Here is a 50,957-nt window from a genome sequence, read left to right as displayed (position 1 = left end):
CGTGGCCCTATTAAAAAATTTAAGTTGATCATTAAACCACCTGCTAATGCTATTCTCTTAGGATGTTTTAATGCACCACTCACAGTTTCCCAAGATAATTCCTATCAAGTAACACTTGATAATTTTACACCCACAAAAGATTTAGACTTTCTTTTTGTACATCGGGGTAATCCATAAGATGAAAACGCGTAGAGCCAAGTCTTTTCATTAAAAAAGAATGGAGTTGTTGTTTGAATTGATAGATTGCATCGATAGCCGGATTTTGAGTTAAAAAGAGAAATTGACTATAATGATAACGAGTGGCCTCCTATCTTAAGCAGAACTTTAGTGTGGGAAAAGGGGTTAATATAATTGAAGAGCAAATTAAAGGGTTTTCCGAAGATTTGTCTTTAAGAAATAAGTAGTTTTTTTAAGCGATGATTTGCGCTAAGTCTCTGGAAAAATATAATAATGCCACGCAAGATTGGATAAAAAAGCTTAACAAATTCCATGAGTAGAAACATAATATTTTCATGCTGTAGACTCTTATAACACAATTGAAAAAGAATTGATCTCACTGTCGATTATCTTATTAATATTTTTGGACCTTTAGCGTGTTTGTATAATATGCTCCGTATGAATAAACAACATCTCGTTCCGTGTAAAATTAAAATTTTCAGGAAAATAACCAGCAAGTCCAACTCAATTTGGACAATAAGATAAACACTATTATCCTAAGTTTGTCCTAAATTATTAATGTATCAAAGTTTATAAATCTGAAGAACTTGTTCCATAACGACATGAGTATAATACACTAATATTGCCATTATCATTTTTTACACAACTTAAAACTACTCCTGGAGGATAGGGAGGAGCAAGAGTTACAATTTTGTACATTACTTGCCAGCCGCCTTGAGATTTACAAATATTAGATAAAGAGCTTTTTACCGACTCAAGAGTTAATGTATTTGAGGCATTTCTATAAGCCTCCTCACATGAAGAAGGCTGTCCACCTGGAGGCGGTAATAAAATTTTTTCAGCATAGACTAGAGACGGGGCGAGTAAAATTAAAGTACAGAAGAAAGTTAAATTCCATTTCATGATGAGAGCATCCCATTAACCATATATGTCAATTATAGATCTATAATGATAAGAAATGAATTTCATTTGAACATACTTGACAAGCCTAAATAAAGCATATTTCAATATCCTATTGAGAATAGCCACCCCGAAAAAATAATATTTATATAAAGTAGAAATGATGATAAAAATTAGATTAATAAATGATCTAGCGGCAGATTGTGGGACGTAAAAGGCAATTTATACGAGCTATCCTTTTAAGAGTAAGATGAGAATAATATCTTTGAAATTACAACAAACATACCACATCATAAATATCTAAGATTACACTTGCAAATTGAAGGCAATGACACAGGTTTACTAATTAGCAAGTACAACGTACATCATCAAATTACGGTAAATAATGATGGTCTAATAGATTTTGCCAACCCAGTTAAGAGATAATGTGATGTGGATCAATTTGAGTTTACGACACATAAGCCTCGGCATACGTTTTTGAAGAAAGTGAAGGACAAGCATGAGTTTCATTTTTCGCAGGAGCTAAGTGGGAATGTTTCAATCAAAGAAATTTTTCGCTATGCCAAGCCAAGTGCGTATGAGATGCAGGCAGCAATTGAAGAATTATTTGCAATATGACGCCAAAAAATATATTTTTCTGAATACAGCAAAATTAATCCGGAATAAATTTGGAAAAAACTGCACATCATTCAAAAACAAGAGCACATCATTACATATCTCAATGCTATTTAAAAGGATTTTCTATTCTGGATAATCAATTCATTATCCCAATAGATATAAAAGATCAGAGGGTATCACCTCCATCCAATTCAAAAAATATTGGTCAAGAAAGGGATTTTAATCGGGTGGATTTCGAAGGTATTGCGCTAAACTATTTAGAAGATGCATTGGGGCATGATTTTGAAGGTAATGTAGCCACTGCATTACGTAATATAGAAAATACAAATAGATTTGAAGGCGAAGATCGTAGCTACATTATAAATCTAATGGCCCTGTTCGCAATTAGAAATCCCACCAGAAGAAATCATTATAATAATTTTATTGAAGATGCTGGTAAGTTGGGATTATCGATGGCTGCTCAAAATGTTGGAATGAGAGTAAATGAACATCTCGTAACTGAAGATCTAAAAAAGGCTATCGATGAAGACCAGTACCGAATAATTCTTTCAAGAAATGAACATATTAAAGCAGAGTTGAATCTTTTTAACGAGATATTACCTTATTTTTTTTCTCGTAAATGGATATTAATTAGAGCCCCAGATGATGCTCAATTTATAACCAGTGATTTCCCAGTAGTGTTATTTTGGACTAATCCTGCAAAACATAAACACTCTCCTGGTTTTGGTTTACTTGGCACAGAGGTACACTTCCCCTTATCAAAAAAAATAGCATTAATAGGAAGTTTTGATGGTATAAATGGTAGCCAAATGGAATCAAGAGAAACCGTGGCATTAATTAATTCAAATATTTTAGCTCATGTAAAAAGATGGATATTCGCATCAAGTCAGGATTTTTATTTTTTAAACCAGAAGGGAGAATGCTTATATGGAATACAAAAATATTGGAAATACTTGGCGGAATTGTAGATAAGTAAGTATTTTAACTTGCCATAAGACGCTACATAAGCAAAACGACCACACATAATGTCATACTCTTGTTTTATTAAAGAGTAGCGTAGTTTAGAAAACACATTGGAACATGATGCATCATCATATTAACCCCTAATCCCATGAGGTGTTTGACAGAATATAAACAGACTTATCCACAGAAAATGTGCATAACTTTAAAGGAAGCATTTTATTTAAAAAGGAAAACAAACCATATGGGACAAAGGTTGTTTGAGTAATGGGGTAACAAGGGATAAGAGTTGGCGCGAATTAATATCCACAGAATTTAGATATTAGATAAAAATTTGGCCCGAGTATTTTAAACAAACAAAAATTAAAAAAACAGTCTTGACTTAAACTATTTTTCTCCATCCCCTTTTGAGTGAACTTGCATTTTATGACTCAAAAACGTCCGCCTTGTTCCTTAGCATGAAATCCATTCACTAAAAGGCAGCATGCGCTTTTATTTGCCATTGCGAAATATACTTATTTTCATATCCTTCAATTAATGCCACCTGTAATGCCCATTGTTTTTCCCAAGTGCTAGGAGAAAATTTTTTATTCCACGTAATAAATAATTTCTTTTGCGAGGAACTTAAAGAAAGTCCGTAGTGTTCAGACATAAATAAATAAGCACGAGCCACCACTCCTTTGGCAGAATCTGGGGGTTCTGCTCGACGAGATGATTTATCAATTTTCATCCCACATCCTAGATAGCTGGGTTGTTCAGGAAGCACTCCGAAGCGGTAGTTAGAGCGCGCCTGATTCACAACCCCTGCTTCAGGCCACAAATTATACAGCTCCGCTTCAACATGGCGAAAACGCTCATCCTTTTTCTCACAGCATCTTCGCCCTTTAAAGGATTTTCCATTTTTGTCTTCGCATAAAGGCTCCCGCCAGCAGGCAAATTGTTGACCAAAATGCTCTGCAGCCATAATGTGCTCCCATTCAATACGATGTGCGCGTTTAATGGGATTGGCCGCCTCCATCCCACAACTGGCTAAATTGACTTCCTTATCGTCATAACTGCATTGGCAATAAATGGTTTGTGGGTGCTTTTGAAACAATTGTGCTGCAATTTTTTTAGATTGCGTAAAGGAACCTGGGGATTCGGCATAATTAAAAGTACTAATCAAACAGAGTATCAATGCAAACCGAACCATAGGACAACCAGAAATAACAAAAATCCATCATTATAGAAGGTTGTTATTTTTTTTCTATGTTTTTCTATAAGGAATTTGACTCATGTAAATTCTTATAAGGTTCTCCTAATTCATTTAAGTGCAATTTTATCTTAAACAAATCGAGTGTGGTATGATAGAAAACACCAGTGAAATTAAAAAAGTACCTATGAAAGCAGATGCATATACACCTGTTACTCTTCAAGGCGCACTGGTGGCGCTAACGACGCTTTGAAAACACATCATGATGACCTCGTCAATGCCACTGAAGATGGTGAATTATGGAAGCTATGGTAGACTTTTGTGCCATTCCCTGAATCGATGCGAGAAAATATCTACAAGCGATTATCCATACAAGAATCAAGAACCATGCTGCTCATTACAATTTTATTAATTACAAATAAGAATACTGTGTCATAAATTGTGGCATAACTGTGACTGTACCAGGCAGTTTTAGGCCGTTTTTGGCAGTTTTTTACGATTTTGATGCATCGCAAGGTATTGATTATTATAGTTTTTATATAACAAGAAGAAGGCTACGAACCAGGGGGTCGGAGGTTCGAATCCTTCCGGGCGCGCCATTTTTAACTAAGTAACAGGGCTCTTCAAACGGCTCATCCCCATTTCCGGGGGCACTAATCAAGAACACAAAACTTTAACCCTTAACCTATAATTTTCAAAATTTCTAAATCCATAAGCACGACGTTGGATCAGTTTCATCTTACGATGAAACCCTTCTGTAATGCCGTTGTTTTAGTAAACCACCACATTCTAACCACTTCTTCCCGCCATTGGTATAATGTTTTACCTAGAGTCTTTAGTGAGTCGAAAGGACTTAGATCATTGTCTGATTTATTTCTACGCCACTTATACCTAGATCTGTAAATGTTGCTTGTAATGATAGAGTCGCATCTGTTTGGCCTGAAACTATTGCAATTGAACTATCGGCAGTCGCAATTGAACTAATCGCTGAGGTTGTTGTACTATCCACTGCAGTCACAGTTAAACTATCTGCTACTGTCGCAGTTGAACTATCTAGTGCTAGTGCTGCCACAGTTGGGCTATCTAGTGCTGCCACAGTTGAGCTATCTAGTGCTGCCACAGTTGAGCTATCTAGTGCTGTCGCAGTTGAACTGCCATCAGAAGCAACTACACTTAATACACTTTGTGCGCTTACATCTAAAATACTATCTTGTGGAGTTAAGTCAATTGTGGGAACAGATGCAGCGGAATCAAGAGTACCTTGCAATGCCGGATCAATTGCATATGTATAGCTTGTAGGATCTACAGTTTCAATAATGCGATCAACCAACACCGCACCATGACCCGACCCAGCATCTGCATAAGCTAGTGAACTATCTACTACTGTCGCAGTTGAACCATCTGTCCCTATCAAAGTGGAACCACCTACCACTGTCGCAGTTGAACCATCTGTCCCTGTCAAAGTGGAACCACCTACCACTGTCGTGGTTGAACCATCTGTTCCTGTCAAAGTCGAACCGCCTACCACTGCCGTAGTTGAACCATCTACGACTGTGACAGTTGAACCATCTTCGACTGTGACGGTTGAACCACCTGCAACTGTGACAGTTGAACCACCCACCAATGTCATAGTTGAACCATCTACCGCTGTTACTGTCATAGAACCACCTGTCACCGTCAATGTCACATTTGAACCATCTGCCAATGTCAAAGTTGTACTATCTGCTCCTGTCAAAATCGAACCATTTGTCAATGCCAAAGTTTCCCCATCAGCCAATGTCAAAGTTGGACCACCTGTTCCTGCAGCAGTTGTACCATCACTTGCAGAGGAGAGTGATCCTGGATCAATTGTAATAGTGGGGTTAATAGTAACTAATTGAGTTGCAGTCGCTGTAGCTACTGACTCCTCTACTGTGGAGTAAACTTTTATTGCTAATTCAAGGTTGGTTGAGACAGTTAAGTTCCCACTTACCATTATGGCAAGATCCTGCAATTGGCTGGCACTGACGGTATAAGTACCATCGGCATTAGCTACTAAAGCAGTTCCTCCTGAACTGAGCATCGCGCTATCAGGAACATTGCCAATCGTTACTGACAACACATCGGTGGTATTTCCCACTGGAAGTGCTGCACTTATATTCAGGGGGATGGCGGACCCCTCATTCCCGGAGACCACTTGCGTGCCTAAGACAGGAACATCAGCAACAGGATTAACGGTCACCATTTGCGTGGCAGTCGCAGTGGCTACTGAATTTCCTATGGAAGAGTAGGCCGTTATGGCTAGGGCAAGATTGGTGGCGCTGGCTAATTGGTCATTGACCGTAATTGCAAGATCCGACAATTGGTTCGCACTGACGGTATAAGTACCATCTGTATTAGGTGCCAAGGTCGTCCCTCCTGAACTTAGAGTCGCACCCGTAGGTACATTGCCAATCTTTACTGACAACACATCGGTGGTATTTCCCACTGGAAGTGCTGCACTTATATTCAGGGGGATGGCGGAACCCTCATTCCCGGAAACCACTTGCGTGCCTAAGACAGGAACATCAGCAACAGGATTAACTCCAACCTTTATTGATTGATTAATGCTTGCAGATAAACCATTGGGTGAAGTAGACGTAGCAATTACATTAAGCGTCACAGAACCTGATACTTGATTTAATCCTGATTTAAAAGTTAACCCAACAATTTGTGCTGCAGTAAGCGTCCAACTGCCATCCTGATTAAGTGTCCCCGCTGATAAAGAACCACCAGCCGGGACTCCTGTGAATTTATACGTTAATACGTCGCCAGCATAACGCGTTGTAGCGCTTATATTTAATGGTATCGATGTATTTTCATCTCCCCCAGGACTTGTTACACGTAATGAGGCAGGAGGAACTGGGACAGCAATCACAGGGACATTGTAAGAATGAGTAGGTAATGCACTGACTTGCAAAGTACCCGCTTTTATTGCCTGTAGCTGAGCTATATCCGCTACGGCCACTGTAATAGGCAACATACCTGGAGTTGAATCATCCAGAGCTACGCCAGCAGCTAATTTTAGAGTTTCAGGTCCATTTACCCCATTAAACCAGGTTAAACCATTAATAACTTGGGTACTTTCATTTCCCACGACATACTTAAGGGAGCCATTGGCACTGTTGTTCATAATTAACCAGTAGTGCTGATCCTTAGCATCAATATCTGTTGCAGATAATGTGCCTAGTTTAGCGCCAGCCGTGCTTTCACGAACTGAGGTTGGAGTAAATGAAATTTTAGGCGCTCCGAGATCTTGAGCAACAACCTTAATTTGTTCAAATCCTTTAACACTTAAAGGAATGGCAGAAAATTTAAAAAAGCTTTTTGCTTCTGCGCCGGAAGCCACAGCAGCTTTAAAACCTAAAACATCATTTTTAAAATCTGTAGAATTAAGTTGTCCATAACTTACTTTCAGTTCTAAAAGATCAACACCATTACCCCCGCTATATGCAGAAGCTCCTCCGTGAGCGATGGCGTTTAAATTAGCTTCATAAGTCATCTTATCAGCACCGTTTCCTCCTGTGATGACCGAGGAACCAACACCAGCATCAACGCTATTAATTTTATTGCCCAAAGTTATAACCGTACTCCCTGTGGTTAGAGACTGTACCGAGTTAATACCGTGGCCAAGAGTTAATTTAAAATTTGCGGCACTTAACTGCACCATGCTATTCGCAACATGGGTGTATCCAAGGTTTAAAGTGTTATTCCCATTACCTGCGGTAATAACATCCTTACCGGAAGAAGATAAGGCATTAATTAAGTTATTTCCATTGCCAATGAACAAGGTTTCATTGTTACCACCAAGTGCCACCGAATTATTGCCATTTCCGACAATTAGATGATTATTATTACCTGAAACTGAGAGTGTATTTTTACCATTACCTACTGCAAGAATATTATTGTTTCCCGTTAAGGTAATTTTATCATTCCCATTTCCTACAATACCTATACCATTATCTGTATTGAGCGTTAAATTTAAATTACCATTGGCATAGGGCGTGATTTTGTGCGCTAAAATTAATTGTTCATTACCATAACGAATCGTCTTCAGTGCTGAAGCTAGCGCTCCATTATCGTAGGGAGTAACTTTGCCTGCTAAAGCCCACTCTCCATTACCATAGCGAATAATCTTGGAAGCCATGAGAACACCTAAAACCATGTTGCAAGGTTCTTAATTCTTCCATGACTTTAGTACCTGCGCATTATTAAACACCTGAACAAACCGATACTTTCAAGTAGTGGGAGTTACATCAGATTATAGTAATTAAAGTATAGGTGTTGGCTAATTTTTATTCAAATTTATTTGTGTAGAAAGTGATTTTTTTTCGGTCATTAAAATTAAATAATTTTTAAAATAATGATGTAATAATCCTTATCTTTCCCTAAAGGATTCCTCTTTGGCTTTAAAAATTGGTTTAAGAATATAGTCTAAAACACTTTTTTTGCCTGTTTTAATAAAAACATTTGCTGTCATACCAGGAATTATGGGTAATTTATGTTTGTCATTTCCTAAATAATTTTTATCGGTTTGTACACGGATCATATAGTAAGTTATTGGTCCCCCCCTGGTAGCTTATTACTTGATTCCTCAATTGCGTCTGGACTGATATAAGTAACAACTCCATTTAAACTGCCATAGACTGTATAATCATAAGCGGTGATCTTGACTGATACCTTTTGTCCTTTATGAATAAAAGCGATATCCTTAGGAGTGACTTTTGCCTCAACAAGTAACTTATCTGACAAAGGAACAATTTCCAAAATATCTTCCCCAGGGCTTACAACTCCTCCCTCAGTTTTAATATTAATTTTTTTAACTACGCCATAAACAAGTGATCTTAATTCAGTGCGCACCATTTTATCTTTTAAAGAAGCTAATGAATCAGTCAAACTCATTAGCTCAGCTTTATTCTGATTAAGCTCAGTCCACGCAGTATTCTGATATTGATTTTTTTTCTCTAATATCTTTTGTTGAATTTCCGCAATAATTTGCTGAGTACGAATATATTCAGCTTTAGATGCATATCCTTTAATAGTTAATTTTTCGTACATTTTAGTATGCTCTTTAGCAAGATCTAAATATTGTTGTAAATTTTCTAATTCTGAATGAAGTGAATCGAGTTGGGTTTTAAATAAATAATTTTCTCTATCTACAAGATCAGGAGCATTTTCTTTTAACTCAGCTGAAAACTTAACACTTGGCTGACCATAAGCTTGTGCCATTAACCTAGCAACAGTCGCAGAAAGAGCGAGATATCGATGGTAACCATTTTTATAATCCGCTTTGTACCGTGTATCATCTAGAGTTACCAGAATTTGGTTTGGGTGAACTATTTCTCCTTCCTGAACTAAAATCTTATTAATAATTCCGCTATCCAGGCTTTGTATAATTTTAACCTCCGAGGAAGGAATAACTTTTCCCTCCCCGATAACAACGTCATCTATCATTCCAAAATAAGACCATATTATTCCTGAAATAATGAGCATTAAAACAATAAAAAGAATACTGTTAGCAACCACTGTTTTTTTAGTTAATAATGCGGCTTTAGAGTCAGAAATAAAATCCTCATCCTCTGAAAAAAATTTTTTATCTTGCTTATTTTTCTTCAAAGCCATATTTACTTCCCTTCCTGATTTGGTACTGAAGACGAGAATTGTTGAGACTGTTTTTGTTTTTCAAGTGATTGAGCTTTTTGCAGAACGTCGATAACTTCATTTTTGAGTCCATCTATTATGATATGCCCATTATCCATCATAATAAGACGTTCAACTAAAGGAAATAATGATACTTTATGTGTCACTAAAATAATGGTTTTTCTTTCTTTAAGAGATAGTAATCGCTGAATTGTTTCTTGTTCTGTAGCCATATCCATGGCACTGGTTGGCTCATCAAATAACCAAATCGGTGGGTCAGATAACAATCCACGAGCCAATGCAATAGATTGACGCTGTCCTCCAGATAAACCTTCGCCTCTCTCGCCAACCATCATATCAAATCCTTCTGGATGATGATTAACAAATCGGTCAACACCACCAAGATAACCTGCATTAATAATTGCAGTATCATCAGCCCAAGGCATTCCCATAGAAATATTGTCTCGTACTGTCCCGTAGAATAACATGCTATCTTGAGGAACAAAGCCCATGTTCTTCCTTAAGTCGACAGGATCTAGTTGCTCTATGTTAATACCATCTATATAAATATTTCCTTCTTTTGGTTGATATAAACCAAGAAGTAATCGTTGGATGGTACTTTTACCCGAACCAATACGACCAATAAATGCGACGCGCTCTCCTGCCTTTATTTTAAAAGAAACTTTATCAAGTGCCAGGATTTGTTGACCTGGATATTGAAAACTAACTTTGTCGAATTCTATTGTTCCCTCTATTTTCGGCAGGTGTAAAAAACGTTTATTTTCTGGGCGCTCAACAGGCAATGACATCAAATGATTGAGATTTTCCAATGATAACCTGGCTTGCTGTAACCGGGTTAAAATACCTGCCAATGAAGAAAGCGGAGCTAAAATCCTTCCCGCTAAAATATTTGTGGCGATTAAACCACCTAAGGACATGCTTCCCTCTTCGATCATATATACACCTAAGGCGATCATGCCCACGGTAATAAACTGTTGGCCGTAATTGGTAATAGTGATGATCAAATTTGAGTAATAGCGCATTTTTAGTGAGTCTCGTGCTGTAGTACCAACATATTGCTCCCATTTTTTCTGCATTTGGCCTTCAGCATTCAACGATTTTACCGTTTCTATAGCTGTTACTGTTTCAACTAATATTGCATGTTTTTGCATTGCTCCTTGCAAGGATTTTAGTACCGCTTCCCGCATTGGTTTCTCAAGAATATATGCAGCGAGCAAAATAAGCGGCACTATAATAAGTGGAATCAGTACAAGCCAACTTCCTAAATAAGCAATAAGCAATAAGCACGAAAAACAAAATAACAAAGGGTAAATCAATAATTGTAGTTAGCGTTGCGGAAGTAAAAAAATCTCTTAGTACTTCAAACTCACGCAAATTATTTACAAACGCGCCTACAGAATTGGGTTTATTCATCAAGCGGATACTCATTGCTTGTTGAAACAAAGTGCTTGCCATCACCACATCGGCCTTTTTTCCACTCACATCAATTAAATACCCGCGTAATAGTCTTAAAATAAAATCAAAAAAATGGATCATCAAAACCCCGATAACGAGTACCCACAAAGTCACATTGGCATTATTTGGTATAACGCGGTTATACACATTCATTATAAACAACGGCATAACCAAATTAAAAATATTGACTAAGAATGCTGCGAGGATGACTTGAATATAAATATATCGATAACGAGATAAAGTACTCCAAAACCATGACAGCTTATCTATTCTCTCTGTTGGTTTTGCTTCAGAACGTGTCTCATATTTAAAAACTGGAGCGATAAATATGGCTTGTCCAGTATAATTTTCTTCCAAATCATCTACTGATTTTTGTTGAACACCTCCTCCATGATCAGACAAAATGAGTTCCACTGTTTCTGAATCAATTATCTTATTTAGTATGCAGGCCTGATCATTTTTTAAAAGTAACACAACAGGTAAAACTAATTTCGAAATATGAGAAAGGGAGCGTTTGACTACCCGCGCTGAGAATCCAACACGTTCCGCTGCACGTATAAATAAGGCGGGGGTTAATCTATTATTTTCCAGAGGTAATCCGGCACGCAGTACATCTGCAGATAAAGGACGATGACTTAATATAGTTAAAATTACTAAACAATCTAATAATGGATAAGAGAAAGTTTCTTTATTCTCGTTAGACTTATCCATCCTCTTTTCCCACAGAAGATAAATTATATGTCTTATAGTTTAGCAGGTTAATGCAATAATATAGGGGATATCGAATAAGTTGAGCTGATTGATAGTTGTCTAAAATTTACTTAATTGGGAGTAAAGCCAATTTAATTGACAATTACGTCCCAATCGTTGCCCAATTAAACTTATTTCAATCTATAAAAATTTTGGGTGAGGGCATGCATCACGGCTGCGTTGAAAAAATTAGGATTAGGGTATAATTGCGATTTTCTATAGAGCAGCAAATGTCTAAAAATCCAATTGATTTCAAATGGCGGCACTTTAATGTGGATCTAATTCTGAAATGTGTACGTTGGTATTGCAAATATGGCATTGGCTATCGTGATTTAGAAGAAATGATGGCTGAGCGTGGGTTGGCAATTGACCATACAACGGTTTATCGCTGGGTCCAGCACTATGCACCAGAGCTTAAAAAGCGGATAGATTGGCGCTGTGTTGTACAAAAGATAGATAAAATTTATTACTGTTTTCCTATTATCAAAGCAAATTGAGCGTAAAAATCCGTTTGGTTTAAAAATTACTTACATAAAATGTAATTTATAATAAAACCAATTGAATTAATTAGGGATTGTTAGTTCATTATCAACTCAATAACTTTTTGAAATTTTGCGTCACAGCGCAAGCTCTGTAACGCTAAGCCAGGTACAAGCAATCAACCTGTTGGCTTCAAAACTGATGCAGCAATACTCCCAAACCAAGGCATCGAATATTAAAGCCTGGACGAATAATTGGACTCAGCTCACTGATGCTCACTTATTTCCTGAATTCTTCCTTAATGGAGTAATTATTATGGTTCTTTTTACTTTATTTACTTCGGCAACAAAATAAAGTGGTTTATAGATTTTTGCAAAACGAGACTGTTTCTGATAGGGCTACTGGATCAAAAGATCGGTTCCAGACTACTTAGATGCGGACAGAAATGCAACAAGCCTCTTTGCCCCATTTATGTAGATCAACCCTTTATTTTTATTCATGAAAGAACATTTAAATTTAATTCATGTGAATTGGCGCTCTTGATTCTCACTGTAATGAAATAAATCTTTAGTTAAAGACTTATTGGATAATTAAGGTTCTTCTTTGTTATGTGCTTTTTACTATAATTTAATTTATATCAGCAAATACAGGCTACTCAAATGACAAAAAAGAAATTCACTGTGTTGCTAGGAATATTGTTTATTGGGTTTCTCCGTATTGCTTTAATATTTACTCACCCTTCTGAAGCTTCGCTACCCCAAATTGATCCTAATCAAATTGGCTATATTGGTCTGCTGCAGAATCCAGTTATCCATTTATTATTCTGTTTAAGTTTCATTATCATGCTCGTTGGTTTTCATTATGCTTTCACTAACCTTGAACTTGAAACCAACAAGGGAAAAACCAATAATATTTTTATCCTGATTGCAGGATTAGTCGGTATTGCAATGATAATTCTATGGTACAACTGGAGCTATATTTCTAGCCAATTTTTAATGTTAAGTTCCATGTTAGCGTATGAAGCCTATAACCCACAATCAGCACCAAATCAAAGTTATTACCAATGGAAATACTCATTGAATCCTGCCAAGGTTACTATAGTCTTACTATTTATCCCCATCTTTCTTCCCATGTTCTATTATTTAAAAAATAAGTTGTCAAAATAAACACCTTGCAATTTGCATGTCATCGTTGGTTCAGATAATGTTTTAATCTAATTCGAATTTGATAATTTAAAAATACAGTGAACCCCATCCTCGCTGTGCGCCAAGGAAGGCTGAGGTGCATAGTCCGCGATAGGCTGCGATTTATACAGACAGCCCTAAGGACTGCGAAGTAAATCTTTCTGCAGCAAATAATTCATTGATTTAGGTATACACTTTGCTCTTTGGGAGCAAACGTGCCGGAAACAGGACGCTCGCGGCCTTTAACCTGTCGCGTTGGTGAGTGAATTCTGGGAACTGGAATATCCCAGAACTTTTAACGAGGTAGTCAATATAAGGCTTAGTGGCAGACATATTTTATTAAATGCCTTACATACTTCTCAACGGTTTTTATATCATTGGCTTCAAAACATCATCTTTTTTATTGCATTCTAAAAGATATTCCTTTTTTGAGCTACAAAACAAAGATTTTATACTGTCTAAAATAATCTCATTATGTTCCATCGGAAGTATATGACTTCCATTAGCAACTATTTTAGAAGTAAAGTTTTTATATGTATTTAAAAGATCACTCCATCCTGAATTAGGGATAACCTTATCTTTATCCCCGTTAATCGCTATCACCTTGATATTATTATTTAACAGTTCAAGAAGATCTTCCTTTGTAGCATGTCTGTTTAGGGTTGCTAATAATTGATGTACAAAGACATCTTTACCCGTTTTTTTTACCATCTGCATTAGAAGTTCACGATCCTCGTTATTGAGCCTATTCGATAGTTGTGTATAAAAGTTAGGATTAGCAATTATTTTATAAAAATTTTCTTCTTTATGGATTTTTTGAACCAACCTCTTTTTCTTATCAACTTCCCTTTCTGTATGAGGTGCTATGCTTCCATTAACTAAAACAAGACCATTCACTTGAATCGAGCTGTCTAGCAAATATTTTGCAAGTTTAATAGCAATATTAGATCCTAGGGAGTGGCCGGCAATATACAGTTTTTTATAAGATGCAACTTCACATTGTTGCAAAATGGAACTAGCGAATTCAGGAATCGTTTTTCCGTGATAAGGAGGATATAAAATATTTCCTTGTTCTAAGCGGTTTAGCCCAGCATTAACTTTTCCCCAGATTCTTTCATCACACCCTAAACCTGGGATGAAAATAAAACTATTATTAAGAGCTTTATATGTAGACGAGGAAAAAAAAGCATTGCTAATAAAATGAGCTTTATTAGATAAAAATAACTTCATTGACGTAACCTCTTTATGTAAAAAACAGTCTATTTGATCTTTTTTGTAATAGTTTTTTACCTCATTGTTGATGCTAAAAAATGACTATTATAGCGGAGTGAGCTTACTCTGAAAAAAAGACTCTTTGCTAAGCCCCCTTTTAGTCTCAAATCCCTCCGGCGTGTTATAACCAATCATTGAATGATAGTCGTTCTCTATTGTAATAGATTTAGATTTATTCAAATACAAAATTTTTAGCAATTGAATGTCTTTGAATCTTTGTCATAAATTACTTCTACTTTAAAACTATGGCTGCTCTAGATATCGATTTAAGAGATCCATAATCAAAACGCAGCTCACATGAAATTGATGATATTCCTCAACCACATAGTGCAGAATAATAAATTATAAAAGCTGGAAATTTTGAAATTAATTAGAGATTTTGTAATAAAGTCCTGTTTTCAATATCTAAACCGTTTTAATGATGTATCCACAATACTTTCAACACTTGTTTGCTCTATATATTTTTGTCGTAAGAATGTCGCATCACTTCCCTGATGGGTAATTCTATTGATATGGTCCAATGCCCCTAGACCGTTTAATTGCTCAGCATGTGATTGGATTAAACGTAAAGTAGTAAGTATATCTTCCCTTAGCAATATTGGCTCATATGTTTTAGGGTGAATAATGGTTCCTTCTAAACCAAATCGACACGCTTGAAATCGATTGTAGTTGTACACAAGATAATCATCTTCTTCCGGGATAAGTTCTTGTTCTTCCAGTAAATACGAACATAATGATTGCAAATAGGAAGCTAAAGCCGCTGCTCTATTGACAGTTAAGGGAGTGTCGCAAACACGTAATTCAATTGTCCCGAACTCAGGTTTTGGGCGAATATCCCAATAAAAATCCTTCATACTATGAACTATGCCAGTTAATTCCATTTTAGTGAAATATTGATTGAATTGTTCCCAATCTAATACAAAGGGAGCACGACCACTTAAAGGAAATGCAAAAACTGAATTAAGTCGTGCAGAGTTGAACAAAGTATCCTTCCCTTGTACAAATGGAGAAGAAGCAGATAGAGCAATGAAATGTGGGATATAGCGATTCAAACTATGAAGTAGGAAAAGAGCCTCTTTCCCGGAGGTACAACCAATATGGATATGTAGACCAAATATAGTGAACTGCTTGGAAAGATAGCCATATAGTTTAGATACCTCTAAAAACCTTAATTTATTATATATTTTTCGCTCTGACCATAATTGAAATGGATGGGTTCCTCCACCACATATCCCAATATTCAACTTATCTCCAGCCAAAATTAATTTATCACGAATATCCAATAATTCATTTAAAAGATCTTCATAAGCACTATGTATATGAGTTGATACTTCAATCATGCTTTCGGTAATTTCAGGCGTAAAAGCGCCTGGGAATGGCTGCCGTTTCAATAGTTCCAGTAAGTCAGGGCTTGAATCGGTTAAATCATAGTCACTAAGACTAACTAATTGTAATTCAAGCTCAACCCCCATGGTTAAGAGCTTGGAATTATTAAATACCTCCAAAGGCATATTGTTATCTCTCCTTTGTTACTGAATTTCTTTTGCGAAATAAAATGAATATTGAACCATAATGGGACCTATTACTTCTAAACTAATTGCAACCATTGCAAGTGGAGCTAGAGTCTCAACTAAATTGAGCCCTATATACCTACTTTGTTCTAATATTAAGATGACAAATACAGAAATTGGCGCCATTGCAACTCCTGTAAGCAGCCCCTTTTTCAAGGATATTCCACTGAAATAAGCAAATACGCCAATGCCAACAATTTTCGCCAACTGCCGAACAAGAATAATAGATAATCCAATAACCCATCCATTTTTTACAAGATGCCAATCGATTTTGGCAGCAATAAATACAAATAATAAAACTGTTAATAAATCACCTATTGTACCAAAACCACGTTGAGAAGAGTTAAATACAAACCGGCCATGTCGAGATACAATTCCAAAGGTTAAAGTTGCCAATAGTGGGGAAAGCTTAAAATAATGGGTTATGGCTACCAATAAAATTAGTGCAATTGTAAAAGGGAGTGTATTGTCACTATAGGTATTTTTAAAATTTTTAAGGAGAGTCGGTAGAATTACTCCGAATAGCATGCCTAACCCAGTTGATAGTAACAGAACGATTAAGCTACTAGACATCGCTTGCCATAAATCTCCGGAGTTTCTAAAAATCACTAAACCAATAATTACTTTAAAAAGAAATACCGCAAAAATACTGTTTAATACTGACAAGTGCAGAATACGCTCAGTTACTTGCCCAGAACTATGCTGCTCATGAATCATACGGATGATAGTTGCCGGAGAGGTAGCTGTGGATAATGCTGCTAACAAAAGACTTGTAGATTGGTTTAACCCATAGTATTTTGCTACAAAATAAATAAAGACAAAGGTTAGTGTTGCTTCCGCAAAACTGGTTGCAAGAATCCATAAGTTATTGAAAAACCATCTTAGATTTATTCGATATCCAGATTCAAATAAAATCAAGCCAAAACCAATATTTGCTAAAAATAAAATGGATGAAGTTTCAACTTTTGGTAACAATCCAATTTGAGTTGGTGCAAGTATAAAGCCAATCATTGCATAAACACTGATATGGGGTATCTTCGCACATCTAAATCCAATCTCTCCAAAAATCCAAGCAATAAACAAGCTAATGGGCCATGCTAGATCTATTATAACTATCCAAATGTGTGACATAGTTAATCCCTATGTTAGAAGCATCAAAAAATTAGCCACGCTATCAGAAAAATAGAATTTTATGTATCTCTGTTTTTCATCTCTTGATATCTTATATTTGTCTGCTTAACAGAAACTTTATCGCAACAATTTAGGCTGAAAAAATCTTCGGAGTCATTGGTAATTCCCAAGCTGTATTCAGTATCTAGTTCAAGTGAAAACCATCCTTAAAGTTATCGAGTGTAAATAAAACCATGACAGTGCCTTCTGACATAGCTAAGCTATTAATAATGCCTTTATTTTTTATTGCATTAAAACTTATTAAAGTTTCAGTATTCTGTTCTTTGGAGATCAAATAAACAATTTAATGTACCAGATATGCTATTAGAGCAAATCAACCATATTAAGAAATTACCCCCCAAAACTAGTTACCTATTTCCTTAATTTTCATATTCTACCTCTAAAAATTTCATGATAAACATTGTAAAGAAAATTTTTTAGCTATAGGATTATCTTTTAATAATGCGATGATCGCCCTGGTTTCATCAATTAATGCTCCAATATTAGGGAGTATGTTGTCTTATCCCTTAGAAATAAAAAATTCTCAAGAACTTCTCTTTGTCCTGATTATATTTGCTATCATATCAATAGTAATTTTAGCTTTTACAATAAAAGAAACATTTGGAAAAACGATTATCACCTCTTCTCATTAGTTCGTTGGTTGTACATAAAGAGTTTGTGTCGGAAAAGCACATTCAGCACCGTTTCTTTCAATAATATCAAGTATATTCATCAAGATTTCGTGTTGCACACCATAGAATTGAGTCCCTTTTATCGTTTTGCAATAAGCCGAGACCATAATATTTAAAGAAGAAGAACCAAACTCGACTAAGCTTACGGTGACTGTTTGAGATTTGTCAATTTCTTCATTCTCCAAAAGACACGCTTTTATTTCTTTAGTTATTTTATTAATTTTACCCGCATCCTGATAACGAATGCCAATATTTGTTTTAATACGTCGGTGCTGCATTCTTGAGGGATTTTCAACACTAATGGTTAAAAATATCCCGTTAGGAACATATAAGGGTCGTTTATCAAAAGTCCTGATACGAGTCATTCGCCAACCAATGTATTCCACAACTCCTTCAATATTTTTGTCTGGTGATCGAATCCAGTCTCCTACTTTAAATGGCCTATCCAGATAAATAACCAACCCTCCAAAAAAATTAGCCAGCAAATCCTTAGCAGCTAAAGCAACCCCTGCTCCGCCTATTCCTCCAAAGGCAAGTAATCCAGCTACAGGAATGTCCATAGCCTGCATAATAAGTAACAGACCAATAATAACCACCGCAATGGTTAGTAGCTGCCGTGTAGCATGCACCAGCGTTTTATCTATTTCTTTAGTTTGTTGCTCACAAAAAGTTAAATAAAGCTCTTCAAAGCAGCGTATAAAACGAACCAATACCCAGCATAAAATGAAAACAATACCTATTTGCTTCATTACAGAAAGATTGGCGATTAAAAAGGAATTTTTTTTATAAGATAAAAAAATAGTGCTAGTAAAAGACAAACCTAAGAGCCAAATTAAAAACCCCATGGGTAAAGCAAATGCCTTTAAAAAAGCTTCTGCGAAGAGCACCTTGCGCTGTTCTGCCTTTTCAGTTAAATGACGGCTAACTCGAGCAAGCACCATATGTACTAGCCCAGTACTAATGATGGCTGTAACAATATAAATAATCCACATATTAACTCTCATATAGTCAATCACTTATACCCTCTCTGATCTATGTCTTCCATTAAGTCAAATTTGAAAATATTTAAATACATCATAAAACATCTATGAACATGATTCATTTTTTAACGTTCTACGCAAAAGCTGAGTATATATGGGGACCTGTCTTGCTAACTGGACAACTGTAGTCGATGTTAAACAGGTAATCATTAATGGCAATATCAATAAATAATTTTGTGTCATTTCAACAACAAGAATAATGCCCGTAATCGGTGCTCGTACAGAAGCAGCAAACAAAGCCCCCATGCCAGCCACCGCAAGCATACCAGGATGTATCGTTGTGTCACTTGAAATTGCTTGAAGAATATGTGAAGCAGCTAATCCCAAAATGGTTCCTAATGCTAACATGGGCGCAAAAATACCACCAGGCACACTTGTTCCGTAACATAATAAAGTCATAATAAATCGGATTATGAGTAACATCATCAAAACTGAGAAATCGGGATAAGCAATTAAAGCCTGTTCTATAATATCATATCCACCTCCAACAACGCTGGGCTGTATATACGCCAAATATCCAACTGTGAGTCCAATAATTAATACATAAATATCTTTCATCCATGGTTTTAGTTTGTCCAGCCTATACAGTAATTTCATCAAAAATTTATTAAAACAAAGACCTACAATACCTACTATGATACCAAAAGCAAAGAAAACCCAAAGCGACTGAAGTCCTGGTGGGGCAAAGACAACCATTTTAATATCTGGTTGAGGCCCAATAATGACATGCAACATGATTGTTGCAAATACACAGCATATGGCAACCACCTTAAAATTTGTAAAGGAGAAATTAAACTCGTTACGCATTTCTTCAAGTACAAATAAAATACCAGCAAGAGGTGCATTAAACGCTGTTGCAAGTCCTGCTGCAGCTCCAGCAGCTATAAGTGAATCACGTCTTTTTCTGGTTAAACAGAAGATCTCACCTAACATTTCACCTAGATTCCCACCTATCTGAATGGTAGGTCCTTCGCGTCCCAGAACCATTTTAGAACCAATTGCCATGACGCCACCCACAAATTTTACAGGCAACAATCTTCGCCAAAAAATTGGGCGTTTATGAAGCAAAGCTCCCTCAATTTCCTGAACACCACTTCCTGATCCTTCGGTTACAAACCATTTTACAAGCGACCAGGTGATGAAAACCATGACCATAGTGGTGAGCGCAGAAATAATACCAATATTATAGCCTTTTGAAGCTGCAAAATTAAACCAGTGAATTAAAACCTTGTTTACCCCATGGATTGCTAGTTGAAACAATGAACCCACTGTTCCTGTTAATATACCTAATAGAGTCGCAAGTGTATAAAGTATTAGTATTCTATCTCGCATCAGTTCTAATCATCCTGAAAAAAATTACTGAATCAATACTATAATGCTCCTTATTATGAGCTAAGGACGTAGGTATCCAGTATAACAGTTCCCTAAACCTTTTTTATTTAGAAACAGTAAGGTATGTCTAATTTTTAAATCAAATTCAATATAAATTTTTGTACTAACTTATAAACAATTTATTGACATTCAAGTCTCTGTAAAACTATTGGTATCTTGATCCTCATGTAGTTCTTTTTTGGCTCAATTTTGGTATAAAACATAAGAGTTGGTTTCATCTCGATTATGTTGTCTAATTGTTGTAGCATTACAATAATATTATTTCATGAATCTTAAGACATGTTCAGACAATTATACAAATTAACCGCCTTGCCACATAGAAATTTATTTTTTGCGCGATCCGTTAAGACAATGACAAAAAATAGTGGCCAGCTTGTTCGTGTTAATGCAATTGATCATGATGGGTGTTTTGGATTGCAACACATGGAACCTAGCGAAATTGGCAAGAGGCATAAACCTGTGATTGAGTATCTAAATCATCAAAAAGAAAACAAAAAATATGCTGTTGATTATGTTACAAGTAGTTCCAATAGGCAAAGTATCCGTCTGGATTGTCTTAATAGTATCTACAATCAAAATAACTTGGCATTCCCTGTAGCAAAAGTATTAGCAAAATCACTGGGAGCATGTTTTGACCCTCTATTATTAGCAGATATCACCGCAAATCGTAAACCTGGGTTTACTATTAATTGTATCAATCAAGTGGCACAGGAAAAAAAATTAAATTTATTAAAAAGTTGTGTATCAAATGAAATCGTAGATGAGCTTTTGCAAAAAACTCATACCGAGTTTACCTTTTCCGAAGATAAAATAAACATCATATATCCTCAAATGCATCGCATTGCTCTATACCACCCTCAAGCAAGTATTCATTTTAATGTTTATGATGATTTACTTAAGCAAGTCTTAGTACCTTTAAACCATTTTTATAGCAGTTATCCAAATTTAATACCTGCAAATGTGATATTAAATCTCTATTATTTTAATACGGTAAATAATGACTCACCAAATCATGAATTAAATTTACCAAGTCTCATTCATTCCATACATGGTACTGGTTCTATTGATTCCCACTACTACCATACTGTCAGAAAAATGGGAGAAATAGCAAAAAATGAAGAGGGTGAACTAAGTAAGTATTATATGAGCCAATATATTACTCCTGAACTTTTGCAAAAGGATTTTAATCCTAAGTTCCCTAAAGAAACGTATTTTTAATTCAATTTTTTTGGGCTTTATGAGGCACACCTAAAATAGGAAGTATGTAGACAAGGCTTCAAAAATTCTGGTGTAGAAGATTTGTAACAAACTATATTATAACCTTAGTTGTTACAAATTATACCAGAGACATAGGTAACACTTTAGACCCAAAAGGATTAGGTAAAGACCTAACTAACTATAGGCAGCTTTTTACATAAATTTATTAAAACTCAAGATGATAAATTCCCATAATCAAATTAAGTTTCAAATAGCTAGAAATTTAGTATAATAAATGAATATTACAACCAGATGATATTGGTATATAAAAAATGAATCACCAAAAGCGTTCCCACATTGTTGATGATAGGGATTTTAAAATTAAGCTCTTTATCTTAAGATAAACAACATATGCTAAAGAAAATATTCTTGGGTTTATTAATAGGTTACTCAACTATTACTCTTGCGATAGCAAAAAATTCTCAGTTTTTTCACAATGGTCTTGAATTATTGATCTTTAAAACCGATCCCAAAAAGATTAAACAAATAATCCGCATAGATCATGAATTATGGACTAAATACTTATCACAATATTATGCATTCAGAGCTAAGCAAGTAGGTATAAATCCAGATAAACCCGGTTACTTATATATTATTATCAATTGGGATTCTTATAATGAATGGAAGTCAATCCCCCAAAAAAATATTGAAAAATTCACCAAACAAGCAAACAAAATAATATATGAGAAAACCGGTGCAAAACTTGAACTGATTAAGTCGATTGATTTAAAAACCACTTATACTTTTGATAGGTGTCATTCACCATGCTAATGGGAACATAATCGGGTGAAATAGATTTTGTTAACGTTGTCTTGCCTGCTTGGCGTGGTCCGGTAAGATACGCGATCCGAAACTCTTTTAACAATTCAAGAACAATAGTAGTTAATTTTCTTTCAACATTTTCATCGCCTGGTAAGTTAGGACTTAATTAAATATACATTGTTAAATGTATATCGTTGTTTATTCAGAAAAATCAAGATTATTATCCTGAATTATCCAATACATTATCCCGATAAATCCAATTGTCTATAAAGTCGAAGTCAACCGGTTCGCCCGGCCAGGAACGCACCTATTATTGAATCTCAACTTGAGGAGTTACTCGGAAAATCACCTCAGGAATATGGTTATCAGGAAGCAGAATGGCAGATTAATCTGTTGCGAGATTGGTTTGAAAAACAAGGCGTGTCTGCTTGTGATAATACGTTGGTAAAATCACTTAATCGATTAGGCTTTATGTATAAACGATTTCCTGCAAATGCTTAATCCTCGACTGAGAAAAAGCACGAATCATTGATAATCATTGAGGGGATTAAGAAGGATAGTGGAGAGGATATTGAAATACTTTTCGCGGATGAATCTCATTTTTCAAACCAACCTTATGTCAGTCGAGGTTGGTTTAAAAGTGGTGAAAAAAAGTAGTCAATACGAAGAAAGCCAGACTGAGCAAGACTATTTTTGGCGCATTAAACATGCGAACAAGCCGATTTTATTGGAAGCAGGCTGATACAAGAAATAGCCAGCAATTGATCCTATTCTTGCATCAACTCCATAAAGCAAATCCTAATAAAAAGTTAATGACCGTTCTCGATAATGGACCAATACACAAGAGTAAGAAAGTTCAGAAATTTGTTTAAAAGAATGACTGGGTGCAATTACTCTTTCTTCCTACTTACTCTCCTGAATACAATCCAATTGAACGATTTTGGCGATGGTTAAAGCAGAGATTCTATGGTTGTAAGTCATTTTCTACTATGGAGGAGCTCTTACAGCAAATACGAAAATTAGTTTGGCACTTTCATGAAGGGAGGGCTGTTTCAAAAATCAATTTTAATTATGATGCTTATGCTGATTTGTTATAGATATTTAATGAGGCCCGCTTATGTCTGTTGGCAAATACTCATTTCGATTATGCTCTACTCGTTCAAAATAAACTTTATCGATTAATTTCTGTTAATGAAGCAGGAATTAATAAGTGAATATACGCAAAAAAATCATCAAAAAGAAATCCTGTGGTGGATTTATTGATGTTACCAAAGATTGGCAAGTACTTAAACACTCCTCTAAACAGAATTATACAGTCACAAATCAGTTACTCAACCCATACTCACCTCAAAATCAAGGTAAAAGTACAACTCATTCTGAAGTGAAATATAACATTAATTACTAAAAAGAAGTTAATTCCTTAATTAAAGGATATTAATGCATCTGAAATGCAGAAAAACTTAATCGCATTAAGTAATTTTCATGACCGCTCTGCGGATACTGATTTAGGTGTAGAGGCTTCTAAATGGATAGAAAATCAAATAAAAAATTATGCGACCGATTACTCAAGAAGCGATATCGATATTTTCTTGGTAGAGACAGGACATTATAAGCAGCCCTCTGTAGTTTTAAAATTTGGTCATTCCAATCAACCAGGAATCGTTATTGGTTCCCACATCGATACTATACCAAGTTTTGAAGGAGAAAATGTTCCTGGTGCCGATGATGATGCAAGCGGAAATGTGATTGTCTTGGAAATTGCTAGAGTCTTAATGGCTAGTGGAATAAAATTTCAAAAACCTATTTACTTTATTTGGTATTCAGAAGAGGAGCGCGGTTTAGTCGGCTCAAGATAGGTTGTTTCTCACTTTAAAAATTAGCAGATTCCAGTTAGTGAAGCGATTCAGTTTGATTTAGCAGGATACTCCTTTGACAATGATCCGAGTTTATGGATGGTATATGATAATGTTAATACAAATTTGACAGACTACCTGAGAACTTTAGTTCATACTTATTTGCACTTAGAAGTTAAAAAAACTGATTGTGGTTACGCTTGTAGCAATCATGTAAGTTGGCATAACGTGGGGGTTCCTGTAGCCATCCCCTTTGAATCTCATTTTGACAACCATAATCCACATATCCATTCGTCTGATGATTCTATTGATTATCGTTCTATGTCTCATATAACCAATTTTTCTAAATTAGGACTTGCATTTGCTGTAGATTTAGCTAACCCTAAGCCATAGATTTGTTATCTAGTTTGTTACTTTTCTCGGCTTGAGCTTAATATCTAAATGATCCGAAAGCTCAAGTCGTTTATTAAAAATAATGCTATAACTAAGTGTGTAGACAATTCATCCCCACCGCCTACTCTGGATGAAATGTCCGACGGCACGATAAGGAGACAGAGTACGAACCTCATCAGAGCCTGGAGTGGATAAAATAAGTCTTGGATATAGGAATACAAATCCCTCTCCTTTCACTAGTTAATTACTTGCAAAACGGATGAGTCCATCATACTTAGGCGGTGGGGATCAATGGTCAACGCGTCTTAGTTAGCGCATCAGCTTGATATGTGATGCCTGTTATTAAGTAACTACAGAAACTTTTTTAACAATATTCTGGTGGAAAAATAGCTTCTTCATTTCAAGTAAATTCTGATTCTACATTATGCCTCATTAGGGATTAGGATGTTTTATATTTTTGAGTGATTTCTAATGGGGATGTAGAGTCCTACATCAAAAATCTTTCTATTTTTGGAGGTTCGATCTTATCTAAATGTAAAATCTGATTTAATTGAATGACATGATTCAAGTAGTTTTGCATCCAACCAGAGTATCTTTATTTTACTCAACATTTCTTCCACAATTTTGTAGAATTGATTAAAACCACTTTGCTAGTAATCAAGACGAATACACACCTATTGTCAAAATCCTTTCTAATACACAAATATGTGATTTTTGATTTGATGCTCTTGTCTAACTTGAATACATTCAATAGATTAATTGTTTGATGAACCCGTTCTATGGGCACGATGAGACTCTCAAAATCAACGAATAATATAACAAAAAGAGAATGATTTTGGATCTATGCCAAAATCTCTTCCTGAAAGTAAACCACATGGTAATGTTATAGAGTAATTTGAAAGCTTCATTCAAAAATTTTAAACAGAAGAAGATGTAAGTTGAAATAAAGTAAGAACCCAAAAAACCAGGATTGGCAAAAGGCCAACAGCGCCCCAAGGTTTCAGCTTTCTCTTTTAAAAAAATGATGATATTTTAAAAGGGGTTGTCTTAAATTTAATGGACTAATGATGAATAAGTTTAAATTGCTTGTTGCTATTTTATATATTTTTTTTGCTTTTATATTACAATTTGGACAAGTAAATAATGCTTTCGCAAAAACTTTTCCTAATGTAGAAATAAGTCAAACCCACTATAATAGCGTAGATCACGAATCACTTAGTCAGTTTGTAGAACAAACATTGGTAGCCCCAATAATAACCACTCAACCCGTTAGTCAAACAGTTACAGCGGGGCAATCCGTAACCTTCTCAGTAACAGCATCTGGTACCACTCCACTTTTTTATCAATGGTACTTCAATGGCCTGGCAATTTCCGGGGCCACTGCAACAAGCTATACTATTGCAAGTGTTGCTGCAGCAGATACTGGAAACTACACAGTTAGTGTCTCTAATGTAGATGGCAATGTAACAAGCAATGCCGCAACTTTGACGGTAAACCTACCTCCGGCTGCCACACCGACCTTTAGCCCCGCAGGTGGAACTTACAGCACCACTCAAAGCGTGAGTATTAGCACCATTACCCCAAGTGCAACGATCCACTACACCACCGATGGCAGTATACCAACCCCAATGTCTCCTGTTTATAGTGCGCCGATTACCGTATCCTCCACCCAAACCATTAAGGCTATTGCCACAGCATCAGGGTTTTCAACGAGTGCCGTTGGTACAGCAACGTATACTATTGCCACTTCGCCAGTAATAACCACTCAACCTGTTAGTCAAACAGTTACAGCGGGGCAATCCGTAACCTTCTCAGTAACAGCATCTGGTACCACTCCACTTTTTTATCAATGGTACTTCAATGGCCTGGCAATTTCCGGGGCCACTGCAGCAAGCTATACTATTGCAAGTGTTGCTGCAGCAGATGCTGGAAACTACACAGTTAGTGTCTCTAATGTGGCTGGCAATGTAACAAGCAATGCCGCAACTTTGACGGTAAACCTACCTCCGGCTGCCACACCGACCTTTAGCCCCGCAGGTGGAACTTACAGCAGCACTCAAAACGTGAGTATTAGCACCACTACCCCAAGTGCAACGATCCACTACACCACCGATAGCAGTACACCAACCCCAATGTCTCCTGTTTATAGTGCGCCGATTACCGTATCCTCCACCCAAACCATTAAGGCTATTGCTACAGCATCAGGGTTTTCAACGAGTGCCGTTGGTACAACAACGTATACCATTACCACAACAACACCTGGCTCCCCTGGGAATGTTATTGCAACAGCTGGTAATGAATCTGCACTTGTCGCTTGGACAGCTCCTAGTACTACAGGTGGTTCAGTTATTACACGATACACTGTGACTTCAATTCCGGGGTTAAAAACTTGTACGACAACTGGTGCTCTATCGTGCTCGATTATAGGTCTTAGGAACGGTACAACTTATACTTTTACCGTAACGGCTACAAATACCATAGGAACCAGCTCTCCATCTGCTCCTTCAAATGCAGTCATTCCAATTACAAGTGGTTTATTGTTTAATGTTGTAGGGACAGGATCTCCACTTGAAGTGATTATAAACTTGTGTCTTGATGGAAATGGGCCTGTGAGTTGCCAGATTTATAAAGCTCATGCATCCAACTTATTCATCAATACAAATATTCCCAATCACTTTTATCACGCTGCTGGAATTAAAATCAATAAGCCAGGATATTTCATAGCGGGTTGTACTCCAATAGGCAATGGATATTGCTTGTTTCCAGTAAGCAATACAGATGTCAAAGCTATTACTATTTCTAAAAATTTCAGTTCGGATCAAGGGGAAGGTACGACTACAAGAAATAACAATGAAGAGAGGAATCCGATCCCAGAATTATCCCTTGATGAGATATCAGCTATTCAGGATGTATCGAAAGACAAAAAAATATCATTATCTTTTAGCGGATTAACTTGTATTTCATCCGAAACTACTTCGTGCACGATTACAGGGCTTATTCACGATGTTCCTTACTTATTAACAGTAATGAACATGAATAATGTTGAAAATAAGCCGGTTATTGCATCGAGTTCCGTCTTAACTGGTGAAACCGTTTTGGACGTCCCTAGTGTCATTACGGAGCCAAACATATTTCCTGCTTTTGCATCAAATGGTGTCTTACAAGCGGTTGATTGTAAACAAAACCACTGTATTGCAACGGGTTATTATACTGATACAGCAAACGTGCAGCATCCCTTATTAGTACATAGCAAGGATAGTGGTTTAACCTGGGGCTTTCCAAGTAACCCTATTCAGCCAAAGATTAGCCCTTCTTTTGTATCAAATAGTGTCTTGCAGGCAGTGCATTGCAATACTATCCATTGTATTGCAACGGGTTATTATACTGATGCAGCAAACATGAAACATCCTTTATTAGCACATAGCGATGATCGTGGTTTAACTTGGGATTTCCCAAACAGCATTACTCAGCCAAACATTAGCCCTGCTTTTGCATCAAATGGTGTCTTACAAGCGGTTCATTGCAATGCAATTCGCTGTATTGCAACAGGTTATTATACTGATGCGGCAAATGTACAGCGCCCTTTATTAGCACATAGTACAGATGGCGTTACCTGGGGCTTCCCAAGTAACATTACTCAGCCAAACTTAACCCCTGCGTTTGTATCAAACGGCGTCTTTCAGGCGATTCATTGCAATGCAAGGCGTTGTATTGCAACAGGTTATTATACTGATGCAACAAACGTACAGCATCCTTTATTAGCACATAGTGATGATCGTGGTTTAACTTGGGATTTTTCAAACAGCATTACGCAGCAAAATATTCGCCCTGCTTTTGCATCAAATGGTGTCTTACAAGCGGTTCATTGCAATGCAATTCGCTGTATTGCAACAGGTCATTATACTGATGCGGCAAATGTACAACGCCCTTTATTGGCACATAGTACAGATGGTGTTACCTGGGATTTCCCAAGTAACATTACTCAGCCAAACTTAACCCCTGCGTTTGTATCAAACGGAAGCTTACAAACAGCTCATTGCTATGAAAGCCACTGTATCGCAACAGGTTATTATACTGATGAAGCAAACGCACAGCATCCTTTATTAGTACATAGTAAGGATTATGGTTTAACTTGGGTCTTCACGAGTAACACGACGCAGCTAAATCTAAGTCCTGCTTCTGTAACGAAAGATATCTTGCAAATGGTTTTCTCTAATAGCGACATTTGTATTGCTCCAGATTATGAAAGTCTAATAAATAGAGTAATTTTCAAAGATTGGTAAGCAAAAATAAACTAGCTCGGAGTTAGTGCTAAATCAAATCAGCGACATGAGATTAAGCGATTGTGTCGGTATATTGCAAAACACTGTATCTAATGAGCGGTTAGAGTGTTTGTCGTATGGAAAGATTTGCTATAAGTTCGAGTCATCTTATAAAAATGAAACCACTAATATGGTAATTGATGCCATTGTTATATTGCCCAACCTTCACCCAGCCTGAAAGTGATGGGAACTTTTCGTTGCGTTGGAATCTAATAGAAGGCCTCTTCTCAAGACAGGTACCAATCAAGGAAATCATTTCTCCAATACCAATAAATAGGCGAGAACAAGGCGGTTGGCAAACACGGTTTTGAAAGCATCTCATTCGTGATGATCTAGACTTTGAGCATCATGTCAATTACATTTATTATAAGCCTGTCAAACATAGTCATGATGTTCATCCAATAGATTGGCTTTATTCAAGCATTGACCAATTTATTCAGAATCGCATTCTTTTTCCTCAATGGATTGGTGTAGTACAAGCTCATTTGTTTGAATTTGTGAAAAATGAAATGTAGGCCGAAGAGCCCGACCTACGCTTGCTGTATATATCCTCATCACCTGTCTCAGGCTCATATGGGTGAAATAACCACATTCTTTCACTGTAGAAGATTTGTAATAAATCTGTAGTATAACCATAGAAGTTTCAAACTGTTTTAAGCAGTTATTCCTAAATTTTTTACATCTCAACCTAATGATTTTATAAAATAATTTTCTTGATCAATATGGCTTAGAACCAGGGGGCGAATCCTTTCGTGTTCACCATTTTTTTATGATCTATTCCGGAAACATTGGTTACAATTTATCTTCAGATTTTTCATAAGAAATGCATAAACATCAGCGACTTCCTGAATTTGCTTGTCAGTTGGTTTTCCGGTCCCGTGGCCAGCCTTGGTTTCGATACGGATCAGTATGGGAGCATCACCTGATTGGGCATCCTGCAAAGTTGCCGCATATTTAAAACTATGTGCTGGGAAGACACGATCATCATGATCCGCAGTCGTTATCAGAGTTGCTGGATATTTGGTATCCTGCTTTATATTGTGTAATGGTGAATAGCCATAGAGAACCCTAAATTCTTCAGGATTATCAGGAGAACCATATTCCACTTCCCAGGCTTTACCAATAGTGAACTTGCCAAATCTAAGCATATCCATTACCCCTACTGCCGGTACCGCCGCACCAAATAAATCGGGTCGCTGGTTCAAAACAGCCCCCACAAGTAAGCCCCCATTAGATGCACCAAATATCGCCAGTTTTTCATTTGAAGTATATTTATTGGCAATAAGCCATTCACCTGCTGAGATAAAATCATCAAAAACATTCTGCTTATTCAGTTTCATGCCAGCCTGATGCCAGGATTCACCATATTCACTTCCTCCACGTAAATTTGCCACTGCATAGACTCCCCCCATATCCATCCAGGTAATAAGCGATAAAGAAAACTGGGGAATCATCGGAATATTGAAGCCACCATATCCATAGAGAATGGTTGGATTATTCCCATCCAATTGGATGCTTGTCTTGTGCATAATGAACATTGGAATTCGAGTGCCATCCTTGCTTTTATAGAAAATCTGCTCGACCTTATAGGAATTAGGGTCTAAATCTACCTTTGCCCTGCAGAAAAGTTTGCTCTGACCAGTATTCATATTATAGAGATAGATTGTAGGTGGTGTATTGTAGCTGGAATAAGTATAAAATGTTTCTGTATCCTTGCGTTTTCCATTAAAACCAGCAACAGTACCAATACCAGGAAGTGCAATTTCTCGGATAAATTTTCCCTTAATATCGTGGATTTTAATCTGCGAATGAGCATCCTTCAGATATGACATTATGAATTGATTATTGATAAGGCTTACACCGAGAAGGGTTTCTCGGGATTCAGGGATGATATCTCTAAAAGTCGGATTGACTGCGAGAACATTAATCGCAGTAACTTTTCCTTTCGAAGCGTCTTTATCGGTTTGAAAATAAAAATTCGCTCCATCATTGCCGATAAAACCGTAACTGGCATCCAGGTTATTTACAAGAGGGATAATCGGCGTTTTTTCCTGATCAAGTCTTTTAAAATAGATCATATTGTGTGTAGAAGAACCTTTGCTCACTGCCAAAATTAACCAGTTTCCATCTTCGGAAACCTGTGCTTCTGTAAAATGGCCAGGGAAAGGTTGGTAAACGAGGTAATCTTCGGATTGAGAGGTACCTAGTTTATGAAAATAGAGATTTTCAAATACGCTATTTTCTTGGCCACTTTTTCCAGTTACTTCGACAAAGCGACTGTAATAGAAACCAGAATTATCTAAAAGCCATGAAACTCCCCCATGTCGATTTGGCTCCAAGGTATCCAGTAGATCCTTACCAGTTTCAACATTGCGGATGTGCCATTCTGTTCGATCAGATCCGGAAACAGCAATGCCATAAGCCCAAAATCTGCCATCATTGCTAAAAGATGATCCAACCAGTGCAGCAGTACCATCATTGCTCAGTTTGTTGGGATCAAAAAAAACACGGCCCGGATCATTTATAGAATCCGTAATATAGAGCACATTTTGATTCTGCAACCCATCGTTTTTTGAATAAAAATAATGATTTCCTGCTTTGAAAGGGTTAGAATACTTTTCATAGTTCCAAAGTTTGATTAGACGTTTTTTTATTGCATCACGCTGTGTGATTTTTGACAAATACTCATTTGTCAATTGATTTTGAGCATCAATCCAGGAACGTGCCTCATTGGAATCTATGTCTTCCAGCCATCGATAGGGATCCATTACTTTAACGCCGTGATAGCCGTCTACCTGGTCAATTTTTTTTGCTTCAGGATAATTAAATGATGATTGTGCAAAAACTGACAGACTTGTCGAGACAAGGATAGGCAGAGAAAACATTAACTTTTTTAACATACAACACGTTCCCACCAGTAATTTTTAAGAAGTATACATAATAGGCAAATTTTTTAAAGTACAGCCTATCGGCCCGTGTTATGCAAAGGGTTAAACTATGAAGATAATGATTGCACAGTGAGCAATAGCTTGGGCTATATGAGATTTACCTGTTCCACATGGCACCACGATAAGTACAGGATCAAAAGCCGTTACTGTAATTATGCAGCAACCTTTCGATAAATTTGGTGTCATCCCTTTTGACAACAAGTCGAATGTGTTAATAGTTTTATCAAGTTCAAAAAGATCGTAATAAAACCGAATTAACACCCCTCTTTAGTAATTTCTTCAAATAACTCTAAACGATAGTCCTTCCAGTTTTTTTCTTCCCTCATCGATTGCCCTACTCTTGTTAGAGTCTCAAAAACGGCATTAATTTAATGAACCATTTTTTCATCTAAACTACTATCATAGATTTTTAAGATATTAAATATTTTGATATAACATATTAAAACATTCAATTTGAATCAATATGAACCCTATTGTATAAATGTTGTCCTGCTTATTTTTAAGGTATCTATCAATGCCTTTTTTAGATCGTATCAAAAGAACACAACATCCAGAAGCTTGCTTGATTCCAGAACTTGTTTGGGACGAGTTTTTCCTGTTCGACGATTTTCCTGATGAACTCCATTCATGGATGGACTGTTCTGAAGAAGAGTTCCGAAAAAAATCATCCCGGGTATCCGATGATGAAAAACAAAGAGTTTGGATGGCGCTCGCATTCAGTCATCCATCTTTAAGCAACGAAGAGCTTATTAAGCTTGGTGGTAAGTTGGGGCTGGGAGTCACTGACCTCTTGGATGTAACCTGCATGTTAGGTAATAGTCCCAGATATTTGGCTTTATGGGATAGCCTTGCACAAAAAGAGCCCTATTCAGAGAGTTTAATAAATAATTATCAATTAAGAATAAAAAGAGCTGCAGCATGTGGTTTTCTTTATATCCTTAAGTCAGTCATAAGTGTTATAGATCCTGAAGAGCCATCTTCCCATCCCTGGTTAATAGAAGCAGATGATTTCGAAGCTTTTCAATGTGCGGCAGGATACGCCCATCTTGATATTTTTAACTATTTGGAAGAAAAATCGTGTTCAGAAATCCTGCAAGACATTATTGCTGTATATGATTTCATTGCCTTTAGAGTTTCAGCAGCAAAAGGCCATCTTGATATTATTCACTATTTGGAAGAAAAATTTCCCCCAGAAACCCTGCAGGAGATGATTGCTGTACGAAATTACGATGCTTTTATAGGTGCAGCAGCAAGTGGGCATCTTGATATTCTTCGCTATTTGGAAGAAAAAACTTCTCCAAAAACCTTGCAAGACATGATTGCCGCACAAAATTATGCTGCTTTTATAGGTGCAGCAAAAAGTGGGCATCTTGATATTCTTCGCTATTTGGAAGAAAAAACTTCTCCAAAAATCCTGCAAGACATGATTGCTGCAGACAATTACCAATCTTTTCTGAGTGCAGCAATAAACGGCCATCTTAATATTCTTCATTATCTGGAAGAAAAGTCGTCTTCAGAAACCCTGAAAAAAATGATTGCTGCACGAAATTACGATGCTTTTAGATATGCAGCAGCAAGAGGGCATCTTGAGATTCTTCGCTATTTGGAAAAAAAGTCGTCTTCAGAAACCCTGAAAAAAATGATTGCTGTAGATAATTTCATTGTTTTTATATCTGTAGTAATGGGTGGCCATCTTGATATTATTCACTATCTAGAAGAAAAAGTTTCTCCAGAAACCCTACAACAAATGATTGCTGCACAGAACTTCTATGCTTTTATGGCTGCAGCAGAATGGGGGCATCTTGATGTTCTTCTCTATTTGGAAAAAAAGTCGTCCTCAGAAACCCGGCAAGACGTGATTACGGCACTAAATTACGGTGTTTTTCGATATGCAGCAGCAAGTGGTCATCTTAATATTCTTCACTATCTGGAAAAAAAGTCGTCTCCAGAAACCCTACAACAAATGATTGCTGCACGGAACTTCTATGCTTTTATGGGTGCAGCAGAAAGGGGGCATCTTGATGTTCTTAACTATCTGGAAGAAAAGTCTTCTTCAGAAACCCTACAAAAAATGATTGCTGCACAAAACTTCTATGCTTTTCGATATGCAGCAAAAAACGGGCATCTTGATATTCTTCACTATTTAGAGGAGAAATCCTCTCCAGAAACCCTGCAACAAATGATTGTGGAAGAAGATTTCTATGCTTTTCGACATGCGGTACAAAATGGGCATTTTGATGTTACTAACCACTTATTGAACCATGCTGCGGTATTTTCCTATACAGAATCCCACCAATATGAATCTCAGCAATCTCATGTTACCCCTTTTATTGAAAATAAACTAACGGCGCTCCGTGCACGCCAACAACAAATGCAAACACATGACCAAGATGCAGTCTTTGATGTGACCTCGACTGAGGAGGCAAGGTTATTATTTTATGTTGCTCGCAACCTTATTCGCCGCAATGACGCAGGTTTAATAGAGGACTTGCGCTATTTATTGGAGATTCCTTCAATTAAAGCATTGGCACATACGGCCATTACCCTCAATCAACCCAATGAACTGTTACGGCTTGCTTTATCATTGGGTAACCGAGATGCCGCCACGCTTTTACTAAATATCCCTGCAGTACGAGAGTTAGCCCAGCAAAACAACTTTTATCAGGATGAGCAACAAGAAGGAGTCGATTTAAGGGAACTTGCCGCAGATACTGAATCATCGATGACCGCTTTAACTCAAGGAGAGCAAAAACGGCTTCATGCAGCAATCGAGCGTTATGAGCCTCTATTAAAGCAAGCTGGAGCCTCTGCTATACTTGGGGATTTGCGTTACACCCTGGAATCTCATTATAGAGCCAATCCCGCTGTCTTAGCGACCAAAAATGAGTCGATACATTTACCGCTATGCTGGCATGATTTTGCTGCACTCTCGTTAACGACCCAGCAAAGAGAAAACGCATTGAAAGCGTACTATCAAAACAAACCGCACACTGCATGGCGTTATATTTCCAAACCTAATCACTGGATGCATGAAGATGCCGGTTATGTTTACATCAATGAGGAACACACAGAACGCTGGTCTACCTTTGAAGAATATCAATCACTCATAGGCATTTTATATTTGGCAGCAATTGATGAGCTTGCTCCATGCATCGATGGATTTACCTTCGCGACACGATTGGCGCATTTTATCGATGAGTTGGCACATCTGGGCCGTGCGCACAATTGGGACAAAAGTAAACTGAAAAATGGCGTGCAAGAGCATTATGATGACCTTGAAGCAGATCGACCCAGTTGTTTTTCCGGGGTGAAACGTCGTTTATTTCAATCAGTCCTTGGCCATCCATTACTGAAAATCCTGACTGAAGACATCATCAAAACAGAAATCAATGAGTTTCTTAAAGCCCACTTTGAAAAAAATATTCATCCAGAAAATCGCTTGGCTCTTAAACAAGCCTGGGACAAAGGTATTGAGGGAGAAGAGCTAACACAAGAGGACATTAATCTCATTAAAACCCTAAATGTTAATGAGGAACAACAACTGCAATTTAAGCACTATTTATCGAACAAATACGGCTCGTCCTTCTCAGGAGATTTAAGACTTGTTTTTAAAGTCGATGAAGCTTTTCTAGCGACATCATCTGCCTCCTTGCATCTATTTAAACACGGCGGGCTGATGGTAGATTATTTTTCCAGGATAAATGAAGCAGAGAATACCTCTGAACCTACCGCACAAAATCCAAATCGATTCTTTGGGTCTCCTTGCCAACATCAAAATGATAGGCAACCGGAGTTTGGTTCTAATGTAATGAACCACCACACCCTCTGAGTTGGCAAAATGTGTTACCCCGGTTGGCCTAGAGCACTTACCACATTGAAACGAATTCTGGATTTAATTCGAGCCATTTTAAACCCCGCTCAAAAAGAGTGGGGTTGTCTTGAATCAATTGCTGCTATTCGAATGAGAAAAGTTGAAAATAAGTATATACGCTGGCTTACAAAACATGAGGCTAACTGCTTGCTAAAAGAGCTGTCAAAACATTTATAAGATATGTCAGCATTTACATTCGCGACAGATGTTTGTGAAGCCAATCTGACGCAGTTAAAATGGGACGAAATTAGGCTCCACACCAATTGAGTTGTCTCTTGCTCGCATCTCGATCAACTCGGTAGCTATCCTAAGCCCTTCAACTCGCTCTTGTAAACGGAATCATCCTTTCCAGATACTAGGCCACGCTGCTTTTCCAGTCCTTTCAGATGGTAAGAAAGTAACGGGTGCTGGTTTTAATTCAAGCATCACTTGGCGTTTCTTTCTATTTGCTTTTTGAACTATTTCAATTGCATAAGTAGCTAAGATTGTTGCAGAAGGTAACATTTGAAATAAATATCGGCGACTTCCTTCCAGTTTTCGATTATGGCTCGCTCTAACAAAAAACGAATTTTTGTCATTATTGGATGAAAGAGAAGCATTTATGCCTCGACCGTAAGATTGGATCATGAATTTTAAAAAGTTAACGACTTTATTTGCAAAATCACTTAAGGGAGCTATTCATTTATAGTGAAACAATAGAAGGATCCGAATACCTTGGTTGCAAATTATATTGAAGGCATAGGCAACACTTTAGCCCCAAAAGAGTTTGGTGTGAATTATTATAGGCATATGCTAGACCCCCCTGAAGCTACAGTCATTGTCAGCCTATGAATAAGAAAAATCCCAAGCCAATCATGATATGAAACAAGGAGACCCCAAAAATATTTTGTTGTTTGGAATACAACCACCCCATCAATAAACCAGGAACGAAAACAGCTCCAACTGCCCAGGTGCTATGATAAACGTGTGCTGCGGAAAAAATTAAACTGGCTAAAACAATAGAAGGAACTGTATTGTTTTTATAAGGTAGAAAACGGGTGAACATCCCTTGCAATGACCCTCTTGCCAATAATTCCTGGAAAAAGGCATGAATGGTATAGAGTACAGCAAAAAAAATTACATCAGCATTACTTAAAACCAATCCATATTTATCGAACATTCTCTCTGGATAAGTATAAAATAACTGATTTTTTTGCACACTTTTATAAAAGGATAATTTATCTCCAAATAAGTGGGCAATGTAAAGTAGGAACATTTTTAGAACGATTAAGAGGGCTATAATGGCTAAGGAAAGAAAAAAAGATTGCAATAGGCTCTTCTTTAAATTACTTCTTGTTATTCCAATATGAGATAAAGGCATCCCTACATAAGTCATTCGAGTAACTAAAAATAACATACCTACAATAATTAACCCTGTGGAAATATAAGTTGTAGGAATTTTTGTAGCTAGCTCTTGCAAAATAGGTGTGGCAACAGAATAAATACTTAAAAAGGATACCAAGCTAACAATAAAATATCCTGCTTCTCTTTGATCTTCTAACGATTTTTCATATGATTGATTCATATCCACTAAATGTTTCAGTGTCTGAGCATGTAATTTGCGAATGAAGGAGGTTACACTTGAATAATTTTTTTCAAGCAAATGCTGCACCACATGACATAGCAAAACTAAATACTCGGATTTAGTCTTAGCGCGAATTGAGGCAAGGCGCTCCCTTTCTCCCCAAAAAGCATTTTCTCCTAATACAACTCCAGGTTTAAGGACATTTAATACTACCGAAGTAGTTTTTTCCTGTAAAACTTCAGTTTCACCTGAAAGAATTAAATAAAATGCATCCTCGTCTAGCGCGCCTTGTTTAAAGAGAAATTGGCTTGGCTCGAGGGTGCGAATTTGAGCTTGTTCAGCAAGTTGTTCAATGATGTCTAATTGTAGCTCTGAGAAAAGAGGATGCTGTTGAAGTAGGATTTGGATTTTTTCTTTATTCCATTCCATTGAATTTTATCCTATTTTCAGTGAAGATGTACAAGAAAGTATATAATCAATAGATTCAGTTGCGCAAACGATTTGCTCGTCTCCGGCTTTAAAATAGAAATATCTAACAGCTAAAGTCCCTCTATCACAAACACAAAACGTTGAGTGATATCATTTACAACTTAAGTATTTATCTTTGCCACTCTACTGAAATTTAATTTTCAGCGAGAGGAAACTAAAAAGAGGAATTTTTCTTTCAATAGAGCAAAGACTGATTTAATTTTAATTTTATTGTTTGAATTATGAACCATAATGCATTAATATTTAACTATATTGACTAACATATAATCAGTAATGGGCAAGATAAAACCAATGTGGCGAGTATTGTCTGATATGGGATTCGAAAGGGTTTCTGTTCCTATATTTAGGGTAGCACAGCAACTTGAAGAATTAAGTAAAACAAACCCTAAACAGGCAATTATATCTGGAGAAGAATACTTAGCACATAAAACACATAAACAAGATACAGAATATGTCAGAAAAATACAGAGCTTCGTTGATCACTTAAAAATGGAACATGGTAAACAGATGAAAGGTGATTTACAGAAATTTAAAGAGGAACAACCTCCGCAACCTGACAATGATAGCCAATTTAAAATTTATCAAGAATCTTATAGGCCGGGTTTATTTGTTCCAAAGATTGATCTTAAGGAAAGGATTAATTCAAAAAAGCAAGTTAAATCAGATGACTTTTCAATCTTGACTCATTCTTTCCAAAGAGAGTCTCTTGATTTATTAGATCAAACCATTATTGCTTTTCCCAAAGAATTTGTTAGCAATTTAGTCTGCTTACTTCCAGAAAACTTTATTGATCATGAGATCCTCGCTCAATTACAGGCAAAGATAAAATTAGATAAAAACGTTGACGATGATCAAGAAACCTTTTGGAATGCTTTTACACTGGTAAAAGGAAAACTTAAAAAAAATGGAACAGACATTGCTGTAGAGGAAAAATGTCAGGAACTCTATAAAAATACATTATCGGGAGTTACCCAATTATTTAATGATTTAGCGCATGACATATTGCAACAAGAATATCCTTTTATTTCTTCTTATGAGTTAAATGCGCTGCAAAAATATTATACAGACCTTTCAAAAATGGAACCCTGGAAGTCAAATAATGAGTTACTCATATCAGTATGCATTCAGCGAGGGATAGCATTGATTTATAATAATAAAGCACGAGAAATAATTGAACCGGAGGTGGAAAAATCAATTGACGCTCTTTGTGCTAAAAACAAATTAGATAAACTAGAGTATGTTGCAAGAGAGGAAGCTATAGCAATATTCTCTACGGGTGGAATAGCTTCTGGAAAAAGCACCTCGCTTAAACTCGTGGCACAGGGTCTTGAAAATGGTCCATCTGTCCCTGTTTTATGGAATCAATTAGTGCATCAAAATACTGATAGACTTAGATCTTTTCTGCTCACGCCCAAAGATCCGAAGAGATATTCTCAATATACTTACGATGAAGCTAAGATGATTACAGAACGGACAATGAAACTTATTGCAAAAAAAGGCCTTCAATCGGGTGGATATCCCCATTTTCTTCTTGATCAAACCCAACTAAAGCCTGCTGAGCTTAAAGAAGCAAATGAACGTTATGGAAAAATAATTGTTGTTGCTGTTTCTACAGATGTCACTGTTTCCCTTGAGCGAGCAGCACAACGAGGCGAGAAAACTGGTCGATTTGAACATACAGAGGCACTGCTGCATTCTCACCAGGCAGTACCTGGAGCCTTGATAAGATCGTTGAGTCAACCGGAATTGATAGGGTCAGATATAGAAGTGACCATGTTTGATCAAACCAAAGATAAGGCTCATACTCTGTTTGCTACAATCAACATGCAAAGCAAAGAAATTAAAATTTATGATGAACAAATGATGCAAGATTGGATTAAAAAGGAAACGATTAATTCTAAAGCAAAACCACATGAAGCTCTGTATACCAATGACGAGATTCGTTCAATTGAAGATTATTTTAGTCCATTGATTGAGCAAAATTTTAGTCTTGTAGTGAGTGAACCAAACGAAAATGTAGCATTACAAATTAAATCTTATTAAAATATTTAATAATGCCTTTTATGGAGTAACATAATGTCAAAAGAAAAATTTAACGATCCAAAAAGCAAGATTAACCGGACACAATGGTCTTTTATTGAAACGTCTCAAAAGATATTAAAATCCACCGAAGAAAAGAAAATTACCCACGAGGAAAAAAATATAAATAGTTACGATAATATGATTGAAGCAGAGAAGAGTGTAAATGTGTCACACCCGTCATTACCTAAGCCCTAAATTTAATCGATTATCAAAATAAAACTGAAGCTAAGGGATTTTTATATTAAATGAGCCTCTATCCCTTCCTTTAAAGCAGCCCCAAAGTCACGAGGGGTTAACATTCGAATACAAAATGGTCAATCTAAAAATAAGTGATATGGTTCTGGTGATAAAATCGGAACCATAATCCGAATGAGCTCTAAAATATTTCTTAGATCAAAGAACAGCAGGAATTAAACATTATTCCACTTGATTCTTGGATGGTTCTATATTTTGATTGCAGATGAACGTCCATAGCACTGAAATAATAGATTGATGGAGTATTTGCCAGAGTGTAAGCTGGTTTACGCCCCTGCTGATTCAGTAACTGGTTTTCATACTCAAATAAGTTAAGCTTATCCTTCATATTCTTATCGATTATATTGTTGATGGTGAATACAATTCTTAATCATAATCGATTATAATCGCGTAATTATTTTAAAATAAAGGACAATTTATACTTCTTAATCCAAAGCCATTAATGGATTTAGAACGAATCTTATTGATTCCATTATGGATAAAAATTGATGTTTTACTTCAATACTAAATTGTGCCGCAGAATACCTGAAAATCTACATGGAGTTATGGAGTATTATCCTGATGTTGAGCTGTTTGAACTTGATCAAACTGAATATACTCAATTATGGCAAAAAGTGTCCTCTGCAAAATATCTCTATACGAATGGTTATGAAATAAGACCGACAAACTGGTTTATGTACGCTTTTCAATCACTTAAAGGATGGTTAGGTTTTAGTAACAATTGTCATCCACAAAAAGTCTTATTCATTTTAAATAAACTCGCTTATTATGGGTATGTAAAACAACTTAATCAACCTGATTTTTCGTCAATAAAATACGGTTCTTTGCCATCTGAAATTTGTACCCTGGTCCTTCAGAAACGCAATGATGAAACTACAGCCCGGTTACAAAAAAAGTTAATCACTGAATATTTTAATATTGAACCGTATCTTAGCTTTAATGACTCATTTCAAAGACTGTATTCCAATCATCGTTATGGCGATAGCTGGATAAAATTGAACTTATGGGAGCTTATACCTCAATTCGATCCTCAAGAAGACAGTATAATCGCAGATACTTTAAATGCTTTAGATAAGAATCAAGCATTAATGGAGAGCTTTTTACCAAAGAGTAAATATGCTCGTGCGGCAGCTCAATACTATTTGGGTAAGGCTAAAAATATTGAAGAACCTTCATTTCTTTTACGATTATTTTGGAGAGATCCTCGTCCTGAATATCTTGCACGGGCACTTGTTTATGACCCTGAAATTGTCAGACAAGATGTTGAGAATTATGTTAAGCATCATTTAAAACAAAAAGAATATAAGGAAGCATTTAACCTATTGGGAATTTTAATACCAAACAATCCTAAATTAGTTCTAAAATATTTATTAGAGATTCCAGAAATAGAACGAAATGAACTCATTCAAAAAGACTCCCCAATATCAGCGATTATGGCTCAATTTCATATTGATAATATGCGCTATAAGAATGCACAACAATTTTGTACCAATATTGAAGTGCTAAGTCCTGTTGCCGCATTTCATCTCGAAATTGAAGAACATAATTACATGCAAGCCTATGATATTTTCAAAAGACATGCTTGTTTACAACGTTTTTCATCTCCTAAACGAAAAGAGCTTGCTGATCAATTTTTCCTGAATGCTGAAACAGCCTATGAAAAAGGCAAACCTCTTAGAAATGCTAAAAAATGGCATGAGGCAGAACAGCACTATCTTCAAAGTTTAGAGCTAAAAAAAGCTGCTTATCATCTCGATCCATCTGAGGAAAACCTTGAAAATGTATACACTCATAAACGATTATATGCTTTATTATTAATTGATGCAGATACAGATCTACATAAGCCAGAAGAAAGCGATATTAAAACAATTCACAAAGCGCTCTTGCTACTTAGAGAATGTAATTCGAATATAAAAGAAGAGCAAACTTATCACAAACATGCTCTTATCACTGGTTTGATGCGGCAAGTGGATATGCTAAGAGAGAAAATTGCAATGCAGTATTCAGAGCACTCTTTCATCCAGGATCATAAGCTCACACACCAACAAGAAATCTCTATTTTTATCAGGATATTGAAAGAGATAATTAGTTTATTGGAAGGATCTGCAGATAAACATCTGCGCATTAAACTAGGTAAAGCGCATTATTTACTTGCCGATGTACAAGATTTTTTTAATATTAATAGTCCTGATATTAATCAGCATTATAAAATGGCTATGGAAACTGTTCCTGATAACCCATTTTATTTACTGCGTGTCTCAGAAGTATTTCAAGAAGAAAAAGGGAAATATCAACAACGTGGTATTTTCAAATTAAAACAAATGGGATACCAAGTAATGGATTATGTACACTGGTTTGACGAGCGCTGGGTTAAACAAGATAGGATAATTTATGATATTAAAGATATTCATGAACCTCCTCTAAAAGTAAAGCAAAGTTCTGAACTTACCTTTTCTTTTTTTTAACATCGTTCTAAATGATTAAATTTATTTTCCAGTTCTAAATACTAATTTGAATTAGTTTTGCAAAAACATTTTATTGTATTTTCATCATCTCTAAATTTTCTTCAAGATCAATTTGATTGACATCTTGTTGAGAGGTCCTTTTACGGCTAAAAAAGAAATTTTTACTCCAATCTCTCAGGATTGCAAATCGGTTTTTACTTTCAGGAGTTGATATCTTTTCCTGTTGGCAATTAATCGGTTGATCTTCATAAAAGGTTTGAATCTCTTTGTGCGTTACTTTATAAGTTTGCTCCAAAGCACCAGAAGAAGATAACTCCTGAATCTCAAGCGTCTCGTCCAATGAAACTGCCTTGATCAACTCAGGGAAAACAAATTGCAAAGAGTCAAATGCGGGCCTGAAATCACCACTTTTATGATTAATAATTTGCAAGGTATTGTTTTCATCAAAAAAAACATTACCGGCTGTGATACAAGTTGCATTGAACACTCTGGTGGCACCGGTCATGTGCCAATGTGCTGGAATAACACCATTAGGGCACCCTTCGTGAGCAAATACTAGTTCACCATCTGTTCTTAACAAAAAGCGAAGAACTTTATAAACCTTATTACCACGAATTTCCTTGTGACAAATTTTATCTTTAAGTAATTGATTGAGCTTATTAGGTTTTACAATACGTGGTGAGCTATTGTCATAATGTCTGATTGTACCAGTCATTAAAATAGGCTGTTTAATATATTCTGGGTTGAATAGCTCAGAAAACATGTAAAATCCCTAAAAGAACAAAATTTGGACTATTCTACAGTTAAAATATTAAATAAATATTAAAAATACGACTATATGAATAATTAAGGGATTTAAGTATATATATCATGCATCTTTTGGACTGTCAGCAATACAAGCCGCTAACCAGAGGATTAAATAACAGTATCTGTAAACCTCCTCCGAGGTTATAATCTATGTATTGTAACTAGTCGCTCTTAACTGATAAAACGAAAAATGAATAAATTATTAGGTTTAATTTCATTAGCGCTAATTAACTCCTCTGTGCTCTATCTCATCTATTGGTACGTTTACATAGCAAGTTTTGTTAAACTCGATAACATTTTCAATGTCCCTTACGAACCCTCGGGAATGCAACTATTCTTTTATTTTATATCCCTTCCATTTTTTATTGTTACAGCATTGTTGAGCCTGTTTCATAGTTATTACTTTGAATTAAGAAAATCGTTATGTACTGGCATCTTCATAATATGGCTTGCGTATTTTATTTTAATTCTTTGTATTGATTTTATAGTTCATTTTTCCGCAGGGAATAATTTTTTATATTATGGAACGCTGAGCATTTCATGTGTTGCAGTTGCCTACTTAATTTATTCAACCTATTGCCAATTTCACCAAATCAGAAAATCTACCCGCAAAAAATAAAATAGAAATCATTAACATTCATAGCCATAAGTCCTTGTTCAAGAACGGTATTTATCTATCTAGATGCACCAAAATACTGGATGATCACTTAAAATAACAGGTGCTGAATCTCCTATACCAGAGCCCTGATGATATTAGCCCTTATCTCCTTATCACTACTGGATCGAGCTCAGGCGATTCAGCTTCATTTTTTAAACTACTCACCTTGTTTCTAAATTCTGCAGTCTTTTCAGCATTCGATAATACTGATTCAGGTCCAGCTGTAGATGGTATTTTAGTATTTTCTGCGTGAACTTTAGACATTGATACATCTTGAGAATCCAGTTCTGAAGCGCGAAAGTGTTTGGTTAATCGGGTAAGTTGGCTTTTGCTGTGATATCTTCGTTCCATTGCAGCAGCAGTCACAATCTCCATTCGTTTATTATTAAATAGGTTGTCTAAATGCTTTTGTTGTGCTGAACCAAGCCTCAATAGCGCTGTTTGCAATTCTGGATTTTCATATATATTGTGCAACTGCTGATTCAATAATTCCCTGTGTTTCAGAACTGCCTGGAGATCCATGTTATCAAAAGAAACATTAAAGTAGGTTATCGCCTCAATTGTATCTTTAAATATACGTTCAGCTTCTTTAATATTTTCTTGGACGTTTTGTATAGCACTTTTAAAAAGGGGAAATGCCTTTTCTTCCCACTTACGTAAACGTGCTTCCTTATGAGCAGATATCTTGTTAGCCCCAACCCCAGTGACTTTCATATCGCCTACTTGAGCTTGCGTCAAGTGTCCATTATTATTCATTAGGCCTGCTTCCATACTTTTTATGACATTACTCCAGCCTTGATGAAGCGCATGATTAATGATGATGTCACGTATTTTTTGATCTTGAATGCCATCTGGGATTAGTTGCTCTTTCTCCAGCAGGCTTTTTATCGCGATTTTACATGAAGTTCTGAACTTCCTGATTTGATTATATAATGCCTCGTAGTCCCCTGATCTTACCCTCTCTTTATTTAATGCATTTATTTCATTCAGATCCATCGTATCTGGTGCGCGTTTAATCAAATCGGATATGATTTTTTTGAGATCAGGATGACCGTTGATTAATTCTTTATATTTTTCTTCACAGAAATTGGTAACGTGTTGTGTACATTTATTATAAATTTTTTGATCTAAACATTCAAAAGCGGATGATGTAGCGGTAACATTTTCATCGAGCAGTTGGGTTTTAATGTAGTCTCTTTTTCGATGTGCATCTATAATGATTTTTACTTGATCTTGCCATTTTAATCTTAATGCCGCCAACTTCTGCCACTCGTCTTGTTTTGCTGCATAATTTTCATCTTTTTCTTGAATGAAAGAAGGTGAAGTTAAGACTTGAAGTACTTGCTTCCAGTCTTTACCTTCTACTGCTGGTTCTATTGAACATAAACCGGCTTTCCTCGCTTCTTCAAATTGGGCATACGATTTATTAAGAATATCTTTAGTTATGGTGATGCTTTCATTTTCATTTTCTTCCACTGTATCCATATCAAAATTATGGCCATGATTATTACAAATTAATAAGTACAAATTAGATTCCGGTGAGTCATCTAATTCTCTTCTTATGGGGCGGTGTGCATCAGGATGCCCTATCGCACGGTGTCTTGTAATACCTGATATTGTTCTTAAATCTTTATCATTTAATGTAGCGGGAATATCTTGAACCTGATTTTTAAAATGTTGATTTAAAGCAACAAAATTTTGGTTGTTTGTCTCTGGTTCATTTATGGTTTTGGGGCCATATATTGTATTGTACGTCCCCGATTTAGAAACATAGATGAACTGGCTAGGGGTAAGGATATAACCAGCTGTTGATTCAGCAGGAAGCAACTTTTTTGCTTCCTCTGAGTTAAAATAATTCTTTGTACTTTTGATTAAAATGCACGATTCATTATTTTCTTTAATTTTAGGTAACTGGATCTCTTTAATTTCACCTTCCACAACTGTGAAATGATTTAATTTATCTTGACAATATTGATTAGCAGCAGTTAATTGTTGTTCTGAAGCCGTGTTTATCGACTGTGGTGTTGTGATTTTGAGAGAGGTAAGCTCACCTGATGAGTCTTTATAGAATAAACCGGGTGTTGGGCTTTTTTGATTGGCTGTTTTTATATCTTTAACAAAAATATAACCGTCCTTTACTGTCGCTTTTTCAGCCGTTGTCAGGTCATTTACTACATAAACTTTTCTATCACTATGATTTACCTTGTCGTAATAATGCAGAGTAACTGACTGTAATTCCCCATTATCTACTTTTGTTAAAAGATTGTTCAATTCTGTTGTCCATATAACTGCTCCAGCTTGCATATTCCGAAATAAGAAAGCATGCACGTTATCCTGACCTTTTATTCGCCTACCACCTTGTTCTTCCAGCTTTTCTACACTAATTGCCAAGTCTTCAGAAAATGCTTGCCACATATAAACATAAGGATTTGGTTTGTGGGGTGCCTGTCCTTTTGGGGGGGCTGGTATCCATGGGTACCCAAAATTTAAACCATCAAACAATCCAACAATGGTGCCCTCTAATACAGTTAGTCCTTGTTTTTCTGCCAACTTGATAGCTACTCTTTGGTGAATTTTAGACCAAAATGCGACCCCATCCACTTCGTCTAACTGGTACGTTTTTGAAAAGGCTTTTATCTCTTTAAGAAAATTTCTTAATTGATCGGTTGCGTGTAAAAAATTCTTTAATGCTTTATCGCTATCAGGTAATTCTTCATCTGTTTTACCCTCAACTTTCTTGTTAAACTCTTCTCGTTCCTTCTCCGTCTCAGGTATATTCACACCGCCTACATTCTTTAATGTAACAAATCCATCTAAAAACTCATTTCCATATTTCCTCATCACTTCCAATGACTCAATATCTTCAGTGATTTTTCCTATTTTTATATTTAATTCTTCTTCATTTTTGTTCTTTTTTTCTAAGAATTCTTCCCATTTTTTTTTCTCATTCTCAGTTTGCTCTATACCCTTTTCAAGGTATTTTCGCACATCAGCACGTATACTATTATTACTATTTAAATCATCCTTTGAGCTTTGTATCTCCTGATTTTTTTTCTCTATTATTGTTTCTACCAAGGTTTTTATGTTGGACTCTTGAGTTAAATTTTTTAAATACTCCTCTTTTCTTTCCTTGAGCGTTTCTTTGAGTGCATCTATTCTTTGTTTAACTACGTCTTTATCTTTTTTAAATTTTTCTATATCAAACTTCCAATCATCAGTATTTACTTTGCTTTGCATAATGTGTACCTACAACATCTACCTTTTAAGAATACATTATGTCCACATATGCAATTATTTATCCAATTAGTTTTTTTTATAAATCACATGAATCAATTGAATACATCAAGCTCGGCGTGCGATTCGATTAGATTTTCAATCTTAAAAAATGCAGTTGAATCATAGCTAAAGACGGTTATTTGATGAATTATCGAGATACGTAGATGATCGTCTCATCTAGATAGAATTTCAGTTAGATTGGGATATGATCAGTCATTTTTGTACCATTTTAGCTCAAAGAAACATGTATACCGGAGAGCAGTTTTTTCCATTTATCAAAAACAAACTCTGAACCATTCATAGTTCATTTTACACATTCATGCTCTATGTATGAGATTAGAAAAAGGGTTTTCCTATTCACAATAAGTTAAAAAACGTGAGGAAGCTTGTCAATGAGCACTAAATTTAAAATGGGTAATAAAATAAGAGTAATCGATTTACCCTCCCTATTTCACACACTAATGCAGGGATATACACGCGGAAAAATAGGGGAAGTCGTCATGATAAGGTCTTCTTGGGTAATCACTGAAGATGAAGCGTGGGGCAGATACGAGGGACGTAGAGAGCCATTTTATATGGTTCGTTTTAAAATGACTGATTTATGGGCTGGCTACGGAGGGCCCGCGATTAATTCGCTGGATACTGAGTTATCTGAACGATGGATAGAGCATATATAGATTTTATTTATTGGGAGAGCTCCATAACATAGAGATCTAAAAGCTCAACTTGTTGTGAAGAACATGATCATCTTCATGAGCATAGTCATGGCGATGAATATGTAAATTTGCACCCTATTAAGGAGCGTCATGAGGCTGTTGAGTTTACTATTTTAGAGGCCGCTATTCGCGAACTTTATATTGAGAAAGGTGTATTTACAGCCGATGATCATCGACGTTTAGTGGGGTGATATGAAAGCATTGGCCCTATGGGAGGTGTTCGCGTCGTGACCCGCACCTGGGTTGATCCTGAGTTCAAAAAAAGACTACTTAAGGATGGTGTAGCAGCGTGTCTTGATTCTCCTCTACTTCCATACCGTCACATAAATCATTTTGAAATCCTGCTTCTAAATATTTCTGTGATGAACAGCTTTTACAAGAATCTTGATGCAGAAGAAAAACAACGATATAAGAAAAGAAGTTTATCATTAAAATCATTTTTGTAATGCTGTCAAACTTAAAAGATCTAATTTAACCCAACTAGACATATATCAAATCAGATACTATACCTACCGATAACGCTATAAATCAAGGAAGATCATGAGCTGCATTACTCGACGGGCTTTATTTCATCTCTTTGCAAGTACTGCATTATTACTAAGTTGTTCCACCTCAGCTTTTACTCAATGCACAGGCAATACCCAACCCGTTGAGTCCGGAACAGCTAAACATGAAAAATGGAAATTAATAGGTAATAGTTACAGTAAATCAACCAGGCAAGCTGTCATATTTAATGAATTTACAGGGGGTATTGTCAAACTTCCTAAAGGCCACAATCACCCACCACATTTTTATAAACATAAACTGCTCGTTGTCATAATGGAGGGAAAACTTCACCTTCATCTTAATAGTAAAACAACAACCTATAGCAAAGGAGAATATTTTATCCTACCTGCTTATACTTGCTTCAGCAGTCATTCCAAACATGGCGCGACAATAGTTATGATTGGTGTAAAACCCGGGGATAGTTATCCAGCCAAGCTAAAATAATCAGGATGGTGACTTTGTCGAAAAAATGGTTTGAATCCGAAAATGAAAAAGCTCTGGCGATCTCATAGAACTCCAGATCATAAAAACTGTTCAAAGATGAAAATGAAAACTTATCAATTTAAGCGCACTTAATTTTTAATTATCATTAAAAGAGTTGAGCATTTACCCGGAGCAGAAAATAAAATAGACATTATGTTGATTGCTCACAAGCAACCTTAAATAGATGAAAAACATGACCCTACATTTCCTCCGAATAGTCCGTTATCCAACAAAATTATCTTTTACACTAAGACGTGTTGACCACATCCCCACCGCCTACGCAACTCGCCTTACTACTTTTATCTTTTATTCTCTATATCTGTACTTTTACATTTTATATGACAGTTAAAGTTATATACTGAACTATCTAAAATAGTAAAATTAATTATAATTTTAATATACTATCGATTTCTGCTTAACTAAATGGATAAATTATGCGCAAATTACTCGTTCGATTAACATTACTTATTTCACTTCCTGCATCGCCATTAGTATATGCTGTTACTAATAACGAAGTCACAGATTGGGTTCAGAAAGTATTAATGCAGACCATGTCAATTAGTTATCAGACTACGCCCAATGAAGAAAAACAGGCTGCAAAAAATTTCTCTCATTCTGCATGGGAGCCCATGAATGATTTTTATTTTAATGAATCCCAAATAATTAAGCAGTACAAACTTACACTTCATCCTAAGCCATTGAATTCCCCTAGTTTAATTAAAGAAGATCTTTGCTTTGGAGCACGATGCTGGAGAGTCAATCAAAATTACAATGTTCCTGAATTGCATCTTAATGTTTCCTTTTCATTACTTATTACGAGTCAAAAAACAACTAATAAGCCCCCTTTTATAGTTAAAAGTCTTGATATGAAAATCGAACATTATTAAATAAAGACATAGATAAGATTGTATGTTTTGATTCGAGGCGGTTAACAATTCGATTGAGCCTAATTGCTGCGTCAAAATATTTCTCAAATTTGCATTCTTAAACATCAATATAGGATACAAAAAAAAGATATGCTCCCTCATCCAGACTTTAGCTTAGCAACGCAAATCGCATATATACCTAGTGGCCTTTACCCTTCATTGATTAAAATTGAAGAAGAGAGTGTTGAATATGGGGCTTTAACATTTACACTAGATGGCAAACTGATAACATTTAGAACAGGAAAAATAACACCTACTAAACCAGGATTTTTTGTGACATTATGGCAAAGAGTAAATGGCTTAACAAAACCACACCATATCACAGATTCGTCAGAATTTTTTGTTATTAGTGTTCATGACAATATTGGCTTTGGACAATTCATTTTTCATAAATCAGTTTTGCTTCAACAAAGCGTTATTTCTTCGGACTCCAAAGAAGGAAAAAGAGGGATCCGGCTTTATCCACCTTGGATACAAAATTTAAATAAACAAGCTAAACGATCGCAAGATTGGCAATGCAAACACTTTATTAAATTTGATAGTAGTAGTAATGTTAAATATCTGGATTTAATTAATGCATTTAATAATCACTAATTATGTTTTAGGATTCGATAAAAAAATCTCAGTATAGCCAACGTATAATAAATTGATTATAATCAATTATTTATGACCTACTCATTAGATTTTCGGCAAAAAGTATTAAAAATAAGATCCGAAGAAGGGCTAAGTATAGAACAAGTTGCACTACGATT

At 36.1% G+C, this 50,957-nt stretch carries 31 protein-coding genes and 7 pseudogenes; 20 read left to right on the top strand and 18 right to left on the bottom strand.

Features of this window, described 5'->3' with window-relative positions; genetic code table 11:
- Positions 1-747: 747 nt before the first annotated feature.
- Positions 748-1,080 carry a hypothetical protein gene (locus tag EKG34_RS17540; protein ID WP_080619728.1) on the bottom strand — a complete coding sequence of 111 codons (333 nt, stop codon included), beginning with the start codon at positions 1,078-1,080 and terminating at the stop codon, positions 748-750.
- 665 nt (positions 1,081-1,745) lie between these two features.
- Here EKG34_RS17540 and EKG34_RS17530 point away from each other — a divergent pair.
- Positions 1,746-2,663: a DUF4238 domain-containing protein gene (locus EKG34_RS17530; RefSeq protein WP_165391561.1), complete on the top strand. Its 918-nt coding sequence runs from the start codon at positions 1,746-1,748 to the stop codon at positions 2,661-2,663.
- Positions 2,664-3,127: 464 nt separating this feature from the next.
- Here EKG34_RS17530 and EKG34_RS17525 read toward each other — a convergent pair whose 3' ends face one another.
- The 7 genes and pseudogenes from EKG34_RS17525 to EKG34_RS17500 all read right to left on the bottom strand — a co-directional run bounded on the left by EKG34_RS17525 (position 3,128) and on the right by EKG34_RS17500 (position 11,692).
- Positions 3,128-3,847, bottom strand: a complete 720-nt coding sequence (locus EKG34_RS17525; RefSeq protein ID WP_080619725.1) for an endonuclease — start codon at positions 3,845-3,847, stop codon at positions 3,128-3,130.
- Between the two features lie 657 nt (positions 3,848-4,504).
- Positions 4,505-4,701: pseudogene (locus EKG34_RS17520) on the bottom strand (transposase); the annotation flags it as partial.
- Positions 4,701-8,012: a beta strand repeat-containing protein gene (locus tag EKG34_RS17515; RefSeq protein ID WP_125461271.1), complete on the bottom strand. Its 3,312-nt coding sequence runs from the start codon at positions 8,010-8,012 to the stop codon at positions 4,701-4,703. The gene EKG34_RS17515 and the pseudogene EKG34_RS17520, both read right to left, overlap by 1 nt.
- Positions 8,013-8,243: 231 nt before the next feature.
- Positions 8,244-8,414 (bottom strand): hypothetical protein, encoded by a 171-nt coding sequence (locus EKG34_RS18355; protein ID WP_165391560.1) that lies wholly within the window; start codon positions 8,412-8,414, stop codon positions 8,244-8,246.
- Positions 8,415-8,422: 8 nt separating this feature from the next.
- Positions 8,423-9,487: a beta-barrel domain-containing protein gene (locus tag EKG34_RS17510; RefSeq protein WP_080619723.1), complete on the bottom strand. Its 1,065-nt coding sequence runs from the start codon at positions 9,485-9,487 to the stop codon at positions 8,423-8,425.
- A gap of 2 nt (positions 9,488-9,489) precedes the next feature.
- Entirely contained in the window at positions 9,490-10,806 is a 1,317-nt protein-coding gene (locus EKG34_RS17505) for an ATP-binding cassette domain-containing protein (protein ID WP_085662477.1), read from the bottom strand.
- Positions 10,721-11,692: a cysteine peptidase family C39 domain-containing protein gene (locus tag EKG34_RS17500; protein ID WP_080619721.1), complete on the bottom strand. Its 972-nt coding sequence runs from the start codon at positions 11,690-11,692 to the stop codon at positions 10,721-10,723. Before EKG34_RS17500 ends, EKG34_RS17505 begins: the two co-directional genes overlap by 86 nt.
- A gap of 269 nt (positions 11,693-11,961) precedes the next feature.
- Between EKG34_RS17500 and EKG34_RS17495 the strand changes: the two are divergent.
- The 3 genes and pseudogenes from EKG34_RS17495 to EKG34_RS17485 form a co-directional block, all read left to right on the top strand.
- A pseudogene (locus tag EKG34_RS17495) lies at positions 11,962-12,165 on the top strand (IS6 family transposase); the annotation flags it as partial.
- Positions 12,166-12,343: 178 nt separating this feature from the next.
- Positions 12,344-12,565 (top strand): hypothetical protein, encoded by a 222-nt coding sequence (locus EKG34_RS17490; RefSeq protein WP_125461270.1) that lies wholly within the window; start codon positions 12,344-12,346, stop codon positions 12,563-12,565.
- 305 nt (positions 12,566-12,870) lie between these two features.
- A complete protein-coding gene (locus EKG34_RS17485; RefSeq protein ID WP_080619720.1) occupies positions 12,871-13,377 on the top strand; it encodes a hypothetical protein in 507 nt (168 codons plus the stop codon).
- A gap of 387 nt (positions 13,378-13,764) precedes the next feature.
- On the opposite strand, the gene EKG34_RS17480 is transcribed toward EKG34_RS17485, so the two are convergent.
- From EKG34_RS17480 to clcA, 5 genes and pseudogenes are all read right to left on the bottom strand, one after another.
- On the bottom strand, positions 13,765-14,625 hold the full coding sequence (locus tag EKG34_RS17480; protein ID WP_080619719.1) for an alpha/beta fold hydrolase: 861 nt from the start codon (positions 14,623-14,625) through the stop codon (positions 13,765-13,767).
- 440 nt (positions 14,626-15,065) lie between these two features.
- Positions 15,066-16,178: a YbdK family carboxylate-amine ligase gene (locus tag EKG34_RS17475; RefSeq protein WP_080619718.1), complete on the bottom strand. Its 1,113-nt coding sequence runs from the start codon at positions 16,176-16,178 to the stop codon at positions 15,066-15,068.
- 4 nt (positions 16,179-16,182) lie between these two features.
- Positions 16,183-17,369, bottom strand: a pseudogene (locus EKG34_RS17470) (cation:proton antiporter).
- Positions 17,370-18,057: 688 nt separating this feature from the next.
- The gene (locus EKG34_RS17455) at positions 18,058-19,104 is read right to left on the bottom strand and encodes a mechanosensitive ion channel family protein (RefSeq protein ID WP_080619716.1); all 1,047 of its coding nucleotides are present in this window, start codon (positions 19,102-19,104) and stop codon (positions 18,058-18,060) included.
- Between the two features lie 81 nt (positions 19,105-19,185).
- Positions 19,186-20,472 carry a H(+)/Cl(-) exchange transporter ClcA gene (clcA, locus tag EKG34_RS17450; protein WP_080619715.1) on the bottom strand — a complete coding sequence of 429 codons (1,287 nt, stop codon included), beginning with the start codon at positions 20,470-20,472 and terminating at the stop codon, positions 19,186-19,188.
- Positions 20,473-20,811: 339 nt separating this feature from the next.
- Here clcA and EKG34_RS17445 point away from each other — a divergent pair, with 339 nt between their 5' ends.
- From EKG34_RS17445 to EKG34_RS17410, 6 genes and pseudogenes are all read left to right on the top strand, one after another.
- Positions 20,812-21,750 (top strand): hypothetical protein, encoded by a 939-nt coding sequence (locus tag EKG34_RS17445; protein WP_003636919.1) that lies wholly within the window; start codon positions 20,812-20,814, stop codon positions 21,748-21,750.
- Between the two features lie 390 nt (positions 21,751-22,140).
- Positions 22,141-22,560, top strand: a complete 420-nt coding sequence (locus EKG34_RS17440; RefSeq protein ID WP_003636918.1) for a TIGR03792 family protein — start codon at positions 22,141-22,143, stop codon at positions 22,558-22,560.
- A 662-nt stretch (positions 22,561-23,222) separates the two neighbouring features.
- A pseudogene (locus EKG34_RS19070) lies at positions 23,223-23,648 on the top strand (IS630 family transposase); the annotation flags it as partial.
- Between the two features lie 113 nt (positions 23,649-23,761).
- Positions 23,762-23,956 (top strand): hypothetical protein, encoded by a 195-nt coding sequence (locus tag EKG34_RS17425; protein WP_003636913.1) that lies wholly within the window; start codon positions 23,762-23,764, stop codon positions 23,954-23,956.
- 43 nt (positions 23,957-23,999) lie between these two features.
- Positions 24,000-24,797, top strand: a pseudogene (locus EKG34_RS18755) (M20/M25/M40 family metallo-hydrolase).
- Between the two features lie 1,067 nt (positions 24,798-25,864).
- Positions 25,865-29,080: a chitobiase/beta-hexosaminidase C-terminal domain-containing protein gene (locus EKG34_RS17410; RefSeq protein ID WP_223800028.1), complete on the top strand. Its 3,216-nt coding sequence runs from the start codon at positions 25,865-25,867 to the stop codon at positions 29,078-29,080.
- A gap of 806 nt (positions 29,081-29,886) precedes the next feature.
- Here EKG34_RS17410 and EKG34_RS17400 read toward each other — a convergent pair.
- The gene (locus tag EKG34_RS17400; protein ID WP_172622908.1) at positions 29,887-32,019 is read right to left on the bottom strand and encodes a prolyl oligopeptidase family serine peptidase; all 2,133 of its coding nucleotides are present in this window, start codon (positions 32,017-32,019) and stop codon (positions 29,887-29,889) included.
- A gap of 562 nt (positions 32,020-32,581) precedes the next feature.
- On the opposite strand from EKG34_RS17400, the gene EKG34_RS17395 reads away from it, so the two are divergent.
- On the top strand, positions 32,582-35,896 hold the full coding sequence (locus EKG34_RS17395; RefSeq protein ID WP_003636907.1) for an ankyrin repeat domain-containing protein: 3,315 nt from the start codon (positions 32,582-32,584) through the stop codon (positions 35,894-35,896).
- Between the two features lie 408 nt (positions 35,897-36,304).
- Here EKG34_RS17395 and EKG34_RS17390 read toward each other — a convergent pair.
- Both EKG34_RS17390 and EKG34_RS17385 read right to left on the bottom strand, forming a co-directional pair.
- Positions 36,305-36,502, bottom strand: a pseudogene (locus tag EKG34_RS17390) (IS4 family transposase); the annotation flags it as partial.
- A gap of 256 nt (positions 36,503-36,758) precedes the next feature.
- On the bottom strand, positions 36,759-37,931 hold the full coding sequence (locus tag EKG34_RS17385) for a CPBP family glutamic-type intramembrane protease (RefSeq protein ID WP_003636903.1): 1,173 nt from the start codon (positions 37,929-37,931) through the stop codon (positions 36,759-36,761).
- A gap of 333 nt (positions 37,932-38,264) precedes the next feature.
- On the opposite strand from EKG34_RS17385, the pseudogene EKG34_RS17380 reads away from it, so the two are divergent.
- The 3 genes and pseudogenes from EKG34_RS17380 to EKG34_RS17365 form a co-directional block, all read left to right on the top strand.
- A pseudogene (locus EKG34_RS17380) lies at positions 38,265-40,034 on the top strand (zeta toxin family protein); the annotation flags it as partial.
- Between the two features lie 33 nt (positions 40,035-40,067).
- The gene (locus EKG34_RS17375) at positions 40,068-40,268 is read left to right on the top strand and encodes a hypothetical protein (RefSeq protein ID WP_003636900.1); all 201 of its coding nucleotides are present in this window, start codon (positions 40,068-40,070) and stop codon (positions 40,266-40,268) included.
- Positions 40,269-40,816: 548 nt separating this feature from the next.
- A complete protein-coding gene (locus EKG34_RS17365) occupies positions 40,817-42,793 on the top strand; it encodes a hypothetical protein (protein WP_012979200.1) in 1,977 nt (658 codons plus the stop codon).
- 70 nt (positions 42,794-42,863) lie between these two features.
- Here the strand turns inward: EKG34_RS17365 and EKG34_RS17360 are convergent, their stop codons facing one another.
- Together EKG34_RS17360 and EKG34_RS17350 are read right to left on the bottom strand one after the other, a co-directional pair.
- Positions 42,864-43,556, bottom strand: a complete 693-nt coding sequence (locus tag EKG34_RS17360) for a hypothetical protein (RefSeq protein WP_003636897.1) — start codon at positions 43,554-43,556, stop codon at positions 42,864-42,866.
- An 804-nt stretch (positions 43,557-44,360) separates the two neighbouring features.
- Complete coding sequence (locus EKG34_RS17350) at positions 44,361-47,495, bottom strand: hypothetical protein (protein WP_003636895.1); 3,135 nt, start codon at positions 47,493-47,495, stop codon at positions 44,361-44,363.
- 431 nt (positions 47,496-47,926) lie between these two features.
- Between EKG34_RS17350 and EKG34_RS17345 the strand changes: the two genes are divergently transcribed.
- The 6 genes from EKG34_RS17345 to EKG34_RS17325 all read left to right on the top strand — a co-directional run bounded on the left by EKG34_RS17345 (position 47,927) and on the right by EKG34_RS17325 (position 50,799).
- The gene (locus EKG34_RS17345) at positions 47,927-48,211 is read left to right on the top strand and encodes an SH3-like domain-containing protein (protein ID WP_012979201.1); all 285 of its coding nucleotides are present in this window, start codon (positions 47,927-47,929) and stop codon (positions 48,209-48,211) included.
- A 107-nt stretch (positions 48,212-48,318) separates the two neighbouring features.
- Positions 48,319-48,441 (top strand): hypothetical protein, encoded by a 123-nt coding sequence (locus EKG34_RS18750; protein WP_003636893.1) that lies wholly within the window; start codon positions 48,319-48,321, stop codon positions 48,439-48,441.
- A gap of 18 nt (positions 48,442-48,459) precedes the next feature.
- A complete protein-coding gene (locus EKG34_RS18745; protein WP_223800030.1) occupies positions 48,460-48,696 on the top strand; it encodes a nitrile hydratase subunit alpha in 237 nt (78 codons plus the stop codon).
- 94 nt (positions 48,697-48,790) lie between these two features.
- On the top strand, positions 48,791-49,240 hold the full coding sequence (locus EKG34_RS17335; RefSeq protein ID WP_003636891.1) for a cupin domain-containing protein: 450 nt from the start codon (positions 48,791-48,793) through the stop codon (positions 49,238-49,240).
- 473 nt (positions 49,241-49,713) lie between these two features.
- Positions 49,714-50,166: a hypothetical protein gene (locus EKG34_RS17330; RefSeq protein ID WP_012979202.1), complete on the top strand. Its 453-nt coding sequence runs from the start codon at positions 49,714-49,716 to the stop codon at positions 50,164-50,166.
- 63 nt (positions 50,167-50,229) lie between these two features.
- Positions 50,230-50,799 (top strand): MepB family protein, encoded by a 570-nt coding sequence (locus EKG34_RS17325; protein ID WP_003636888.1) that lies wholly within the window; start codon positions 50,230-50,232, stop codon positions 50,797-50,799.
- The last annotated feature ends 158 nt before the right edge of the window (positions 50,800-50,957 follow it).

Source organism: Legionella longbeachae, assembly GCF_004283175.1.
GTDB lineage: Bacteria > Pseudomonadota > Gammaproteobacteria > Legionellales > Legionellaceae > Legionella > Legionella longbeachae.
This window is presented reverse-complemented; position numbering and strand designations above follow the sequence as displayed.

Bases quoted from the DNA above. Each gene is read 5' to 3' on its own strand.
- EKG34_RS17540 (WP_080619728.1), bottom strand. From the start codon at position 1,080: ATGAAATGGAATTTAACTTTCTTCTGTACTTTAATTTTACTCGCCCCG.
- EKG34_RS17525 (WP_080619725.1), bottom strand. From the start codon at position 3,847: ATGGTTCGGTTTGCATTGATACTCTGTTTGATTAGTACTTTTAATTAT.
- EKG34_RS17515 (WP_125461271.1), bottom strand. From the start codon at position 8,012: ATGGCTTCCAAGATTATTCGCTATGGTAATGGAGAGTGGGCTTTAGCA.
- EKG34_RS18355 (WP_165391560.1), bottom strand. From the start codon at position 8,414: ATGATCCGTGTACAAACCGATAAAAATTATTTAGGAAATGACAAACAT.
- EKG34_RS17510 (WP_080619723.1), bottom strand. From the start codon at position 9,487: ATGGCTTTGAAGAAAAATAAGCAAGATAAAAAATTTTTTTCAGAGGAT.
- EKG34_RS17500 (WP_080619721.1), bottom strand. From the start codon at position 11,692: ATGGATAAGTCTAACGAGAATAAAGAAACTTTCTCTTATCCATTATTA.
- EKG34_RS17485 (WP_080619720.1), top strand. From the start codon at position 12,871: ATGACAAAAAAGAAATTCACTGTGTTGCTAGGAATATTGTTTATTGGG.
- EKG34_RS17480 (WP_080619719.1), bottom strand. From the start codon at position 14,625: ATGAAGTTATTTTTATCTAATAAAGCTCATTTTATTAGCAATGCTTTT.
- EKG34_RS17475 (WP_080619718.1), bottom strand. From the start codon at position 16,178: ATGCCTTTGGAGGTATTTAATAATTCCAAGCTCTTAACCATGGGGGTT.
- EKG34_RS17455 (WP_080619716.1), bottom strand. From the start codon at position 19,104: ATGAGAGTTAATATGTGGATTATTTATATTGTTACAGCCATCATTAGT.
- clcA (WP_080619715.1), bottom strand. From the start codon at position 20,472: ATGCGAGATAGAATACTAATACTTTATACACTTGCGACTCTATTAGGT.
- EKG34_RS17445 (WP_003636919.1), top strand. From the start codon at position 20,812: ATGTTCAGACAATTATACAAATTAACCGCCTTGCCACATAGAAATTTA.
- EKG34_RS17440 (WP_003636918.1), top strand. From the start codon at position 22,141: ATGCTAAAGAAAATATTCTTGGGTTTATTAATAGGTTACTCAACTATT.
- EKG34_RS17410 (WP_223800028.1), top strand. From the start codon at position 25,865: ATGAATAAGTTTAAATTGCTTGTTGCTATTTTATATATTTTTTTTGCT.
- EKG34_RS17400 (WP_172622908.1), bottom strand. From the start codon at position 32,019: ATGTTAAAAAAGTTAATGTTTTCTCTGCCTATCCTTGTCTCGACAAGT.
- EKG34_RS17395 (WP_003636907.1), top strand. From the start codon at position 32,582: ATGCCTTTTTTAGATCGTATCAAAAGAACACAACATCCAGAAGCTTGC.
- EKG34_RS17385 (WP_003636903.1), bottom strand. From the start codon at position 37,931: ATGGAATGGAATAAAGAAAAAATCCAAATCCTACTTCAACAGCATCCT.
- EKG34_RS17375 (WP_003636900.1), top strand. From the start codon at position 40,068: ATGTCAAAAGAAAAATTTAACGATCCAAAAAGCAAGATTAACCGGACA.
- EKG34_RS17365 (WP_012979200.1), top strand. From the start codon at position 40,817: ATGTTTTACTTCAATACTAAATTGTGCCGCAGAATACCTGAAAATCTA.
- EKG34_RS17360 (WP_003636897.1), bottom strand. From the start codon at position 43,556: ATGTTTTCTGAGCTATTCAACCCAGAATATATTAAACAGCCTATTTTA.
- EKG34_RS17350 (WP_003636895.1), bottom strand. From the start codon at position 47,495: ATGCAAAGCAAAGTAAATACTGATGATTGGAAGTTTGATATAGAAAAA.
- EKG34_RS17345 (WP_012979201.1), top strand. From the start codon at position 47,927: ATGAGCACTAAATTTAAAATGGGTAATAAAATAAGAGTAATCGATTTA.
- EKG34_RS18745 (WP_223800030.1), top strand. From the start codon at position 48,460: ATGGGAGGTGTTCGCGTCGTGACCCGCACCTGGGTTGATCCTGAGTTC.
- EKG34_RS17335 (WP_003636891.1), top strand. From the start codon at position 48,791: ATGAGCTGCATTACTCGACGGGCTTTATTTCATCTCTTTGCAAGTACT.
- EKG34_RS17330 (WP_012979202.1), top strand. From the start codon at position 49,714: ATGCGCAAATTACTCGTTCGATTAACATTACTTATTTCACTTCCTGCA.